The sequence below is a fragment of the Thiohalomonas denitrificans genome (assembly GCF_016841685.1).
GTDB lineage: Bacteria > Pseudomonadota > Gammaproteobacteria > Thiohalomonadales > Thiohalomonadaceae > Thiohalomonas > Thiohalomonas denitrificans_A.
Map to the genome: position 1 here is coordinate 1 of NZ_JAENYR010000015.1, position 57,671 is coordinate 57,671.

General features: G+C 59.8%; 50 protein-coding genes, 2 tRNA genes, 3 pseudogenes and 1 riboswitch (1 of these 56 running past the window's edge). Of the genes and pseudogenes, 32 read left to right on the forward strand and 23 right to left on the reverse strand.

Annotation, left to right across the window (positions count from 1 at the left end; translation table 11 throughout):
- Window positions 1–578: 578 nt before the first annotated feature.
- The 6 genes from Q7L05_RS04885 to Q7L05_RS04910 form a co-directional block, all read right to left on the reverse strand.
- Window positions 579–1,553: a PDC sensor domain-containing protein gene (locus Q7L05_RS04885; RefSeq protein ID WP_303902800.1), complete on the reverse strand. Its 975-nt coding sequence runs from the start codon at window positions 1,551–1,553 to the stop codon at window positions 579–581.
- Window positions 1,554–1,565: 12 nt separating this feature from the next.
- Complete coding sequence (gene mltF, locus Q7L05_RS04890; RefSeq protein ID WP_303902803.1) at window positions 1,566–2,945, reverse strand: membrane-bound lytic murein transglycosylase MltF; 1,380 nt, start codon at window positions 2,943–2,945, stop codon at window positions 1,566–1,568.
- 125 nt (window positions 2,946–3,070) lie between these two features.
- Window positions 3,071–3,952: a UbiA family prenyltransferase gene (locus Q7L05_RS04895; protein WP_303902806.1), complete on the reverse strand. Its 882-nt coding sequence runs from the start codon at window positions 3,950–3,952 to the stop codon at window positions 3,071–3,073.
- The gene (locus Q7L05_RS04900; RefSeq protein WP_303902809.1) at window positions 3,952–4,515 is read right to left on the reverse strand and encodes a chorismate--pyruvate lyase family protein; all 564 of its coding nucleotides are present in this window, start codon (window positions 4,513–4,515) and stop codon (window positions 3,952–3,954) included. Before Q7L05_RS04900 ends, Q7L05_RS04895 begins: the two co-directional genes overlap by 1 nt.
- 192 nt (window positions 4,516–4,707) lie before the next feature.
- Window positions 4,708–6,807 (reverse strand): ATP-dependent DNA helicase RecG, encoded by a 2,100-nt coding sequence (gene recG, locus Q7L05_RS04905; protein ID WP_303902812.1) that lies wholly within the window; start codon window positions 6,805–6,807, stop codon window positions 4,708–4,710.
- Between the two features lie 5 nt (window positions 6,808–6,812).
- A complete protein-coding gene (locus tag Q7L05_RS04910; RefSeq protein ID WP_303902815.1) occupies window positions 6,813–7,199 on the reverse strand; it encodes a RidA family protein in 387 nt (128 codons plus the stop codon).
- A gap of 728 nt (window positions 7,200–7,927) precedes the next feature.
- Here Q7L05_RS04910 and Q7L05_RS04915 point away from each other — a divergent pair.
- Window positions 7,928–11,533, forward strand: a pseudogene (locus Q7L05_RS04915) (RHS repeat-associated core domain-containing protein); the annotation flags it as partial.
- Window positions 11,534–11,993: 460 nt separating this feature from the next.
- Window positions 11,994–12,422 (forward strand): hypothetical protein, encoded by a 429-nt coding sequence (locus Q7L05_RS04920; RefSeq protein ID WP_303902821.1) that lies wholly within the window; start codon window positions 11,994–11,996, stop codon window positions 12,420–12,422.
- A 613-nt stretch (window positions 12,423–13,035) separates the two neighbouring features.
- On the opposite strand, the gene spoT is transcribed toward Q7L05_RS04920, so the two are convergent.
- From spoT to Q7L05_RS04945, 5 genes are all read right to left on the reverse strand, one after another.
- Window positions 13,036–15,183 (reverse strand): bifunctional GTP diphosphokinase/guanosine-3',5'-bis pyrophosphate 3'-pyrophosphohydrolase, encoded by a 2,148-nt coding sequence (gene spoT, locus Q7L05_RS04925; RefSeq protein WP_303902825.1) that lies wholly within the window; start codon window positions 15,181–15,183, stop codon window positions 13,036–13,038.
- A gap of 13 nt (window positions 15,184–15,196) precedes the next feature.
- Window positions 15,197–15,463 carry a DNA-directed RNA polymerase subunit omega gene (gene rpoZ / locus Q7L05_RS04930; protein ID WP_303902828.1) on the reverse strand — a complete coding sequence of 89 codons (267 nt, stop codon included), beginning with the start codon at window positions 15,461–15,463 and terminating at the stop codon, window positions 15,197–15,199.
- Between the two features lie 190 nt (window positions 15,464–15,653).
- Window positions 15,654–16,295 (reverse strand): guanylate kinase, encoded by a 642-nt coding sequence (gene gmk / locus Q7L05_RS04935; protein ID WP_303902831.1) that lies wholly within the window; start codon window positions 16,293–16,295, stop codon window positions 15,654–15,656.
- Between the two features lie 241 nt (window positions 16,296–16,536).
- Window positions 16,537–17,070 (reverse strand): REP-associated tyrosine transposase, encoded by a 534-nt coding sequence (locus Q7L05_RS04940; RefSeq protein WP_303902834.1) that lies wholly within the window; start codon window positions 17,068–17,070, stop codon window positions 16,537–16,539.
- 187 nt (window positions 17,071–17,257) lie between these two features.
- Window positions 17,258–18,121: a YicC/YloC family endoribonuclease gene (locus Q7L05_RS04945; RefSeq protein WP_303902837.1), complete on the reverse strand. Its 864-nt coding sequence runs from the start codon at window positions 18,119–18,121 to the stop codon at window positions 17,258–17,260.
- 107 nt (window positions 18,122–18,228) lie between these two features.
- Between Q7L05_RS04945 and Q7L05_RS04950 the strand changes: the two genes are divergently transcribed.
- From Q7L05_RS04950 to Q7L05_RS04985, 8 genes are all read left to right on the forward strand, one after another.
- Window positions 18,229–19,185 carry a serine/threonine protein kinase gene (locus Q7L05_RS04950; protein WP_303902840.1) on the forward strand — a complete coding sequence of 319 codons (957 nt, stop codon included), beginning with the start codon at window positions 18,229–18,231 and terminating at the stop codon, window positions 19,183–19,185.
- A 4-nt stretch (window positions 19,186–19,189) separates the two neighbouring features.
- The gene (locus tag Q7L05_RS04955; RefSeq protein ID WP_303902843.1) at window positions 19,190–20,050 is read left to right on the forward strand and encodes a PP2C family protein-serine/threonine phosphatase; all 861 of its coding nucleotides are present in this window, start codon (window positions 19,190–19,192) and stop codon (window positions 20,048–20,050) included.
- Between the two features lie 263 nt (window positions 20,051–20,313).
- Entirely contained in the window at window positions 20,314–21,030 is a 717-nt protein-coding gene (gene rph / locus Q7L05_RS04960; protein ID WP_303902846.1) for a ribonuclease PH, read from the forward strand.
- A 164-nt stretch (window positions 21,031–21,194) separates the two neighbouring features.
- The gene (locus Q7L05_RS04965) at window positions 21,195–21,785 is read left to right on the forward strand and encodes an XTP/dITP diphosphatase (RefSeq protein WP_303902849.1); all 591 of its coding nucleotides are present in this window, start codon (window positions 21,195–21,197) and stop codon (window positions 21,783–21,785) included.
- 219 nt (window positions 21,786–22,004) lie between these two features.
- Window positions 22,005–23,165, forward strand: coding sequence for a radical SAM family heme chaperone HemW (hemW, locus tag Q7L05_RS04970; RefSeq protein WP_303902853.1), 1,161 nt, complete (start codon window positions 22,005–22,007; stop codon window positions 23,163–23,165).
- 7 nt (window positions 23,166–23,172) lie between these two features.
- On the forward strand, window positions 23,173–23,361 hold the full coding sequence (locus Q7L05_RS04975; protein ID WP_303902856.1) for a CPXCG motif-containing cysteine-rich protein: 189 nt from the start codon (window positions 23,173–23,175) through the stop codon (window positions 23,359–23,361).
- Window positions 23,351–23,614, forward strand: a complete 264-nt coding sequence (locus tag Q7L05_RS04980) for a Rho-binding antiterminator (RefSeq protein WP_303902858.1) — start codon at window positions 23,351–23,353, stop codon at window positions 23,612–23,614. The genes Q7L05_RS04975 and Q7L05_RS04980 overlap by 11 nt, the downstream gene beginning before the upstream one ends.
- The gene (locus Q7L05_RS04985; RefSeq protein WP_303902861.1) at window positions 23,611–23,820 is read left to right on the forward strand and encodes a hypothetical protein; all 210 of its coding nucleotides are present in this window, start codon (window positions 23,611–23,613) and stop codon (window positions 23,818–23,820) included. The genes Q7L05_RS04980 and Q7L05_RS04985 overlap by 4 nt, the downstream gene beginning before the upstream one ends.
- Window positions 23,821–24,021: 201 nt before the next feature.
- Here Q7L05_RS04985 and Q7L05_RS04990 read toward each other — a convergent pair whose 3' ends face one another.
- Genes Q7L05_RS04990 through gspI form a run of 6 tightly spaced genes read right to left on the reverse strand, consistent with a single transcriptional unit; the run spans window position 24,022 to window position 28,351 of the window.
- Window positions 24,022–24,783: a type II secretion system protein N gene (locus Q7L05_RS04990; RefSeq protein WP_303902863.1), complete on the reverse strand. Its 762-nt coding sequence runs from the start codon at window positions 24,781–24,783 to the stop codon at window positions 24,022–24,024.
- On the reverse strand, window positions 24,780–25,262 hold the full coding sequence (locus Q7L05_RS04995) for a type II secretion system protein M (RefSeq protein WP_303902865.1): 483 nt from the start codon (window positions 25,260–25,262) through the stop codon (window positions 24,780–24,782). The genes Q7L05_RS04990 and Q7L05_RS04995 overlap by 4 nt, the downstream gene beginning before the upstream one ends.
- A complete protein-coding gene (gene gspL, locus Q7L05_RS05000; protein ID WP_303902868.1) occupies window positions 25,259–26,467 on the reverse strand; it encodes a type II secretion system protein GspL in 1,209 nt (402 codons plus the stop codon). Before gspL ends, Q7L05_RS04995 begins: the two co-directional genes overlap by 4 nt.
- Window positions 26,467–27,378 (reverse strand): type II secretion system minor pseudopilin GspK, encoded by a 912-nt coding sequence (gene gspK, locus Q7L05_RS05005; protein WP_303902870.1) that lies wholly within the window; start codon window positions 27,376–27,378, stop codon window positions 26,467–26,469. The genes gspL and gspK overlap by 1 nt, the downstream gene beginning before the upstream one ends.
- The gene (gspJ, locus tag Q7L05_RS05010) at window positions 27,375–27,974 is read right to left on the reverse strand and encodes a type II secretion system minor pseudopilin GspJ (protein ID WP_303902872.1); all 600 of its coding nucleotides are present in this window, start codon (window positions 27,972–27,974) and stop codon (window positions 27,375–27,377) included. The genes gspK and gspJ overlap by 4 nt, the downstream gene beginning before the upstream one ends.
- Window positions 27,971–28,351 (reverse strand): type II secretion system minor pseudopilin GspI, encoded by a 381-nt coding sequence (gspI, locus tag Q7L05_RS05015; protein WP_303902876.1) that lies wholly within the window; start codon window positions 28,349–28,351, stop codon window positions 27,971–27,973. Before gspI ends, gspJ begins: the two co-directional genes overlap by 4 nt.
- Window positions 28,352–28,612: 261 nt before the next feature.
- Between gspI and rrtA the strand changes: the two genes are divergently transcribed.
- Window positions 28,613–29,182 carry a rhombosortase gene (rrtA, locus tag Q7L05_RS05020; RefSeq protein ID WP_303902879.1) on the forward strand — a complete coding sequence of 190 codons (570 nt, stop codon included), beginning with the start codon at window positions 28,613–28,615 and terminating at the stop codon, window positions 29,180–29,182.
- 590 nt (window positions 29,183–29,772) lie between these two features.
- Here rrtA and trmB read toward each other — a convergent pair.
- The 3 genes from trmB to thiS form a co-directional block, all read right to left on the reverse strand.
- Window positions 29,773–30,462 carry a tRNA (guanosine(46)-N7)-methyltransferase TrmB gene (trmB, locus tag Q7L05_RS05025; RefSeq protein WP_303902882.1) on the reverse strand — a complete coding sequence of 230 codons (690 nt, stop codon included), beginning with the start codon at window positions 30,460–30,462 and terminating at the stop codon, window positions 29,773–29,775.
- 94 nt (window positions 30,463–30,556) lie between these two features.
- Window positions 30,557–31,348: a thiazole synthase gene (locus tag Q7L05_RS05030; RefSeq protein WP_303902885.1), complete on the reverse strand. Its 792-nt coding sequence runs from the start codon at window positions 31,346–31,348 to the stop codon at window positions 30,557–30,559.
- A 60-nt stretch (window positions 31,349–31,408) separates the two neighbouring features.
- On the reverse strand, window positions 31,409–31,609 hold the full coding sequence (gene thiS / locus Q7L05_RS05035; RefSeq protein ID WP_303902888.1) for a sulfur carrier protein ThiS: 201 nt from the start codon (window positions 31,607–31,609) through the stop codon (window positions 31,409–31,411).
- Between the two features lie 175 nt (window positions 31,610–31,784).
- Between thiS and Q7L05_RS05040 the strand changes: the two genes are divergently transcribed.
- The 15 genes and pseudogenes from Q7L05_RS05040 to Q7L05_RS17395 all read left to right on the forward strand — a co-directional run.
- Window positions 31,785–31,858 (forward strand) — tRNA-Gly (locus Q7L05_RS05040).
- Window positions 31,859–32,032: 174 nt separating this feature from the next.
- Window positions 32,033–34,378 carry an AsmA family protein gene (locus tag Q7L05_RS05045; protein WP_303902891.1) on the forward strand — a complete coding sequence of 782 codons (2,346 nt, stop codon included), beginning with the start codon at window positions 32,033–32,035 and terminating at the stop codon, window positions 34,376–34,378.
- Window positions 34,379–34,387: 9 nt separating this feature from the next.
- Entirely contained in the window at window positions 34,388–35,437 is a 1,050-nt protein-coding gene (gene mutY, locus Q7L05_RS05050; RefSeq protein WP_303902893.1) for an A/G-specific adenine glycosylase, read from the forward strand.
- Between the two features lie 558 nt (window positions 35,438–35,995).
- Window positions 35,996–36,268 carry an oxidative damage protection protein gene (locus Q7L05_RS05055; protein WP_303902895.1) on the forward strand — a complete coding sequence of 91 codons (273 nt, stop codon included), beginning with the start codon at window positions 35,996–35,998 and terminating at the stop codon, window positions 36,266–36,268.
- Window positions 36,269–36,313: 45 nt separating this feature from the next.
- Window positions 36,314–36,389: transfer RNA gene (locus Q7L05_RS05060), tRNA-Phe, on the forward strand.
- Between the two features lie 702 nt (window positions 36,390–37,091).
- Window positions 37,092–37,484, forward strand: coding sequence for an SMI1/KNR4 family protein (locus Q7L05_RS05065; RefSeq protein WP_303902897.1), 393 nt, complete (start codon window positions 37,092–37,094; stop codon window positions 37,482–37,484).
- A gap of 461 nt (window positions 37,485–37,945) precedes the next feature.
- On the forward strand, window positions 37,946–38,326 hold the full coding sequence (locus Q7L05_RS05070) for a hypothetical protein (RefSeq protein ID WP_303902900.1): 381 nt from the start codon (window positions 37,946–37,948) through the stop codon (window positions 38,324–38,326).
- Window positions 38,327–38,408: 82 nt separating this feature from the next.
- Window positions 38,409–38,999 carry a hypothetical protein gene (locus Q7L05_RS05075; protein WP_303902903.1) on the forward strand — a complete coding sequence of 197 codons (591 nt, stop codon included), beginning with the start codon at window positions 38,409–38,411 and terminating at the stop codon, window positions 38,997–38,999.
- Window positions 39,000–39,369: 370 nt separating this feature from the next.
- Window positions 39,370–40,275, forward strand: coding sequence for an ABC-three component system protein (locus Q7L05_RS05080; protein ID WP_303902906.1), 906 nt, complete (start codon window positions 39,370–39,372; stop codon window positions 40,273–40,275).
- On the forward strand, window positions 40,272–40,529 hold the full coding sequence (locus Q7L05_RS05085) for an ABC-three component system middle component 6 (RefSeq protein WP_303902909.1): 258 nt from the start codon (window positions 40,272–40,274) through the stop codon (window positions 40,527–40,529). Before Q7L05_RS05080 ends, Q7L05_RS05085 begins: the two co-directional genes overlap by 4 nt.
- On the forward strand, window positions 40,526–42,274 hold the full coding sequence (locus Q7L05_RS05090; protein ID WP_303902911.1) for an ABC-three component system protein: 1,749 nt from the start codon (window positions 40,526–40,528) through the stop codon (window positions 42,272–42,274). The genes Q7L05_RS05085 and Q7L05_RS05090 overlap by 4 nt, the downstream gene beginning before the upstream one ends.
- A 96-nt stretch (window positions 42,275–42,370) precedes the next feature.
- Window positions 42,371–42,907: a hypothetical protein gene (locus Q7L05_RS05095; protein WP_303902914.1), complete on the forward strand. Its 537-nt coding sequence runs from the start codon at window positions 42,371–42,373 to the stop codon at window positions 42,905–42,907.
- 24 nt (window positions 42,908–42,931) lie between these two features.
- A complete protein-coding gene (locus Q7L05_RS05100) occupies window positions 42,932–43,903 on the forward strand; it encodes a hypothetical protein (protein ID WP_303902916.1) in 972 nt (323 codons plus the stop codon).
- A gap of 35 nt (window positions 43,904–43,938) precedes the next feature.
- Window positions 43,939–44,427, forward strand: a complete 489-nt coding sequence (locus Q7L05_RS05105) for a hypothetical protein (RefSeq protein WP_303902919.1) — start codon at window positions 43,939–43,941, stop codon at window positions 44,425–44,427.
- A gap of 691 nt (window positions 44,428–45,118) precedes the next feature.
- A pseudogene (locus tag Q7L05_RS17395) lies at window positions 45,119–45,258 on the forward strand (N-6 DNA methylase); the annotation flags it as partial.
- A 119-nt stretch (window positions 45,259–45,377) separates the two neighbouring features.
- Here Q7L05_RS17395 and Q7L05_RS05110 read toward each other — a convergent pair.
- Entirely contained in the window at window positions 45,378–46,043 is a 666-nt protein-coding gene (locus tag Q7L05_RS05110; RefSeq protein WP_303902922.1) for a spondin domain-containing protein, read from the reverse strand.
- 218 nt (window positions 46,044–46,261) lie between these two features.
- Here Q7L05_RS05110 and Q7L05_RS17490 point away from each other — a divergent pair.
- Window positions 46,262–46,471, forward strand: a pseudogene (locus Q7L05_RS17490) (hypothetical protein); the annotation flags it as partial.
- Window positions 46,472–46,489: 18 nt separating this feature from the next.
- A riboswitch (cyclic di-GMP riboswitch) is annotated at window positions 46,490–46,578 on the reverse strand.
- Window positions 46,579–46,760: 182 nt separating this feature from the next.
- Here Q7L05_RS17490 and Q7L05_RS05120 read toward each other — a convergent pair.
- A complete protein-coding gene (locus tag Q7L05_RS05120) occupies window positions 46,761–49,703 on the reverse strand; it encodes a PAS domain S-box protein (protein WP_303902925.1) in 2,943 nt (980 codons plus the stop codon).
- A 316-nt stretch (window positions 49,704–50,019) separates the two neighbouring features.
- Here Q7L05_RS05120 and Q7L05_RS05125 point away from each other — a divergent pair, with 316 nt between their 5' ends.
- Entirely contained in the window at window positions 50,020–51,675 is a 1,656-nt protein-coding gene (locus Q7L05_RS05125) for a tetratricopeptide repeat protein (protein ID WP_303902928.1), read from the forward strand.
- A gap of 299 nt (window positions 51,676–51,974) precedes the next feature.
- Here Q7L05_RS05125 and Q7L05_RS05130 read toward each other — a convergent pair whose 3' ends face one another.
- Window positions 51,975–53,486, reverse strand: coding sequence for a sensor histidine kinase (locus tag Q7L05_RS05130; RefSeq protein ID WP_303902931.1), 1,512 nt, complete (start codon window positions 53,484–53,486; stop codon window positions 51,975–51,977).
- A gap of 553 nt (window positions 53,487–54,039) precedes the next feature.
- Here Q7L05_RS05130 and Q7L05_RS05135 point away from each other — a divergent pair.
- From Q7L05_RS05135 to Q7L05_RS05150, 4 genes are all read left to right on the forward strand, one after another.
- The gene (locus Q7L05_RS05135; RefSeq protein ID WP_303902935.1) at window positions 54,040–55,245 is read left to right on the forward strand and encodes a 30S ribosomal protein S1; all 1,206 of its coding nucleotides are present in this window, start codon (window positions 54,040–54,042) and stop codon (window positions 55,243–55,245) included.
- A gap of 242 nt (window positions 55,246–55,487) precedes the next feature.
- Window positions 55,488–56,201: a DUF429 domain-containing protein gene (locus tag Q7L05_RS05140; RefSeq protein ID WP_303902938.1), complete on the forward strand. Its 714-nt coding sequence runs from the start codon at window positions 55,488–55,490 to the stop codon at window positions 56,199–56,201.
- Window positions 56,202–56,292: 91 nt separating this feature from the next.
- Complete coding sequence (locus Q7L05_RS05145) at window positions 56,293–57,258, forward strand: hypothetical protein (RefSeq protein ID WP_303902941.1); 966 nt, start codon at window positions 56,293–56,295, stop codon at window positions 57,256–57,258.
- 2 nt (window positions 57,259–57,260) lie between these two features.
- Window positions 57,261–57,671, forward strand: partial view of an HIRAN domain-containing protein gene (locus Q7L05_RS05150; protein WP_303902944.1) — the 5' portion only. 321 nt of this gene lie beyond the right edge of the window; 411 of the gene's 732 nt are visible here — the first part of the coding sequence; the start codon lies at window positions 57,261–57,263; the stop codon falls past the right edge of the window.

Here is a 57,671-nt window from a genome sequence, read left to right on the forward strand (position 1 = left end):
GACGAAGTAATCTGGTGTCCTAAGCCCGAGATTTTTAGTCGCTGCGGCTCGCAATAACGGCTAAAGGTTCGTCACTGATTCGGGTCTGCGCAGCAGGGGGTACGGGTCGCAATGACGGCTAAATGTTCGTCATTGATTCGGCCCAGCGCAGCTGGGGGCACGGCTCGCAATGACGGCTAAAGGTTCATCACTGATTCGGGGCTGCGCAGCGACGGGCAGTGCTCCTGATGAACTTGCCCTCGCTGTCATTACGAGGAGCCTAAGCGACGAAGTAATCTCCTGCTCCCAAAGCCCCAGATTGCCGCGTCGCTGGGGCTCCTCGCAATGACGGCTAACAGTTCGTCATTGATTCGGGGCCGCGCAGCGGGGGGTACGGCTCGCAATGACAGCCGTGTAGTGCGGATCAGGTGCGCCACCGATCCGGCCCTGCCACTCTCACACGCCGGCGGTCGTAATCTGGTCTTCCGCCAACACGGAGATGGCCCGCCACGGGGAACACGGGGCGCACGGGGAGAAAAAGATCGGACACCTGTTTTACCCCTGTGGCCCCCGTGGCTGCCGTTCAATGCGGTGTCCGGCTATCCGGGGCAACTCGCACCCGCGGCGAGCACTCCACCAAGCCAGAAATCGATCCCCTTGCTCAGAAACTCATCGAAACGCATGTAGTGGGTGCCGTCACAGGAGAAGTTCAGCGCGACCATGCCATTGCAGACGTTCAGCGATCCTGAACGGAGATAGACGGTCTCATCGGCAAAGCGCAGGGTGTGAAACATCTCGAAGATCGGCATCACGTCCTTGTTGGGCACGATGGCCCGCGAGGTATAGGGCCGGCGTGGATAGGCCAGGCAGATATCGGGATGGGTTATCTCCTCGAAGCTGAGAATGCGATAGGCGAAGGGGTCGTCCGCCAGCCAGATGGTTGCCCGGCTGCTGGAGAAGTGCAGTTTTCCATGAAACACACCGTGCTCGATCACCAGCTCTTTCATCAGCGGCAGCACCTCGTCCAGGTGCGTGTCCATCTTGCTCTCTACCCGCTGCTGTAAAAACATTCCTCCCCGGATCGCCGGGTCGCCCTTAATCTGCCGCCAGTCATCCGGCTCCTGGTAGACTGCTTCGGTGTCGGGCAGTTCGCGCAGGTCGTAGTCGGTACCGAGAAATCCGAGACGTTCGCCTTCGGGGTTGCGAATGACCTGAATGGCCGTGAGCGAAGGGCGTTTTTTGTTGCGGCTGATATAGGCGTCGGAGAGTTTGAAGTCTGTTGTGCCGACGATTCCCTGCATATAGGGCCGGTCGGAACGATCGCGTCCAAAATGGACCGGGTCGTGGCCTTCGCGGGTGATGTTGTCGGTGATCTGGGTCCCCCCGCTGTTCAGCACGTAGATGTGCTTGCACCAGGAGAGCTCGGGCAGGTTTTCTGCCAGCAGGAGCTCCAGCGCCTTGCGATCCCCGATGCGTTCGGCGCAGTGATGGGCCAACGCAAACATCGGCTTGCCAAGCAGGGCTGTGAGCTTTTCACGCTGGTGCTTAACGCTCTTTTCAAGAGAAGAACTCATGGGTTTCCCGGGTTAGTTGGGTTCGGCGGCCGTGACGCTCTTTTGCAGGAGTTGGCGTTCGAAGACGTTGCGATAGTCGCGAATGCGCTGCACGTAATCGACCGGCTCCCAGCCACGTGCATAACCGTAGGGGAGATCCCGATAGTGCTCCTTTTCGGCAAGCAGCGGCAGCACCTCTTTGAGATCGACCCAGCGATCAGGATTGCGCCCCAGGCGTTCGGCCAGGGTGCGCGCATCCCGCAGATGGGCGAAGCCGACATTGTACGCGGCCAGCGCGAACCAGAGGCGGTCCTCTCCCTGAACCGACTCCGGCAGCCGCTTCATCATTTGCGAAAGGTATTTGGCGCCACCCCGCACGCTTTGGGCGGGATCCAGCCGGCTTGCAACGCCGACCTCCTTGGCGGTGTTCAGGGTCAGCATCATCATGCCCCGCACTCCGGTCGGACTTTTGGCGCGGGGGTTCCAGTGCGACTCCTGATAGGCCTGAGCCGCCAGCAGAGTCCAGGGAAGCTGGTGGTGTTCCGCCGCCTCTCTGAACATGGTTTCGTAGCGCGGCAGGCGGCTCTCGATGCGTCGCATGAAGACACGCATGTCGACGTAATCGAATATCTCGGCGTAACCGTAATAGCGTTCATACAGGCGCGCCATCAGACCCGCCTCTTTCGCCTCCTGAAACCATTCATGCAGGTAGGCCTCGAAGGCATCCGCATTCTCGGGTAGCACCCAGGCCAGTTGTTGTTGTTCGGAGATCGGAAATGCCACCAGCAATTCGGGAAGGTATCTTCGGTTGATGGCGACGATATTGGAATCTGCCACCGTGCAGTCAATTTCCCGCTTCCAGACCTTATAGAGCAACTGTTCGGACCCCTGGCCCGCGTCCGCCTCCCAGGCCAGGTTCGGGTGCTCCTGCTGCAATGCCTTGAGTCGCTCCAGATAACTGGTTCCGGCCGCGACCCGCAACGCCTTTTCAGTCAATTCGATCGGTGATTTGGGTAATGGTTCCCCCCGCCGGCAGACGACTTCCTGCTGCACCGGGAAGTATTCAGGCCCGAAGCGGAATCGGCCGTTTCGGCTTTCAGTGCGTGTAATCCCGGCCGCAGCCAGGTGAGCTTCGCCATTCGCGACGGTGGCGAGCACCCCCTCGACAGAGTCGAGGACCTTGAATTCAACTTCGACCTCGAGCGACTCGGCCAGCGCCGAAACCAGGGAGTATTCGTAACCTTCGGGTCCCTCGCGGCCCTGGTAATACGTCGTAGGGGCGTTTCGGGTCACGACAATCAGTTTTCCATCCGATCGGATCGCCTCCAGAAGGTCCGGTGGCCGGTCGCAGCCGCTCAGTACTCCTATCCCTACCCACATTACCAGTAAGTGCTTGAATCCCGGGGTCGGCATACGGTGTCCCTCGACTAACCTCAAAGTATTCCACAAATTAACCGGGTGGGAGTCGGAGAACAAGCCAAGAGCTGCCGGGATGAGGAATAGCGGGTTTTCAATGAAGTGAAGCGTCGCCTCGGATCTCAACCCGATTTGGTGAGGAGACACACATAATGGGCAGCAATTCCGCCGAAGATTGCCAGACCAAGCCACAGATTACTTTGGTAGGCGCGCTCGGCATCGCCGTGTCGGGCCCTAACCAAAAGGATCAACTGATAGATGGCCACCATTGCTGCGGCCAGCCAGCCGAACTCGAAAAGGGGCCCCAGGCTGGCCCGTTGCCCAGCCAGGGCCGCCGCTGCCAACGCCCCGGCCTGAAGAAGCCCGACCACCAGCGGTGCACCGTCACCTACGAGATTCACCAGGGAGCGTGCGCCCAGCCGGTATTCCTGATCACGGCGCGGCAGGGCATACAGAAGCAGAAAGGCGCTACTCCACATCAGCACGAACACGAACAGTAGCCAGGCGATCGGCCCGGGAGTCTCACCGTTGGCCAGCCAGGCTATGGGCACGGCCAGGGCCGTCGCCAGCGCCAGCACAAGGGAGCTCAAAAAGGTGTGCTGTCGAGCATAGGGATAGGCGATCAATAACCCCCAGGCCAAGGGGGAAAACATCACTACATGCCGGCCCAGGTAGATGGCGCTTGCGAACGCAATGGCACACAACACCGTGAACAGGCGTACGGCCGTCTGCATGTCGAAGGTGCCGCGTGCGACCAATGATTCGGGTGAACCGTCAAAGAAACGGGCGTCGGCAAAATCGCAAAACACCCAGGCGCCGCAGCGCATCGCCAGTGCACCGAGAAGAAAGGCGAAAAGAGTATCGCCGGGCGGCACGCCCCCGGCGGCCATCCAGTTGGCGGAGAGTCCGGCGGCCACGAGGAAGCCGAGGTCCCAGGGTTCATGCAGGCGGGTGATCCGGATATAGCGCCCGATTCGGTCCCAGTTGATAGCCAGGGTTTCCATCAGCGACTCCAATCACCTTGCCAGGGCGGCAGCTCACCAATGAAGTACTCGCTGACCAGCAGTGGACGTCCCGAGAGCCGAAAGATGGAGCGCCGTCCCCATACCCAAGGTTCCTCGCTCTCCACTTCGAGAACGGCAGGAGTTACTCGGCTTACCTCCAGGCGGCCACGCTGCGCCCTCGGGTCGCGGAACAGGACTTCGCCCAACGGTCGATTGCCGAGAAACGCCAGTCGACCGCCCGAGCCGCCCAATGTGCGCTTGGGAATTATCGTACGCGCAAATACCCACGGGACGTCATCACAAAGCAGCAGCACCTCCCGCACCATCGCCCTGCGACGCAGGGGCAATTTCAGCGCTGCCGTTTCGCAGCTCATCGGAACGGCCCAGCCCTGACGCAAAACCCGGACCGCGAAGCGGCCGTCGCAGGCCTGCTTGAGCCTCCGGGTCAGAGAGGAGTCGTCGAGCAGCCACCCGGCGAGCTGCGGCGGCAGCGTATTCCGCCGCAACCGGTTCGCCGCCTGCCAAACAGGCTCTTTTCCCGCCTTGCCGCGATGTCTTTTCATGGAAATAACCCGAATCTCAAAAATTACCAAACAGAACGGAGGAGGAAGAAGTGTCCTCACGGCAGAGTCGTGGACAAGCGCCGTACCGTAGGGCGACTTAGTGACAGCGTATTTCGCCGAACGATTGGTTCCGTGTCGGGCAATGGGCGGAATACACTGTCCCTATTCCACTCTACATTCCGCCACTCAGCTTCAAACCTCGCCGTAGCGTTCGCCCTGGCCCAGCCAGCGGTGGATAATGGCATCAACGGCTTCGGCATCCTGTTCCAGTAGCCGGTCGGCGGCACGGGCCACCGCCGGCAGCAGCGGCTGATCCCGCTGCAGGTCGGCAATACGCAGGTTGAGCATGCCGGTCTGCCGGGTCCCCAGCACCTCACCCGGTCCCCGCAGCTCCAGGTCGCGGCGGGCGATCTCGAAGCCGTCGGCGGTCTCGCGCATAGCGGCCAGCCGTTGCCGCGCCGTCTGTGAGAGCGGTCCATGATACATGAGGACACAGCTGCTTTTTTTGCGCCCGCGCCCAACCCGGCCACGTAGCTGGTGCAGCTGCGCAAGACCAAAGCGCTCCGCATTTTCGATGATCATGAGACTGGCATTGGGAACATCCACTCCCACTTCGATGACCGTGGTGGCCACCAGCAGGTCGATGGCCCCCGTTTTGAACTCGGCCATGACCGACTCCTTGTCCTTTGGCTTCATGCGTCCGTGCACCAATCCGACCTTCAGATCCGGCAGCGCCGCGGCCAACTCTTCGGCGCTCTCCTCTGCTGCCTGGCACTGCAGGGCATCCGACTCCTCCACCAGCGTACAGACCCAGTAGGCCTGGGCGCCGCTGCGGCAGGCGGCATGGACCCGCTCTACCACTTCGTCGCGGCGGGAATCCGCCACCACCACGGTCTCCACCGGCGTACGGCCGGGGGGCAACTCGTCGATTACCGAGACGTCCAGGTCGGCGTAGGCGGTCATCGCCAGGGTTCGGGGGATGGGCGTGGCCGTCATGATCAGCTGATGGGGATAGCGCTCCCCGCTCTTGCCCTTTTCGCGCAGGGCGAGACGCTGATGTACACCAAAGCGGTGCTGTTCGTCGATGACCACCAGTCCCAGCTCGTCGAAATCCACCGACTCTTGAAAAAGTGCATGGGTGCCGACCGCGACCGCGGCGGCTCCGCCGGCAAGGCGCTCCAGGGCTTCCCGCCGCGCCTTGGCCCTAAGTCTTCCGGAGAGCCACACCACCTCGAGGCCCAACGGTTCCAGCCAGCCTTTGAAACTTCGAAAGTGTTGTTCGGACAGGATCTCCGTAGGCGCCATAATCGCTGCCTGGAAGCCGGCTTCGACCGCCTTCAGTACCGCCAGGGCGGCCACCACCGTCTTGCCCGAACCCACATCGCCCTGCACCAGGCGCTGCATGGGGTGCGGCTGGTCGAGATCGACTGCGATTTCGCCGCTGACACGCCGCTGGGCTCCGGTCAACGCGAAAGGCAAAGCGCTCTCGAACCGTTCACGCAGGCGGCCATCGCCGCCCAACGGCGGGGCACTGCTGTCGACTACTCGCGCCCGCAGACGGCGCAGACTCAGCCGATGCGCCAGCAGTTCTTCAAAGGCCAGTCGTTGCTGAGCCGGGTGCCGCCCCTCGCTCAGCACGCTCAGGGCCGCATCCGGTGGCGGGCGGTGTAGATAGGATAGCGCCTCGTTCAGCGGCGGCAGGCCGAACTCCTTCCGCACCACCTCGGGCAGCAGGTCCGGCGGCCCGCCGGCCGCCATTCGCCCCAGTGCCTGGTCGGTGAGCTGGCGCAAACTGATCTGGTGCAGCCCCTCGGTGGTGGGATAGATCGGGGTGAGATGCTCATCCACCGCTGCCGGTTCTTCACCCTCGATGCGACGGAATTCCGGATGGACCATCTCCAGAGTGGCGCTACCGGTACGCACCTGCCCGTAGCAGCGGATCCGTACTCTGCGCTCCAGCATTTCCCGCTGGGCGGCGTTGAAGTGAAAGAAACGCAGGCTCAGGCTGCCGGTGCCGTCGCTGATGCGGGAGAGCAGCATGCGGCGGCGGGTGAACTTCACCTCCGTGAGCTGCACCCGGCCCTCCACCACCGCTTCATCGCCGGGACGCAGGGTGCCTATCGGCGTGACCCGCGTGCGGTCCTGATAACGGTTGGGAAGATGGAACAGGAGATCCGACACCCGGGTGATGCCGAGCCGCTCGAGCCGCTCGGCAATGCGCGGCCCGACACCCCGCAAGGCGTTGACCGGAAGATCGGTCGGGTCGGCAGGGGCCTTACCTTGCGTCGCCACGCTGCTTAGCCGTTGAGCTCCATAACGGCATCCATCTCCACCCGGGCGCCCTTGGGCAGCGCAGCGACCCCGATGGCGGCGCGAGCCGGATAGGGCTGCTGGAAATAGCCGGCCATCACCTCGTTGACCAGCGGAAAGTGCGACAGGTCGGTCAGGAAGATGTTCAGCTTGGCCACATCGGCCAGGGAGCCGCCTGCGGCCTCGGCCACTGCCGACAGGTTATCGAAAACCCGCCGGATCTGCGCCTCGGCATCGTCCCCCACCAGCTCCATGGTTTCGGGAACCAGCGGGATCTGCCCGGAAAGGTAAACAGTGCTCCCCACCTTGACGGCCTGGGAATAGGTACCGATGGCCGCAGGGGCCTTGTCGGTCTGGATGATCTCACGTGCCATAAAAGGCTCCTCGGTTTTCCTGCTTGCGCGAAGCATAAAGAAACGGGCGACTTAAGACCACTGTCCTGCCGGGACTAGTGCCGGCAGCCATTTCCACAAGAAAAGTTTGTCGGGGTATTCCTACAAGAGTTTCAGCAATGTCCTACAGCCTTTTCCTAACGTTTAATACAGCATAAAGCTGTTAACACGTGCCAGCATCTGGCTCCAGTGCCGGAATAAAGAAACGAAAAAAGAGGTAGATAGTGGTGGCAGCTCAAAAGATTGTCCGCATTTTGTGGTCTGTCGTCGCGATTATGCTGATTGTCGCGCCGATGTTTGCGAGCGCAGAAACCATCAGGCTCTATTGGACGACTTCGCCGAAATATGGCGAACACGAGACGTTGTCCGCAGCGTGCTCCGAGTGGGCAGTGAACAACGGAAAGGTTCCTATCCCGAATAATGCAGGCGCGGTGGCAGGACATTGTGCTTACGAAGAGCCGGGTGACAAACGTAACGCATGGATCGGCTCACCATTTGAGTCACGCATTTGCGAATATACTGTTGTAAATGGGATTGCGCAGTGCTGCGCTTCGAGCGGTACGGTCACCGGCCCCGTAGAAGAGCTGCATGACGGCTGCTATAACGGCTGTCAAATCAATAACCTCCAACCCACCATAGAAAATGAGTGGGTTAGTACCCTGAAAGGGGAATACACAGGTGAGGCGTGTGCAGACTCTTCTGACGATGGCGTGGAGACAGGCAAAATGCTCGCCTGCGGCACAGGCGGTGATGGCTACAGCACCAAATCTGTCAACCCCATCGACTTCGCTATCGGCAATAAATTTTTCAGCGATACCGATTATCGGGGCACCGGCAGTTTCCCCATCGTCTTCACCCGCACCTACAACAGCCTCAACCTAGGCTGGCGTCTTGACTATACCCAGCGCATTGAAAGTCTGGAGCCCGGCAAGGTCGCGGTGCGGCGTCCCGGTGGCCAGAGCTACGAATTTACTTTGAGCAGTGGTTCCTGGACGCCCGACCCCGACGTGGTCGAGCGACTCGAGTGGCAGGCCGAAGCCAACGGCGGCGCAGGCAGCTGGCGCTACTCCCTGGCCGACAATACCCGCGAGTTTTTCGACGCCAACGGCCGGCTAATCGCCATACGCAACCCGGCAGGCCAGGAACAGACCATCAGCTACGGCGCCGACGGCAAGGAGATGACCATCAGTGGCCCGGACGGTGATTTACTGATAGTCGCTCTCAACGACAGCGGCCTGCTACCGCAACACATCATCGACAAGACCGGTCGCACCACGTCCTATGAGTTCGAAGGGCTCTATCTGCGTCGGGTCGATTATCCGCATGGAACGAACAAACAATACCTCTACGAGGTCCCCGAGCGGCCCTGGCTGATCACCGGTATCATCGACGAAAACGGTAACCGCAGCCACACCGTGGCCTATGACACGCAGGGCCGGGCCGTCATGAGCGAACTGGCCGGCGGCGCCGAGCGCGTCGAGGTGAGCTATAACGAAGACGGCACCACTACACTGACCAACGCCCTGGGCAAGCGCACCACCTTCCACTTCGAAACCCTCCATGGGGTACGAAAAATCGTTCACGTCGAAGGCGAGCCGACTGCCACCTGCCAGGGCACGGCGATGGACTACCGTTTCGATGACAATGGCTTCCTCATTGAGAAAACCGACGCCGAAGGCGTGACCACCCGCTTCAGCCGCGATGTGTACGGCCTGGAACTCGCCCGCACCGAAGCGGCAGGCCTGTCCGAGGAGCGCACTATTGCCACCGAGTGGGACACATCACTGCGCAAACCGCTGGTGGTCACCGAAGGGAACACGGAAACCCGCTACACCTACGATGGTGAAGGCCGCACGCTTTCGCGCACCGTGACCGACCTGACAAGCGGCGCCTCCCGCACCAGCGGCTACACCTACAACAGTCAGGGCTTGCTGGAGAGCGTCGACGGCCCGCGCGAGGATGCGGCTGACATCACCACGTACAGCTATGATGCCAGTGGCCGCTTGAGTCGGGTGACCAATGCGTTGGGTCACGTCACTGAAACCGTGAGCCGCGATAATTATGGCCGTCCCACGCTGACCCGTGACGCCAATGGCCTGCAAACCCTTCTCACCTATGATGAAAACGGCCGCCTCATCACCAGCCAGGTGGGTAGCGAGACCACTACCATGGCCTATGATGCCGTCGGCAACCTCACCGGCGTCACCGCTCCGGGCGGAGTCGCGCTGCACTACCGCTACGATGCAGCCAACCGCCTCATCGGCCTCAGCGACACTGTCGGTAACCATATTGACTACACTCTCGATGCCATGGGCAACCGCACCAGCGAAAAGGTGTACGATGCCGATGGCCGATTGGCCCGCAGCCAGCAGAAGGTCTATGACGAACTGAGCCGGCTGCTGCGCAGCATTGGTGCCGACGGTCAGACTGCCCACTACGGCTACGACCGTAACGACAACCTGATCGATACCTTCGACCCGCTCGGGCGCCTGCACGCGAACAGCTTTGACGCCCTGAACCGCCTAATCGAGCAGACGGACCCGCTCGGTGGCGTCACCCGCTACGGCTACGATGCGCAGGACCGCCTCACTACCGTCACCGACCCCAACGGGAACGCTACCACCTACCTTTACGACGGCCTCGGCGACCTTATCGAGCAGCACAGCCCCGACACCGGTACCACGATTTACACTCATGATGCCGCTGGCAATGTGTTGAGCAAGACCGACGCCAAGGGTCAGATCACCAACTACACGTACGACGCGCTGAACCGGCCGACCCGTGTGACCCATGCCGCCGGGACCGTTGACATTTATACCTACGATACCGCCCCCAACGGCATCGGCCGGCTGGCAAGTCTCACCGATTCCAGCGGCCGCACGGCCTTTGAGTACGACCGACACGGGCGCACCACCGCCCGCCACCAGAGCATCCAGGTTGAGGGGGCGGAGCACACCCTCACCACCCGCTACCAGTACAACAGTAGCGGTCAGCTTGTCGGGCTGACTTACCCCTCTGGTCTCGAGGTGGACTACGGCTACGCCAATGGCCAAATCGTCGAGGTCACGGTGAACGGCGAAACCCTGCTCTCCCAAGCAGATTACGAGCCCTTCGGCCCTGTCTCCGGCTGGACCTGGAGCAACGGTCAGCACGCTGTGCGCGGCTATGACCTCGATGGGCGGCTCATCCGCCAGAGCTTGGGGCCGGACCAGCGCGAGCTCAGCTACGATGTGGTCGGCAACATCACTGCAATCAACGGCACAGTCACCGACAGCGTCTTCGCCTACGACGACCTCGACCGGCTCGCCAGTGCCAACGACCCCGACTACAACCTGAGCTGGGAGTACGATGCCAACGGCAATCGCATCTATCAAACCGACAGTCTCACCGGGAACAGCACCGATTACAGTATCGACACGGCCAGTAATCGCCTGCAGGCCGTGGGTGGCACGCCGTACCAGCACGATGCCAACGGCAACCTCCTTCAGGATGGCAGCCACAACTACCAGTACAATGCCCGGGACCGGCTGGTGAGCGTCGACCAGGGAGCCACCGGTGAATACCTGTACAACGCTTTGGGCCAGCGGGTATACAAGTGGGCCATGCTCGAAAGCGGCGCGAATCCGGACCTGAACGGCGACGGGCAAATCACCGAGGCAGACCTGCATGGGCTTCAGGACCTTATCCGCGAGGGCTCCAACCCGGTACACGCCGACCTCAACGGCGACGGTCAAGTGGATGGGCGGGACACCGCCTGCATCGCCACCCTCATCGGCACGGACAAAGGCAAGGGCAAAGGTAAGGATAGGGACAAGTCCGACAACAGGCCCAACGGCCCCGAACAGACACAAGGCCGCCACACCTGCCTGCCTCCCGCCCTCCCACAGGAGCGACTATTTGCGTATGACGACTGGCGCCTGTTGGGCGAATACACCCCCGACGGTACACCCGTGCAGGAGACTGTCTGGTTTGGCGACCTTCCGGTTGCCACCCTGCAGAACGGTGAAATCCACTACATCCATGCCGACCACCTGGGCACGCCGCGGGTGATTACCCAACCCGATACCGGGACCGGGGTGTGGCGGTGGGATTCCGATCCCTTCGGTACTGCCCCAGCTAATGAGGACCCGGATGGGGATGGCCGGAAGCTGGCGTACAATCTGCGGTTTCCGGGGCAGTATTTTGATGAGGAGACCGGGCTACATTACAACTACTTCCGGGACTACGATTCGAGCACCGGGAGATACATCGAGTCTGATCCGATAGGGCTTGAGGGTGGGCTGAATACCTACGTTTATGCGATGTCCAATCCGATTGTCTATATGGATATTTACAGTCTGAAATGGGTGTTTATCGGATGGACAACAGAAAAAAACGAAGGCCTTTCTTGGCTATGGAGCAACTGGGCAAATATTTACGCCTTATGTGAAAAGAATGAGTGCTCTGGTAAAGAGAGACAGGAAGTGCTGGCGTATTCATGGCAAACCCGTCCAATATGTATTGGTGAGCCGGCGTGCTTTGATGGCGGCCCAGGTACTGCTGATGGTGCCGTAAACGCTGCATTGGATCTTGTCGAATCCGGTGGTCATGCGCATAAATGTGGTTCGATGACAGGGTACCAGTGCTTTATTTCTACAGCTACCAACCAGGATGGCCAGAAGTTCTGTGACAGACTCCCAGACTAAAGTGAAAGTGAGAGGTCGACTCGTAACAACTGCGTTCCTTAGTAGTGTGGTCAGTGCGTTTGTATCAGCTAACGTGTATTGGCTGCTTACGGTGACTTACGCGAAGCCCGTCAAGGAGTTTGGTGAAAAAGGAGTTTTGTCTGGGTTTGAGGCAGCAATTTTTTTGATATCAAAATATGGTTTTGATGCTTACCTCTACGGGTTATCGGGATATTATATGATTGCAGCGGCAAGCTGCTTTGTTTTGTGCCTGTTTGGGTGGAAGGATGGCCCTAAGATACTTGGCGTAAAAGCGGCTCTGCTGAGCATTTTTAGTGCGGCCATATTTTATTTCTTCGATTTCAAGATCTATGTTAATAGTAGCCTTAATGGGCAGAGGGGTTTCGTTAGTGGCTATAATGCAATTCATGAAGTAGGCGGTGTTTGGCTACTCGTGAACATGTTTTCGCTTTCGCTTCTGTTCTTTGCGACTCTTTTGGTAAATGCATTTTTTTGCCGTCTGTTTGTGCGTATCAAATAAAGAAGAGAGCGCCAATCACATCAACAACGCTTTGCCGGCCTCGTGGCCGAGCGGCCACCATGCAGAACGGCGAAATTCACTATATCCATGTCGACCACCTGGGCACACCGCGGGTGATTACCGTACGTAATAGCTACGGCTCCCGGAGCGTTAGAATGGTTGAGGGGCTTTCTAAAGCGCAAATAAAGGTAGGCGATTTAACAGGGTCAGCAGCGGCTTGGCAATGCTGCACGTTCTAGCCGGTGGGATTCCCGCCCGGGTCACCGCTAGCTACGGGACCGGTTTCGAGCCTTGCAGTCAGTCCGGTAACGGGTGGTTGATACGTAGGTGCAAAAGCAGGCGAGGCTTGGTAGGTATTCATCCGCTTAAAGAACCAGCCTGATTAGCTTCGGAGTTGCCTAACATGTGCCCGGTTCTCATTGGTCTAAGGTCAGGGTTCGAAGACTGATCCGAAGACCGACGAAAACGGAGGATCTGGGGAGGTACGAATCGTATCCAACGAGAAGAAACCCTGCGACGGCGCAAGAGCGATAACCTGAGCGGTGTCTCGTTCATCTGGTAGGCACTGTCGGTCTGCTTTGTTCGCCAACCAACCCGAATTTGTAAGGAGGATCTATCCCCGCACCCGGGTGATCTTCAGGACTTCCGGGACGGTTCGAAGTCGGCGGATGATTCGTGCCAGGTGGCGGCGGCCGGATACCGACAGGGTCAGGAAAATGGCGGCGTGGACACCGTCACGCTCTTCGAGGCTGACGTTGTCGATATTGGCTCCGGTCTCAGCGACATTCGCGGCCAGGGTGGCGAGTACGCCGCGCTGGTTGGCCACTTCGATCCGGATATCCACCGGGAAGTCGCCCTCTACGCCGTTTTCCCACTCCACGTCGAGCCAGCGTTCGGGCCTCTTGCGGTATTCGGAAAGGTTTTTGCAAGTTTGGGTATGGACCACGACACCGCGGCCGGCAGTGAGAAAACCGAGGATGTGGTCACCGGGAATGGGGCGGCAGCATTTGGCGAAAGAGACCACCGTTCCTTCCGTTCCCTTGATGACCAGGGATGGTCTCTGATCCGCGGATTCGTCCGGTTCCTGACGCGGGACCAGCTGGTCGCGCATGAGGGTTCCGGTCACCAGCGGTGCCATACGGTTACCCAGCCCGATCTCCGCCAGTAGATCCTCAAGGGTCTCCAGCTTGTATTCCGTGAGCAGTGCCCTCAGGCGTTCGCTCGATACATCGTCCAAATGCCGTTCATGCGCGGCCATGGCTTTTTCCAGCATGCGCCGACCCAGGGCTACCGACTCGTCCCGCTTGAGGTTCTTGAGGTAGTGGCGAATGGTGGCCCGCGCCTTGCCGGTGACGACAAAGTTCAGCCAGGTAGGATTGGGGCGGGCTCCCGGGGCGGTGATCACCTCTACCGACTGGCCGCTCTGGAGTTTGGTGTGCAGTGGTACCAGGCGCCGCTCCACCTTGGCGGCGACACAGCGCTTGCCCACGTCGGTATGCACGGCGTAGGCAAAATCCACCGCGGTGGCCCCTCGGGGAAGCTCCATGATCTCCCCTTTGGGCGTGAAGACGTAGACCTCGTCGGGAAACAGGTCGACCTTGACGTTTTCGAGGAACTCCATTGAGTCGCCCGCACTCTTCTGCATCTCCAACAGGTTGGAGAGCCACTGGCGGGCTCGGGCCTGGGCGATGGAATGGCTCTCTTCGCCGCTTTTGTAGAGCCAGTGGGCGGCAATGCCGGCACGCGCCACCTTGTCCATATCCTCGGTGCGGATCTGTACCTCGAGCGGAAATCCGTAGGGGGAGAGAAGCGTGGTGTGCAGCGACTGGTAACCGTTGGCTTTGGGAATGGCAATGTAGTCCTTGAACTTGCCCGGCATCGGTTTATAGAGATTGTGCACCGCACCGAGCACGCGATAGCAGGTATCCACACTATCCACGACGATGCGCAGTGCGAACACATCCATGACATCCGTAAAGGAGACGTTCTTGTTGCGCATCTTTTTATAGATGCTGTACAGGTGCTTTTCACGCCCGTCGATCTCGCCCGACAGGTTCTCCTGACGCAGCCGTTCCTGGATGGCGCTCTGTACACGAAGCACCACCTCCTTGCGATGCCCGCAGGCCTTGCGGACCGCCTCGGCGAGCACCTGGTAGCGCATCGGGTGGTAGGCGGCAAAACCGAGATCCTGAAGTTCCAACCGCACCGAATTGATGCCCAGGCGGCTGGCGATGGGGGCATAGGTCTCGAGGGTTTCGCGGGCGATACGGCGGCGCTTGTCGGGGCGCATGACACCCAGGGTGCGCATGTTGTGAAGCCGATCGGCGAGCTTGATGAGGATGACGCGGATATCCCGCACCATAGCCAGCATCATTTTGCGGAAGTTCTCGGCCTGGGCCTCGGCCTTCGATTCGAACTCGATGTGGGTAAGCTTGCTGACGCCGTCGACCAGCTCGGCGACCTCTTCACCGAATTCGGTGACCAACTGCTCTTTGGCAGTGGTCGTGTCCTCGATGACGTCGTGGAGAATGGCGGCAACGATGCTGCAGGCGTCCATGCGCATCTCGGCGAGGATGCGCGCCACGGCAAGCGGGTGATAGATATAGGGTTCGCCGGAGAGGCGGTGCTGACCTTCATGGGCCTCGGCACCAAACAGATAGGCCCGGTAAACCTCGGCGACCTGGGCGGGCTCAAGATAGGACTCAAGCAGATCGCACAGATCACTGATGAGGAAAACCGGGCCTTCCTCCAGCACCGTCATGATCGGCGCCGGGTCAGGTGGTCTCTTCGCGGGCCTCATCCTCGCTGACAGTCGGCGCGGCGGCGGACAGATCTTCGGCGGCCGTTGTGTTCAGCAGTTCGCGGCCCACCTTGCCTTCTGCGATCTCGCGCAGGGCCACGACGGTCGGTTTATCGTTTTCCCAGTCCAGCAATGCCTCTTTCCCGTTGGCCAGCTGACGGGCACGCCGCGTGGCAAGCAGCACCAACTGAAAACGATTGTCGACGTTATCGAGGCAGTCTTCGACGGTTACTCGAGCCATCCGGCATTCTCCTGCTTTAGGGCGTTTGGCTATTAAGGAGTCGGATCATAACCCGGATGCATAGGAAATGACACATCGGGTGATGAAGTATCCCCTTCAAAACCCCGACCGCATAGGGTTTGTAGAGTTTGGGCTACAGCCCGAATTCGTGTCGGCCTGAAGGCCGATCTACGTTGGCGAAACCGGTGCTTTAGTGCCCCGGTTCCTTCAATAATAGCTGCAGGTTCTCGCCATGGCGGGCCTCCTGCACGGGTCGATGCAGCCGCTGGCTGGTGACAATGCAGCGCAGTTCATCCAGTGCCGTATCGAAGTCGTCGTTCACCACCAGATAATCGAATTCGGCGTAATGGCTCATTTCGCTGACCGCATCGCGCATGCGACGGTCGATAATCGCCTGATCATCCTGCCCGCGCCCCTTGAGGCGCTGCTCCAGCGCCTCCATCGAGGGCGGAAGGATGAAGATCCCCACTGCCTCGGGTAGTCGTTGGCGGACCTGCTGCGCCCCTTGCCAGTCGATCTCCAGAATCACGTCCCGACCCGCCGCCAGGCGTTCCACCACGGTCGACTCGGCCGTCCCGTAAAAGTTGTCGAAAACCTGCGCATGCTCCAGGAACGCGCCCTGTTCCGCCATCTTCAGGAAGGCATCGGCCTCCACGAAATGATAGTCGACCCCGTTCTCCTCGCCCGTCCGCATGGGGCGCGTGGTGTGGGAGACGGAGACCTCCAGCCCAGCGGTGGATGCCACCAGCGCTTTGACCAGACTGGTTTTTCCCGCCCCGGAAGGGGCGGAGATGATGAACAGCGTACCGTGGGCGGCAGCATTTGCCGTCATAAATGAACTCCTTGGTGTGTGCATTTACCCGCGCGTTACCGGATGTTAGATGGTTTTCGCGTTACTTTCTCGGCGTACACCCTTGATGGGGTTCGCAGGCTCACCCCATCCTACATTTTGCAGGCGGCAATCGGTGACCAAACCGAATGCCGTATCGCTGTCCTGTTATTTAGTGTTCGTGGGCTCTACCGAATCCTGCATTTTGCCGCAGATTGTAGATGGGGTGAGCTTGCGAACCCCATCATTGCCGTTCGCCGAAGTCTCCCTTGACATCCGTGTCCGTACCCCAGTCCGGAGGGTATGATCCTTGCCGTACGTGCTGGTGAAACGTTGAAAACGGCCAGTCGGCGACACGCTTTACCCAGTCGTGTTTCAGCGGGTTGATATGGACGTAATCGACGCAGCGCCTGAAGTCTTCCTCGTCACGTATCGTGTGTTCCCAGTAGCGGCGCTGCCAAATCCCACGCTCCTCTTTGCCTGCACGGCTCACGGACACCGTCTCCCGTTTTGGAATCGAGCGTGAGAATGTCGCTTTTATCAGTGACCAGCGTGTCGCAAAATCGGCGTCGCCCGTCGGCAGTGTCCAAACGGCATGCATGTGCTCGGGCAGAACCACCCAGGCATCAATGCGGAAGGGGTGATTGTGCCGAGCGTACCGAACTGCGGCTCGGAACCGGTCGATTTCGTCGATCAGCAATCGGGATGTGCGGTCATACAGGTTGACAGTAAAAAAGTACGTACCGCCCATGACCCGGTTGCGGCGGTAATTGGTCATGATGACCTCCTTGTCCTGATGGGATTCGCGGGCTCACCCTATCCTACATTGCTTTTCTTGACGTACACCGTCGATGGGGTTCGCGGGGCTCACCCCATCCTACATTTGGTGCCGTTGTTTCGTTCTGCCCCTGTTCGCGTATCTGCCCGGCAACCGTAGGATGGGGTGAGCCTGCGAACCCCATCATCTATTCGATGTTCTGCACCTGTTCGCGCATCTGTTCGATGTAGACCTTCAGGTCCACCGAGGCGCGGGTTACCTTGGTATCGCTGGATTTCGAAGCCAGCGTATTGGCTTCCCGGTTCAGCTCCTGCATCAGGAAGTCCAGTCGCCTGCCGACCGGTTTTTTCTCCTTCAGGACACGGCGTACCTCGTCGATATGCGCATCCAGCCGATCCAGTTCTTCATCCACGTCGAGCTTGTTGGCGAAATAGACCACCTCCTGTTCCAGTCGCCCCTCGTCCAGCTCCGCACGAGCCTCCGCCAGCCGCTGTTCCAGACGCTCGCGAAGCCGTTGCCGGAGTTCCGGAAGGCGCGTGCGGACCTCTTTCACCACCTCCCCGATGGCGTCGCAACGCTGTACAATCAACGACTCGAGTCGCTCACCTTCCCGTTCGCGCGTGGCCACCAGTTCTCCCAGGGCCTCTTCGAGCAGCACCATGAATCGTTCCTGAAGCTGATCGGGATCGGGGCGCGGTGATTCGAGAACCCCGGGCCAGTGCAGGATATCCATGGAGCTGACCGGCGAAGCATTATAGATTAGCGCATCCACTTCGCGGCTGAATTGGGCCAGCTGTTTGGCCAGCGCCTGATTGAGCTGGAGTTCGGCACCTCCGGCGGGTGGGGTGTAGCGCAGCGATACGTCCACTTTGCCGCGCCCGAGGTGTTTACCCATCTGTTCGCGGATGGCCGGCTCTCGGGCGCGGAACTCCTCCGGAAGCCGTAACGCAATCTCCAGGTAGCGATGGTTCACCGAACGTAACTCCAGTGCCAGGGCGCCCCAATCACCCTGAATTTCTTGCCGTGCGAATGCGGTCATGCTGCGCAACATATGAGCTCCCTGACGTGTATGCTATATAAACGCGATTGAGCATCTTAAACCGAAACCAAGGTCGTCACGAACTTGCCTGTCGAGTTGGTCGGCCCACGTAATCTCCAATGTCCGAAACTACCGAAAACGTCAACCTGCCGGTCGGCACCCGTGTCGATAACTATGTCATCAGCAAGGTCATTGGTGGTGGCGGGTTCAGCATCGTCTACCTGGGCCATGTCGTGGACAGTGGGGCCCAGGTGGTCATCAAGGAATACATGCCGCGCAAGCTCGCCAAACGGGCCAGCGACGGTAAGACGGTGCGCACCGAAGACGAGGCGGCAATGGAGAAGTTCACCCACGGCCGTCGGCTGTTTTTCCAGGAGGCGAGCATTCTCGCCACCCTGAAGCACCCGACTATCGTCAACGTGATCAACTTCTTCCGGGCCAACGATACGGTCTATATGGTCACGGAGTTCCACAAGGGCATCGATCTGCAGGCCTATATCAGGCGGCATAAGGGAAATCTTAGCGAGGAGCTTATCCGCAAGGTCTTCACGCGCCTGCTCGATGGCCTCAAGGCCATTCACGGGCATGATCTGTTACATCTCGATATCAAACCGGGCAATATCTATCTGCGGGCACATGGTGAACCGCTGTTGCTGGACTTCGGCGCCGTCCACCAGCAGCAGCAGAGCCGTAAATACCAGCCGGGACAGGTGGTCACACTCGGTTACTCCCCAATCGAGCAGTCCATGGCGGGGGGCTATGTGGGTCCCTGGTCGGATATCTATGCCCTGGGCGCCACAATGCGGACCTGCATCGAAGGGGTAGCCCCCCCGCCTGCCGAAAAGCGGCGCCTGAACGACACGATGCGACCGGCCGTGGAGACCTTTAAAAAACACTATTCGAGTGGTCTCCTGGCCGTCATCGACTGGGCAACGGAGGTGGATCCCCTGCACCGGCCGCAGAGCGTCGATGAACTGTTCGAGGCCATGAACGACCCCGGAAAAAGGGACGACAAGCGACAGAACAGCTCGGTGCTGGAGCGTATCGCGAACAGTCTGCCTTGGGGAAAGGGGTGACCCCATGCGCTACGAAACCGGTTGTGTCAACCGTCTGGGAAACCGCGCTTCCAACCAGGACCGGCTGACGGCCATCGAAAGCGATGATGGCGTTCTTCTGGTTCTTGCCGACGGGATGGGCGGCCTGGAGCAGGGGGAAATTGCTGCCCAGGCAGTTGTCGACGTTGCCAGCGAGCTCTACCTGAACTCACCCCGGCCCGTGCCGGATACCGGTCGCCTATTGTGCGATATCATCCATCGTTCCCACGATAAACTGATTGAGGACCTTTCCGCTGATCAGGAGCATTCCAGCTTTGGAACCACCGCCGTTCTCTGTCTGATTCAGCACGGAGAGGCGCACTGGGCCCATGTCGGAGATAGCCGCTTATACCTCTTTCGCGGTGGCCGCACCATCTATCGCACCCGTGACCATTCCTATGTGGAAAGTCTCTATCAACAGGGGCTGATCGATGATGAGGAGCGCTCCAGGCATCCACGCCGAAACCAGATTACCCAGTGTATCGGCTGCACTCGTTATCGCCCCGAGGTGGCATTGGCAACACCCATAGCCTTGCAGGAAAAGGATGTCCTCCTGCTCTGCTCGGATGGCCTTTGGGATCCGGTCAGGGAGAGTGAACTGGCCGATCTCCTCGGTTGTGCATCGACCCTGGAGGAATCGATGGAATTGATGGCGGATCGGGCGGAAAACAGTGCCTATCCCAACGCCGACAATATCAGTGTGGTCGCCCTGCGTTTTCTGAAGTGCTTGGGGCGCCGCCGTCCGGTCGAACTGGTGCGTGAACGCCCCGCACCGGAAAAGTTGGAGAGTGCGATCGATCAAATTCAGCAGATCATCCACGAGTACGAAAAAGAGATGGATCGGTAGGAGCGGCAGCTGCCGCCCCGAAACCTCAAGCAGTACCGCCCAGTCCCGTCGCTCCTGCGGCAGGGCAACCGCATACTTTGAAGCGAGCGGTGTAAGTCCTTGATAGCAGGTCGTCGGCAACAGCGTACCTGCTATCCAGGACTTGGTTCTCGCCGGCATCAAAAATGGGAGTATGCACCCTGGCTCCTGCGGCGTCTTGTTCGCACCGGGCTGTTGCTCCGTTTACAATACCCCGTCAAACCACCCATCCAGGAGTACTGACCATGCGTCCGAGCGGACGAGCCCCCGACGAACTGCGCAACATTCGCTTCACCCGCAATTACACCAAGCACGCCGAGGGTTCCGTATTGGTCGAGTTCGGCGATACCAAAGTGATCTGCACGGCCAGTGTGGATGAGCGTATTCCACGTTTTCTCAAGGGCAAGGGCTGTGGCTGGGTGACCGCCGAATACGGAATGCTGCCCCGTTCCACCGGCTCGCGCATGGGGCGTGAGGCGGCTCAGGGTCGCCAGGGTGGGCGCACCATGGAGATCCAGCGCCTGATTGGGCGCTCCCTGCGAGCGGTGATGGACCGCGAGGCTCTCGGCGAGCGCACCGTCACCATCGATTGCGACGTGATCCAGGCCGACGGTGGCACCCGTACCGCCTCCATTACCGGTGGCTTTGTGGCCCTCGCCGATGCCATGCAGCACCTTCTCAAGAAGCGGGTTATCAAAAAGAACCCGCTGCACGGCAAGATTGCCTCTGTCTCGGTGGGTATCTACGAGGGCACGCCGGTTCTGGACCTGGACTATGCGGAAGACTCCACCGCCGAGACGGACATGAACGTGGTGATGAACGACGGCAGGGCCTTTATTGAAGTCCAGGGTACCGCTGAAGGGCACGCCTTCCGGCGTGATGAGTTCGACGCCATGATCGATCTGGCCGAAGGCGGCATCGCCGATCTCATCCGCAAGCAGACCGAGGCGCTCGAAGGTTGAAGTAAAGTTAACCACGGGATGCACGGGGAGCACGGAGGGATAGGAAGGTTTAAAAGCCTTCCGGTTCCTGTTACTGCTTCTTCAGGTCCGGATCTCACGAGTGCAGCAAGGAAAGCCCCGTGTGCCCCGTGCACCCCGTGGTCAATAGTCATAAGGATTCTGATATGAAGCGAGTTGTACTGGCCAGTGGCAACAGGGGCAAGGTGCGGGAGATCAACGAGATCCTCGCCGGCCTGGATATCGAGGTGGTGCCGCAGACGGAGTTCGGTGTGGAAGAGGTCGATGAGACGGGACTGACATTCGTGGAGAACGCGATCCTGAAGGCCCGTAATGCCGCCGGGCATACCGGGCTGCCCGCCATCGCCGACGATTCGGGTCTGGAGGTGGATGTCCTCAAGGGCGCACCCGGGATCTACTCCGCTCGTTATGCCGGCCCCGGCGCCACCGATCGGGCCAACCTGGAAAAGCTTCTCGAAGAGTTGAGCGGCATCGAAGACGCCAGACGCACCGCGCGCTTTCAGTGCCTGATGGTCTATATGGAACACGAAGCCGACCCCACCCCCATCATTTGCCAGGGCAGTTGGGAGGGGCGTATCACCCACGAGCCGAAGGGTGAAAGCGGCTTCGGCTACGACCCCGTCTTTTATGTTCCCGATCACGAGTGCACCGCCGCACAGCTTCCGGGGGAAGAGAAAAATCGCCTCTCCCACCGTGGTCAGGCCCTGCGGGCACTGGTTGAGGCGCTGAAGGCATAAACAAACGGCGGATCACCACGGAAGACATGGCGATCCGGACTAAACACCCTTCAGATATCTCGGTAGTCAAACTGCCATGCGCAACGCCTTCGTAGGTCGGGCTCTAGCCGACAATGTCTCTGTTCTCTGTGGTTATGCTGCCGGGTTTCAGGGTTGGTGGAACGCACAGGCGCGCTCTTTGCCTAATGGAGTGTACTGTGCATTGGCCGTGACAAAATCATGCTGAACTACACTTCCGTACTGCCGCTTTCGCTCTACATCCACTTCCCGTGGTGTGTGCGCAAGTGCCCCTATTGCGATTTCAATTCCCATGCGGTGCGGGACGGCATTCCCGAGGCGGCATTTATCGATGCGCTACTGGCCGATGTCGATGGCGAGCTGCCGAGGGTCTGGGGCCGGTCGCTGACCAGCATCTTTATCGGCGGCGGCACGCCCAGCCTGCTGAGTGCCGAGGCGCTGGACCGGCTGCTGTCGGGCCTGCGGGCCCGGTTCGGTTTCGAGCCGGACCTGGAGGTGACCCTGGAGGCCAATCCGGGCACACTGGAGCAGGGTCGGTTCGCCGAATACCGTGCGGCCGGGATCAACCGCCTCTCCATCGGCGTGCAGAGCTTCGATGATGCCCGGCTGGAGGCCATCGGCCGTATCCATACGGGTGCGGAGGCCGCAGTCGCCGCCGAGGCGGCCCATCGCTGCGGGCTGGATAACTTCAATCTCGACCTGATGTACGGCCTGCCCGGACAGAGTCCGGAGGCGGCCCTCTCCGACCTGGAGCAGGCGATTGCACTGGAACCGGCCCACCTCTCCTATTACCAGCTCACTCTGGAGCCGAATACCGCTTTTCACCAGGCGCCACCGCCGCTGCCCGATGATGAATCACTGTGGACGATGCATCGACAGGGCCGTGAGCGCCTTACCGCGGCGGGTTATCGGCCCTACGAAATCTCGGCCTTCGCCCGCCCCGGGCAGCAGTGTATTCATAACCTGAATTACTGGAGGTTCGGAGACTATCTCGGGATTGGTCCCGGCGCCCACGGCAAACGCACCGACACGGCACTGGGGCGCATCGTGCGCTGCCGTAAGCCGCGCCATCCCGACGCCTGGCTGGCACAGGCCTCCTCCGGAGAGGTGATGGGTGAGCAGCATCGTGTGGGCCGTTTCGATGTGCCTCTGGAATTCATGATGAATGCGCTGCGACTGTTTGATGGCTTCGAGCCGCAACTCTTCGAGCAGCGTACCGGTTTGCCCCTGTACGCTGTCGAAAAACCGCTCAGGGTTGCCGAAGAGCGGGGACTGATTCATTGGGGCATCGATCGCATCTCTGCCACGGAGCGGGGAAGAAACTACCTGAACGAACTGCTGGAGGGGTTTCTACCCGATTGAGGTGAGCATGCAACAGTCCGCCAAGACGGAATGCCCCTACTGCGGAGAGCCGCTGGAACTGGTGATTGACCCATCGGTGGCCGAACAGGATTATATCGAGGACTGCGAGGTCTGCTGCCGGCCCCTGCGTGTCCTGGTCTCCGGGGCGGGCGGCCAATCCCTCCGTATCGAGGTGCGGCGTGAAGATGAGTGCTGACTACCGCCCTATCGATTGTGCAGTTTACTCCGGTTATGAACTGGCGATCATGCATCGGCAGAGGCTTCGAATGCACTGGCGCGATGTCGATGGCAACTGCTGCATCGGCACCCTGCGACCCCTCGACCTGAAAACCGAAGCGAGCAAGGAGGAGTTCCTGTTCGTGGAGGACCTCGATGGCCGACACTTTCGCATCCGGCTGGACCGGATTGTCTCTGCCGAGGCGGTCATCCTGCAAAAGGATGTCCGGTGACCATCGCCACCTTTTTTTCGCTGTTGATCAACATTGCGGTGGGAATCTATTTTGCCCGCTATTACCCGCGTCAGGTCGAACGGCAGTTCCGGGGCAGGCGGGTGCCACCCTTTTTCGCGGTATTGGCCGCGATCCTCAGGCCCATCGGCTATCTGTTGATTATCGCTTCGGCCGGTTATGCCGTTTACATCGGCATAACCGGCTAGTGGTCAGAGCGTCATCGGGTTGCGACGGGCCAAAGCCCGACCTGCATCGCCGGCGACAGGGCCTGTGCGCCCTTTCCAAGTAGCAACCGGACGAAAAGTGCATGGCGCCTAACCGAACTCTATTCGGAGACATCTCACCGGTAGGAGGCGCGCCCTCGCGGCGATTTTCGTCAAATGCAGAGCGCCTGACCCACCTACGACTCAGATCCGGCCCTCATGGACCACGTTATAGAGACCCTCGGGGTTACGGCGGCCGAGCATGGCGAGGTTTTCCTCGAGGGCGGGACTGGCGCCCGGGCGGGTGCCGAGGTTTGCGTTCAACCGATAGGTGCCGTTCGGCTCGAGCTTGAGCTCTCCCTCCAGTCGCAGCGGACCGCCATCATCGCGGATTTCGGCGTCGATACCTCCGCCCTCACGCGGTTTCAGCACCACGCGGAGGTCGCCCAGGGAGGCGTCCAGCGGGGAGATGAAGGCGGCATCACTCCAGATAACGCTCCCCTCGGCGGATACGGGGCGACCCTCTTCCAGTTTCAACTCTTGCAGGGCGAGGGTGATATCGCCGCCCAGGCTGAGAGGGATGGGCAGAAAGCCCGCAAATTCGTTCGCCGGGGAATGGGCCTCGACATTCTTTAGAAGCGCCCGGCCATCCGGGGCGGCGCTGCCATAGCCCTGTAGCCGGGCACCTTGCCAGGTCATATTCCAGTCGCCACCGATGCGCCCTGTCAGCAGTGCGAACGGATTGAGATCCCAATGGATCTGCTGGAGTCCGATTCCGTCGATCCTGAGCGACTCCATCCGGCCGGACCAGATGCTGCCGGCCACGCCGCTCACGGCGACCGATACGCCCTGGGACTTCAGCTGCGGGAGCGCGAACCCAAGGGCTTTTTGTGCCGGCAGCATGACCACGGCAAACAGCAGATAGGCGACCAGTCCGAGGGCTAGATAACCGGCGGTGCGTTTCATCCCCTTTCCTCCAGGACGAGTCGTGCGTTGACCAGGCCCGCTGACTCCCCGGGATCCACTACCAGCGTCGAGATGGAGACCCCGTGCTGCTCCATCAGTGTTCCGAGCCAGCGCATAACGTCATCGAAGGGCGCGTTTTCCAGCCAGACGCGCACCGAACGCTGGCCATCGGGCTGAATTCGCTTGAGTGCCTCGGAGAAGCCATGGCTGCGAGCGGTACGGTCGGTCGTCGCCAGCAGTGAGGTGGTATTGGTCACCGGCTGTGAAGCGCTACCACGCAACTCCTTGACCTCCACCGCAGCCTGGCGCATCCAGGCGAGCGTGGCACGCTGCTCGGCTACATTCTTCTCGAGCTGGACGATATGCGAACGGTAGGGGTCCCAAACCATTACGTAGAGGAGCAGCAGGCCGAGAGCGACCGCTCCAGCGAGTAGCGTTCGACGCTCTCTGGGCTGCAGGTTCTGCAAGAACTGTTTCATGCCCCGGCCCCCTGGATGGTCAGTCGGCTCTCCACCCGGTCGTTCCGGGCACTGGCACTGGCGATATCGACCTGGAGTCCACCGGTGGCTATAAGCTGCTCTTTGAGAGCGTCGAGATTCTGGAGATTAGCAAGGGTCAGGTCGATCTCCAGTTGCGCCTGGCGATAGCGCAGTCCCTGCAGTTGCAGGCCCTGGGTCTGGTTAAGAACGGGGCTCACGGTCGCCAGCAATCCGGTAAACGGGTCGTAGCCGCCGCCGCGCTGCAGGGCTTCAAGGTGCTGTTGCATCTGCTGGCGCGGCGCGACCACCCGGCGCGCATCCGGGAAGGTATCCCGGTAGAGTGCCTCAATTTCGGTCTGTAGCCGGGCGTCATCACGGCTCAGCTGCCACCAGTGCTGGATCGAGAGTCCTCCCTGGATGGTCAAGATGACTGCCGCCAAAATTGCGGCGTTACGCCAGGGCCGCCAGCGACGGCCGATCTCTTCGCGGTGTCCATAACCCCCCTGAAGGAGATTCACTGGGTGAGTTTCGCTTACCCCGCGCGCCAACACCGCGAGCGGATCCGGGCACTGCTCCGTCTCGAATGGAATGTCTTCAACCAGTGCCGAAGTGCCGACTTCACCGCTCCGGCAGTCGAATAGCCGGATTCGATCGGGTGGCTCTGCGGCGCCCTCGACGGCCATGGCGAGCACTTCTTCGACGGAGTCGATGTCGAGACCCAGCCCCGCGTTGATTCCGGTTCGCAGCAGGCCTTCATCAGGTCCCAGAAGCAGCGACCAGTTACCATCTTCAAATGGCAGCGTTACGCTCTCCGGGTGCAGCGCATGGGGACGGAGGCCGGCGTCGTGCAGTTGGCGCAGCCAGTCATCCATACGCTCCTTCGCTACGACAGCCGCATGGGCCGTCCCGTCGCTCTCAATGCTGCCGACGGCGAAATGCAGGGCTTCAACATCGCCGGCCATGCGATCTTCCAGGGCGAAGGGCAGGGCCTGTATGACCCGTTGTCGTTTGCGGGTGGGGACCTTAGTGGAGGTGAGCAGGCAATCAGTGCCCGGTACCAGCACGACGACACGGGCACCCTGGGCACGACCTGCGATATCACTCAGTGGGGATAGGCCTTGTTCGATTCCGCTTTCGCCTTCAGCCCGCCATGCCATCGTCTCGTCCGGAGTGTCAACGAGGCGGATGTAAATGGTTTCCTTCATCAAAAAGCTCCTTGTGCGCGGCGCAAAATGCGGCTCCCGTCTGCATCACGCCACAGTGTACTATGCATGCGCAGGCGGATTCGTCCCACCTCGACATCACCGTGGATGCCGAACCAGTTGCTGGAGACGGTGATCTTCGCCAAATTCTTACGGCCCGCGACGGCCTGCTGCTTGAAGAAGTCGTTGGCCGATTGGAAGCCCTCATCGCCACGTGCCGCCACCAGTGCCTCGGCATCGGCTTCGGTCAATCCGGCGGCGAGACTCATCATTACGGGGAGCGGCGCGGTGTTGACGTTGATCTCCGTTCGCTTCGGTAGTGCCGTCACATAGGGGGCCAGCGCCTCCCAAGTCTCGGTATCGACGCCAGCCACCAGACGCAATTCGCTGACATCGACCATCGGCCCGTTGGCCGTCCGGTAGGCGGGATCCCGCGACAAGTAGCTGCCGTCCTCGGCACCCGAGGGGACCAGGACGTTACTATCACTGTCCAGCCAGTCTGCGATCGGATCGGCCAGTTCCGCATCAAGGGAGAGGGCCGCGAGCAGCCGACGGAAGTGGCGGAGGTCAGGTCCGCTGATTTGATCATTTTCCACCAGGTTGTTGATGTTGAAGCGACCCTGGAGATCTTCCAGAAAACCGCCAACCTGACCACCCTCCACCTCGATGGGTGGCAAAATAGTGGTCCAGTCTTCGTTGAGATGATCGGTGTCGTTGTCTTTCCGATCGTCGCGCAGGATCTGCGCGGCCCAATCCTCGATACCGAGCAGATAGAGATACGCCTGCTCGCCCTCCAGCAGATTGCCGGTACGGCGGATATCCACCTGCTGCCGAGCCACCATCGACACGGCGGCGGTGGTCGCGAGGGCGACGACCAATAGCGCCGTCACCAGGGCGACACCACGTTGCCTCATACGCCGCCTCCGGGCACCATCCAGAGGCGCTCCACGACTCCCCAGTCTTCCAATTCCAGTGAAACCGAGATCGCCAGGGGCAGGGCCGGGCTGTTTCCCTGCGGCGGTGGCCAGGTATCGGACCACTCCCGGTCGGCATCCAGGAAGCGGATCGTGAGCTCTCGCACTTCTCTGAGCATCGGCACCGAATAAGGTTCGCTGTCATGGGCGCGGTCGAGTACCCGCCAGACGGATCGGAACAGGTTATCGTCCCTGAGCTCCCACGCGACCCGTTGCAGGGTGCTGCGCTGCGCGCCGGTGGGATTGGCCCATCCGCTTCGGGTCAGCTCCAGAGCACGGTGTCCTTCGCCCCCGATGAGTGCTGGCCGGGTATCCCCGAGTTCATCGCGGATCGGGCGATCGACAATCTGAATTACATCGCGGCCCAAAAACAGCATCGTCCGCTCGACCTCGGCGAGGCGTCCCGCGTGTTGGGCGGTCTGCTCCCGCGCATCCAGTACCGTTCGCAGTCCGCTGAACGCCATCGCTGCCACGACACCGAAAACCCCCAGCGCCACCAGCAATTCCAGTAGGGTGAAGCCGCGGTGTTTCCTCATTGTTGTGGCTCCGGCAGGAATCCGGTCCGTCGCACCACGGGGTTATCGCGCCGTTCGAGAGGAAATACGGAGACCTCTACCCGGCGTATGGCCTTGTTGGAGGTTTTGGAGATCTCGGCCTGCCAATGCCACTCCCGGCCACCCATTTCCGAGTCACCGCGGCGTATGCCGGTGGCGGGCCACTGCTCCTCCAGCCGTAGCTCGGAAACCTGGTTCATCGCAACCCAGTGGGCGAAGGTCTTGTCACGCAAGTATGCAGCGTTGTTTGCGTTGTCCCCGCCGACCTTGATCAGGGTGCCGAGCGCCAGTGCCAGAACGGCAAGCGCCACCAGCACCTCCAATAGGGTAAAGCCGGCTTGTCTTTGAGATTTGGACATTGAAGCTAAAAGGTGCATCCGTGTTAACACACCGGCGATTGGAGGGTTTTTTGCACCGAACGTTTCATAAATCCATGGCCAAAGCATAATGATGTGACGCAGGTTTATTATCGCACGCAGGAGCGGCAGAGCCGCGATAATCCGGTTAATGCCCTGCGAGCCCCTGGCCTCCGGCGCTCCTGCGCTGCGGGCAATGATGCCTGGAGCTGTCAGGATCCCCGATTTCGGGAGCAAGTTCGGGCCATAATAACGGAAATGTCCTTGACCTCACACAACCCGGGGTGGTTCGGCTGGCTGCTGCCTGCGGTACCGCTGCTGCTCTTTCTGCTTCTGCAACTGACCGGCAGTGATCTCTGGCTTTACCGGCGCGAAGCAGTACTGGAAGGCGAGTGGTGGCGCCTGCTGAGTGCCCATTTCGCCCATTTGGGTTGGCCACATCTGCTGTTGAACAGTGTGGGAGTGGTGATCGCCTGGCGTCTTTTCGAACCCTGGTGGCGCCCCGCCATCTGGTTCGCCGCTTTGCTGTGGTGCTCTCTCGCCACCGCATTGGCCCTGCTCTGGCTCAGCCCGGAGCTGGCCTGGTATGGCGGCTTTTCCGGGGTTCTGCACGGGATGTTTGTGTTTGGCGCCGCTATGGCGCTAATTGAGGATCACGACGGACTGGCCGGTTTTGTGCTGCTGCTGTTGACGGCAAAGGTGCTTTGGGAGCAGTGGTTCGGAGGCTCCGACGCCCTCACTGCCGAGTTGATCGGGGCCGCCGTGGTCGTGGATGCGCACTTCTACGGCGCCCTGGCCGGACTCCTGCCTGTCCCGTTCATTCACCGTCGATGACCAGCACAGCCCTTGTAGGCCGTAGGCCGTTTTCATTGCGAGCCGTACCCCCTGCTGCGCAGACCCGAATCAGTGACGAACCTTTAGCCGTCATTGCGAGGAGCCTCAGCGACGCGGCAATCTGGTACTTGGCACTTCGAGATAGCTTCGTCGCTGAGGCTCCTCGCTATGACAAGAGGGAAGTTCGTCATTCGGGCGGGTGCAGCAGGGGCTACGGTTCCCAATGACGGCTAAGAGTTCGTCATCGATTCGGGGCCGCGCAGCGGCGGTTCCACTCCTGATGAACTTGCCCCGTTGTCATTACGAGGAGCCTCAGCGACGAAGTAATCTCCCGCTCCCAAAACCCCAGATTGCCGCGTCGCCGAGGCTCCTCGCAATGACAGGTAAACGTTTGTCACTGATTCGGGGTGCGAAGCGGCAGGTACGGCTCGTAATGACAGCTCCGTAGGGCGGATTAGGCGCGCCCCGTGCGTGGATGGAGCGATTTCCTACCCGCGCCGCATCCGCCATTCCGACCTGGATGAAGGCAGATTGTCGGGGCCTGGATGGTCAAACACGACGGCCTGAAGGCCGTCCTACGGGGTGTGACGTCATGTTCGTTTAAAGACGAGGTCCCAGACGCCGTGGCCGAGCCGTTCGCCGCGGCGCTCGAACTTGGTCTTCGGTCGATAGTCGGGGCAGGGAACGAAATCACCGCCGGGGGAGGTGTTTGTGAAGCCCTCGGCGGCACTCATCACCTCCAGCATCTGCTCGGCGTAGTCCTCCCAATCGGTGGCCATATGGAAGAAGCCGCCCGGCTCCAGTTTACGTCGGACCAGCTGGACGAAAGCCGGCTGGAGAATGCGGCGTTTGTGGTGGCGTTTTTTGTGCCACGGATCCGGAAAGAACAGCAGCAGGCCGTGCAGCGAAGCGTCCGGGATCTGCCGCTCCAGGATCTCGACGGCGTCCTCGCTCATCACCCGCACGTTGGCGATGTGCTCCGCCTCCAGCTGCTGCAGCAGCCGTCCGACCCCCGGCCGGTGGACCTCGATGCCCAGATAATCGTTTTCGGGATGGGAGGCGGCCATGGCCGCCAGGCTTTCGCCGTTACCGAAACCAATTTCGATGATGTGCGGGGCGTGCCGCCCGAATACGGCGTCGAAATCAATCAGCGATCCGTCGGCTTCGATGCCGTACCGCGGCCAGAGCGTGTCGAAGGCACGCTGCTGCCCGGGCGTAAACCGTCCCTCGCGGCGTACGAACGAACGGATACGGCGGTGATGTGCGTCTTTTTCGGTCACGGTGGGTTTATCAACCACAGAGTACACAGAGGCTTAAAAAGACAGATCTTCCTCTGTCACCTCTGTGGTCTCTGTGGTTAAGCACCTTTTGCCCTTAGAAAAAGGTGCCTTCCAGCGGACTGGAGGCGCTGGCGTAGCGCTTGCGCGGCATGCGTCCGGCCCGGTACGCCTCGCGTCCGGCCTCGATCGCCTTTTTCATGGCCGAAGCCATCAGCACCGGATCTTTCGCTGCGGCGATGGCGGTGTTCATCAGTACGCCGTCACAACCCATTTCCATCGCGATGGCGGCATCGGAGGCGGTGCCCACACCGGCATCCACCAGGATGGGAACATTAGCGTTTTCGACGATCTCGATGATGTTGTAGCGGTTCTGGATGCCCAGTCCGGAGCCGATGGGGGCCGCCAGCGGCATGACCGCCACGCAGCCCATCTCTTCCAGACGCTTGGCGATGATCGGGTCATCGGAGGTGTAAACCATCACCTGGAAGCCGTCCTTGATAAGGGTTTCGGCTGCCTCGAGCGTGGCGGTGACGTCGGGATAGAGGGTCTTTTCATCCCCCAGCACTTCCAGTTTGACCAGGTTGTGCCCGTCCAGCAGCTCCCGCGCCAGTTTGCAGGTGCGAACCGCATCTTCCGCGGTGAAACAGCCGGCGGTATTGGGGAGGATGGTGTACCGGTCGGGTGGCAGCACCTCGAGAAGATTGGGCTCATCCGGGTTCTGGCCGATGTTGCTGCGGCGAATGGCGATGGTGACGATCTCCGCACCGGCCGCCTCTGTGGCCGCTCGGGTCTCTTCCAGATCCTTGTACTTGCCGGTACCCGTCAGCAAGCGGGACTGGTATTCGGTGCCGGCGATCACCAGCGGATCGTTCTGCATGTTGGGCATGGGGCTGCTTCCTGAATGCGGTGGGCGTGTGCCCGGAAAAGGCTGATTATAACGCGAGTGCTATCCGCCGCCGATGGCGTGGACCAATTCGACCCGATCTCCGTCGTCGAAGACGTGTCGCTCATAGTCGCTTCGGGGAACGATTTCGCGATTGACTTCCATCGCGATCCGCCGCCCCGAGAGGCCGAGCTCCTCCACCAGCCGGGCTGCCGTGTAGCCTTCGGTGACCTGGCGGGATTCGCCGTTTACGATGATTTCCATGGCGGCAAAGCCTAGCGGCAGGCAGATCCGCCGTCAAACCCCTTTCGCGGGCAGCGGCATGTCCGGGAACGAGGTACCCTCAGAGGTAGAACGGTAAATATACGCCGGGCCTACCCCTCTTCTTGGAAGCCCCGGATCGAAGTGCTATTATCGGCGGGCCGATAATCCGGCCACGGCGGGTGTAGTTCAATGGTAGAACGGGAGCTTCCCAAGCTCTTAATGTGGGTTCGATTCCCATCACCCGCTCCATCCCTAATGCCGGTACGAGGTGCGAGATACGAAGCCCCGAGGGCAGCTCGTCCCCTCTCTCTTCGCAGTCCCACAGATTTGTGCTCTTGCCTCGCAGGTAGCCGTACACCTGCTGCATAGTTTCCGCTATGCGTTTACTATCCTTTTAGATGCCCTTAGAAGGACCCAAACTATATGCGACGCGTACTCAAATGGCTGGCCATTCTCGCCGGCGCACTTGTCCTGCTGCTGATCATCGCGATCATCGTTGTGCCCCTCTATGTCGATCCGAATGACTATCGGGACCAAATTGGCAATGTCGTTGAGCGGCAGACCGGGCGCGAACTGACCATCGGCGGCGACATTGAGCTGTCGCTATTTCCCTGGGTTGGCGTCGAAATTCACCAGGTGCGCCTTGGCAATGCGGAGGGTTTCGGCCCGGATCCCTTTGCGAGCGTCGAAAAGGCGGAGGTCCGGGTCAAGCTGCTGCCGCTGCTTCGGCAGCAGGTGGAGATGGATACGGCCGTTCTGGACGGGCTGCGGCTCAGCCTGGCCCGTGATGCGCAGGGCCGGACCAACTGGGATGACCTGATCGCCGAGGCCGCGGAAAAGCCTGAAGAGGAACCCGCCGATCAGCGCGGGGGGCAGCCGCTGGCCGGACTGGCCATCGGCGGCCTTGCGGTGAGTGACGCTCGGGTTGTTTGGGACGACGCGATGACCGGTCGCCAGGTGGAGGTGGCCCCCTTCAATCTGGAGAGCGGCGCCATCGAGCCGGGTGAATCCTTTCCCCTGGAATTCCGTTTCACCGTGAAATCCAACCAGCCGCAGCTGAGCGGGGAGGTGGCATTCGAGGCACAACTGATGCTCAACCCCGACACCGGCCTGTATAGCGCGGACGATGCCCGGCTGGAAACCGACCTGCAAAGCCCGCTGTTTCCGAACGACCGTTTGCAGGCCACGCTCGCCAGCACGCTGTCGGCCAATCTCAATGAACAGACCGCCCGACTCGAACGGTTGCGCCTGAGCGCCTATGGTGCGGAGTTGAATGGTGAGGCCGAGGCATCGCGCATCCTTGAACTGCCGGATGCCCGCGGCACCATCCGTGTAGCCACGGAGGATGCGGAGGCACTGGCGACGCTCCTAGCAGGTTTCGGCCTGGAGGCGAAGCCGGCGGCGCTGAAGGATGCCTCCATGGAGGGGCAATTTGAAACCTCACTCTCCGATGGCACGGCAACTCTCGAAGCACTGTCGATCAATGTCCTGGGGCTTTCGGCAACGCTGCAGGCGACGGCGAACAACCTCCTCGACGAGCCCGTTGCGTCCGGCCAGCTGGAGATCGAGCCGTTCGTACCCTCTGAAGTGGTCGAGGGACTCGGTATCGAATTGCCGCAACCCTCCGACCCGAGCGTACTCAGCAAGGCCGCGCTGACCACCCGCTTCGAGGCGGGTGGGGACCGCATCTCGCTGGCCGATCTCAAGGCCCAGCTGGACGACACCAACCTCACCGGCTCGGCCTCTTTCGGTCAGCCAGCCGCGCCCGTGATTCGCTTCGACTTGCTCGTCGATGCCATTGATGTCGACCGCTATCTTCCCCCTCCCGAGGAGGAGGAAAGCCGTCAGCCGGCCACCCCGGCTGGTGCGGCTGCGGCCGGCGCCGCTCAGCTGCCGGTGGAGACCCTACGTTCGATGAACATCGACGGCACGGTCCGGGTAGGCCAGCTTCAGGCCGCCAATCTTCGCTCCGACGACATCCGCGTGACCATGCGGGCCGAAAAAGGCCTGTTCCGCGCCCACCCCGCAAGTGCCAAGCTCTATGGCGGTACCTACCAGGGCAACGTGGTCTTTGACGTCCGCGAAGAGGTGCCGCGTCTCGGTATGGATGAGCGCCTGGACGGCGTCCAGGCGGGCCCGCTGCTGGAAGATATGATGGGTGAGGCCCATGTGACCGGCACTGCTTCGGTCAGCGCCAAGCTGAGTGCGCGCGGGCTGGAGCAGGAGAGTGTCCGTCGCACACTCAACGGCAACGCTGCCTTCGAGTTCCGGGACGGTACGGTCAAGGGCATCAATATCGCCCATCTGATCCGCACGGCGCTGGCCAAATACCAGGGCAGGCCGGCACCGGAAGAGGAGGCGCAGGAGACCGACTTCGCCCTGCTGCAGGGCACCTTCAACATCAAGGATGGACTGGTTAGCAATCAGGACCTGAATGCCAAATCGCCCCTGCTGCGGATCGATGGTCAGGGGACGGCGAATCTGGTCTCCGAAAAGCTGGATTACCGCGTGCGTACCGCCATCGTCGGGTCGCTTGAGGGGCAGAAGGGAAAAGAGCTCGAGGAGTTGAAAGGCGTGACCATACCGCTTCGGATCACCGGTACCTTCCAGGACCCGAAATTCCGCGTGGATGTGGAATCCGTATTGAAAGAAAGGGTTGAAAAGGAAGTGGAAGAGCGGGTCGAAGAGGAGAAGGGCAAGCTGCGCGAAGAGCTCGAAGAGAAGCTTGAAGATAAGCTCAAGGGCCGCCTGGAAGGGCTCTTCCGCTAGCCCTGTCACATGGATGCGTTTGCGCGGCGACTGCTCGCCTGGTTTGACCAGTATGGGCGCACGGACCTGCCCTGGCAGCGGGAGCGTACGCCCTACCGGGTCTGGGTGTCGGAGATCATGCTCCAGCAGACCCGGGTCGCAACGGTGATCCCCTATTTCGAGCGGTTTACCGAACGGTTTCCGACCCTCGCTCAACTCGCCGAGGCTGAGCCAGACGAGGTACTCGCCTTCTGGAGTGGTCTGGGTTACTACAGCCGTGCCCGTAACCTGCACTCGGCTGCACGGCAGGTGGCCGCCGGGTGGCAGGGGGAGCTGCCGGAGCGCATCGATGACCTGATGGCGCTTCCCGGCATCGGGCGCTCCACGGCCGGCGCGATCCTCGCCCAGTCCCTGGGCCAGCGCCAGCCGATCCTGGATGGCAACGCCAAGCGGGTGTTGGCCCGGTATCACGCGGTCGACGGCTGGCCAGGGCGCACGGCCGTTCAGCGCCAGCTCTGGGAGTGGGCGGAAACCCACACCCCCCATAGCCGGATCGCCGACTATACACAGGCCATCATGGATCTGGGGGCGACCCTCTGCACACGCGGACGGCCGGACTGCGAAGCCTGCCCGCTTGGCTCCGATTGCCAGGCCCGGCAGGCCGGAACCCAGGCCCGTTATCCTGAACCCAAGCCGCGCAAGACCCTGCCGCTTCGTAACACCACAATGCTGATCGCGCAGGATGCAAACGGCCGTCTGCTGCTCTGGCGGCGACCGCCGACCGGGATTTGGGGCGGCCTCTGGAGTCTCCCGGAGCACGATCCCGACGAATCCCTGTTTGATTGGTGCCGCGAATCGCTCGGGCTCAAGGTTTCCGAGCCGACCGCCGGCCCGGAGATCACCCATACGTTCAGTCACTTTCGATTGACTATCAGCACGGTGCTCTGTCGCGCCAAAACCGCAACCGAAGTGAAGGACAGGGGTGATTTCAGCTGGGACCTGCCGGAGGAGCTGTTTCAGCGCGGGCTGCCGGCGCCGGTTCGCCGCCTCCTGGAGGCAGTGACTGAACCCGTTGGCTAACGACAAGATGTTGACGCATCGTGATCTGGCAGGCTGTTGAAAAACTCCCTCTCCAACAGGAAGAAGGAACGAAACCCTTTTCAACAGCCTGCCCGGGGCCTAAATAGCTGTGCCGAAATGGTCACCACTTTGATCCCTTCTCTCTTCAGGGAGAAAGTTAGGATGAGGGGGAGTGATGAACACGATTTCAAAACAGCTATTTAGGCGAGGGCAGTGCAACTCCCCGATATCCATTACGCTATGATTACATGCTTGTGCAAAGACTTGTACCCGCTTTCTTAGATCTATGGCGTAACTGCTCGCCCGGTTGATCATGCGCGGCATAGGAGATTCGTCATCCCCGCGGAGGCGGGGATCCAGTTGAGCCATGCCGCTGCTCTCTGGATTCCCGCCGCGGGAATGACGGGGGAGTGAGCAGTTACTGTATGGCCGTTAATTGGACGAGAAACCCGTAATCGCCGTGGAATCCAGCCCTGAGGTCTGGTATAAAACCCTACTGTTTCAATCAACTTGGATCGGCCGACTGCCGGCCTCATCCCTATCGAAATGGAGTGAACGATGACTCGAATGGTGCACTGCGTAAAACTAAATAAAGAGGCTGAAGGACTCGACCGTCCCACATACCCGGGGGACCTGGGCAAACGCATCTATGAGAACGTCTCGAAAGAGGCGTGGCAGATGTGGCTTCAGCAGCAGACCATGTTGATCAACGAATACCGTCTCTCGCCGATGAATCCAAAGCACCGCGAAATGCTGGAAAAAGAGATGGAGCGTTTCTTCTTCGGCGAAGGCAGCAGTACACCCGAAGGCTACGTCCCGCCGGAAAAGTAACCATCTTGACTTCGAGGCCGAGACCCGCTTAAATACCCGCCCTTCGGCCAGGTAGCTCAGTCGGTAGAGCAGGGGATTGAAAATCCCCGTGTCGGCGGTTCGATTCCGTCCCTGGCCACCATCTTTTTTCCTTGCTTTTCTGGGGCTTAGACCCGACTCACCCTGATGCGGCGAGCCCCTGAGCAAGGGACCTCCGGTCCCTCTCCGGTGCGACTGAACTTCTCCTTTCCCTACCTGGACTAACATACCCGACGGACCAGCGCCCAAGAGTTCCGGTACCGCTCTGGTGTACTCACAGCGTCCCGAAAACTATGGGTCCTCGGCAAACTCCCTTCCTTCGTGGTCCTCTACTAATCAAGTCCCGTGAGGGGGCCCGTGATCTCACTATCGAGCAATTCACTTTCAAGCATGAGTGGGGGCAATGTCCTCTATCTCGTCAGATGCCCTCACCTTCTAGTTGGGCACTGCGGCTTGGAGTCGCTGACTGACCAGTGGTAAGCCGTCCAGACGGAAAACGGCCACAAGCGGACATTCCCATCGAACCCCTTGTAGGCAATATCCTACAGACATTCTGGTCTTCGCACGGCATTATCGATGTGTGCTATACGGCGCCGAACCGCATAATTGCCGAGGGAGCCCTGCTATGTGGCCACCGGCCGCATATTCCGTTGTTCCGGTCACTAGCCGCATATCAAACCTGGGCGGCTCTTGGCTGGCGCTAACTGCCTGCGCCCGTACGCTAAATCGAAATTGGCTGCGCAAGGTCTAAGTGTGTTATCCGGTGCGCAACCGCCGACATTTCGTTATAGCCAAGGAGAGTTCAGTGCCTTTTGACTTGCCGGAAGAGCAGCTGGCGCGCGCAGAAAGCGAACTAGGCGCCAGGTTGCCCAGCGACTACCGTGAAGCGATGAAGATAGATAACGGTGGCGAGGCGTCAACTCAAGAAGAGGATTGGGAGTTTTACCCCATCAGAGACACCTCGGATCGAAAAAGGCTTTCTAGAACGTGTAACCATATCATCAAGGAAACCGAGTCATGCCGCGGATTCGGAAACTTCCCGGATAACGCGGTTGCCATTGCGGGTAATGGCCTCGGGGACCAAATGGTTCTCCTAAGAGAAGGAGAGTCCTTTCGAGATACAGTGTACCTGTGGTTGCATGAAACGGGAGAACTCCAAGAGTTGGCGGCTTCGTTCAGTGAAATCGAAAAGCTATAACAAGCCGGTGAACCCGACGCCGGGAAACAACGCAGCGCTTCGCGGCCAGCCTAGTGGCGGCGCGGGTTACCGGCGGCGTTATGAGTCCTGATTGATGAAGCGCATATATTCGGCTTGGGGAGTTAAAGAAGACGGCGAGGCACGGTGCCTAGTGCAAGGAGAAGGTCCGCCTCGGTTCGCCAATGGTTCAGTTGATAGTGAATGCCCAGATTTCTATTTCCGTATCGAGGCAAACTCATGGGAAGAGGCAATGGCAATCTATCACCTCCGGCAAGGGTGGGAACCCTATAAGCCTCATGGCGAGCCAGAACAATGTCCCTCCTGCGGGGCTATTTACTACCCCGAAGGTAGTGGGCAATGTTGGCGGTGCGGAGATGACTCATAACACTTCGCTCCAGCCGACGTCAGGCCGCTTCGCGGCCTTCCCCGGCTGAGCTTGACGTTATGCGTGAGGAATGAAAATGCTGAATGAATACGGATTCTCTGGCCCGGACTGGGACGCAGCCAAAGAAGAAGCGAAAGCAGTCCTGGTGGGTGTTGCCCGTCGGAAAGGCCGCATCGCCTATTCTGAGTTGGCTGCCCAAATACATTCTATAGCGATTGAAGCTCATGACCCGCGGATGTTTCATCTTCTCGGGGAAATCAGCTCCGAAGAAGATCAGGCAGGCCGGGGGATGCTCACCGCAATCGTCGTCCACAAAGCAGGAGATATGCAGCCTGGCCCTGGGTTCTTTGAGCTTGCGGAGTCGCTAGGCCGCGATACATCTGATCAACTCGCATGTTGGGTGTCTGAGTTCAACCGTGTTCACGATTACTGGGCGAACCGAGCAGGAAACGCATAACACCACGCTCCAGCCGACGTCAAGCCGCTTCGCGTCCTTCCTCGGCTGAGCTCGGCGTTAGGCCAATAGACGAACAGCAAATATGCCGATAAGTGATTCAAGCCCAGAAAGAAGGAATTTAGTCCTCATTTCCGTGGCCTTCATTCTTTTCTATGCCGCAGGGGGCAGCTTTGACGGTGGGGAGATCAAGCTTCTCGTCGTTAACCTTCAGTTCTCTAAACCAGAGATCCTAACCATTTCGGCTTGGGTTCTTCTATTTTGGTTCGCACTGCGCTTCTATCAAAAAACTCATTTGGATTACCGTAATGAGTTGTGGAGCGAAATTATAAAAGGAGGGGTTTCCAAGTCGCTATCTGCAAAGGCCTGCAAACTGGCACGAGACCAACTGCAAGGAGCTAATCATGCAGATTATTTCGATAAAAGAGTGTCCGCACAAGATATAAGTAGCAACGGCCTTTGGGGCATCTCTGTCGTCTGCAATTTCCAAAATGGCAGCGGTACAATTGTGCACCACCAAGAAGTTGTTGAACTAGGTGGTATTCAAGGTTTTTTCTATCGCCAGCGAGAAGTCGTATCCCACACCATTACGGGAAATGCGATTGCTGAGCATTTGGTTCCATACCTTCTGTTTGTTGCCGCTGTGCTTGCCCCATTGTGGAGTCGAAATGTGTAATATCGAAGGCCTAACTAGTAGCTCCAGCGGACCCCAAACACTGCGCGGCTTTTTGCGCATGCCTTCGGCATTTTTACGCAAACGCCGCTCCGCGTTTGGGCCCGTTGAGCACTGGCGTGGGGCTGCACAACAAGTATGGCGATCATGCGCAAACTGACAACTGAATCACCCCAGAGCAAGCCTCGGCACTTATGGCGATGGTCGGCGGCTGTAGCGTCTTCATTTTTTGTGAAACCATGCATGAGTGGTCAGGTGCCTGTGCTGGATCGAAGACACCACGGGATAACTGAGCTGGCAACGGCATTTAGTGGCGGCACTAGCCATGGTTCCCGGTCATCTGCGCCTGAGAGTTACGCGGAGGGCCATCCCGATGGATGACGTCGAGCGCGCCTTTCGCGAGCTTCAGTTCAAAACCGCCTACTTGGAGAAAAAGGGGAACGAGTTTCAAGACTGGTTCGCCACCATCATGGAGAAGCGGTTCCCGGGCGACTTCATTCGTGTCCGGCCGTGGGGAAAGGCGGGTGATCGCAAGAACGACGGGTACGTGAGGTCGAAGCGCTGGCTTTTTCAGGTCTACGCGCCGAACGACATGTCGGCCAAGGCGGCGCTCGCCAAAATCGACGAGGATTACACTGGGGCACTCCCCTGCTGGCAGGAATACTTTGACACATGGATCTTCATGCATAACTCGAAGTTGGGCCTCGGCCCCGACGTGGCCGCCAAGCTCGTGGAGCTTGATGGGGCGGGGCCTCCTGCCGTCGTTGCGTGGGGCTTCGAGGAGCTGAGGCGAATCGTGTTTGAGCTCAAAGTGGCGGAGTTGGCGTCGCTCTTCGGTCCTGTGCCTCAAAAGCGAGATATCGTGAATCTAGGGCTTGAAAGCCTGTCGCCTGTACTCGACCATATTTCGGCGATGGAGCCAAGCCTGGAGCCTGATCTGCGGCCCCCTCCGGCCGACAAGATCGACCGCAACATGTTGTCTGAGCACGTTGCGATCTTGTTGAAGGCGGGCATGACCCGTGTTGATCTCGTCAGGAAGTATTTTCGGGTGCAGCCGGGGAGAAGGGATGAGATCGCCGAGAGTTTCCGTCACCGCTACGACGAGGTACGCAGCGACAGCCTCAGCCCCGACGAGACATTCGCCGCTCTCCAACGTCACGCCGCTGGTGATGGCGTTCCGTCGCCTTCGCGCCAGAGTGCGGCACTCGCAGTTCTGGCGTTCTTCTTCGAGGAGTGCGACATATTTGAGCGGGAAGGAGTCCAAGGAGGAACGGCATGATCCTCCCGACCAAGGGAATAGGACCCGACAAGGCGCTCCTGTCCGTCGGGGCCTTCATCCTACGTGAACTCGACGAGCCGAAGACCGTCTCGCGACTGTGGAGTGATCTGCGCCGAGTCGAAGAAGGTCCCCCGGCTCTCACTTTCGACTGGTTCGTCCTTTCGCTCGACCTGCTTTACCTGATGGGCACGTTAGACTACATCGGCGGGCGTGTCGTGAGAGTCGGTCCCGTCGAAGCCGAGGGGGAAGAGTGATTCACCGGATTTACAGCGATCTGCCCTCGTTCAAGGAGCTGCAGTTCACCGAAGGTCTCAACATCTTGCTGGCCCAGAAGAGCGAGGGTGCGACAGAGCGGCACACCCGCAACCGTGCCGGTAAGTCGAGCATGCTCGAGATGGTCCACTTCCTACTTGGCTCCAACGCTTCCAAGGACTCCCTCTTCCGGACGCCCGCCATCGCCGACTACGAGTTTGGCATGGAGTTCGACCTCGCCGAAGAGCGCACATTGGTGCAGAGACGGGGAGCCAAGGCTAGTCCGCTGGCTGTCGAGGGTGACTTCTCAGCTTGGCCGGTGAAGCCACGACTCAAGGATGGTCGCTATTGGATCAGCAACAAGAACTGGCGGCTTGTTCTCGGGGCGCTGATGTTCGGCCTCGAAGACTACCAAGAGAGCTGGACGCCGTCATTCAGGTCGATGATCTCCTACTTCGCTCGGCGGGAGCGTAGCGGAGGAATGCACGTCCCCGTCAAGCAGAGCGAGAAGCAAGCTACGGCAGACCAGCAAGTCAACCTGTCGTACCTCCTAGAGCTCGACTGGACGATCCCGTTGGAGTGGCAGCAGGTTCGAGAAAGAGAGAGGAACCTCGCCGAGTTAAAGAAGAGCCTGAAGAAGGGCTCGTTCGGCCAAGTGATCGACAAAGCGTCCACGCTGAAGACCCAGGTGCTTGTCGCTGAGGATCGGGCCAACCGCCTTAAGGAGCAGGTGGCCACCTTCACGGTCGTCGATGAATACCACGACCTCGAACAGGAGGCGTCGAGGATGACGACGGACCTCGCCGCCCTCGCTGACGAGAACACGCTGGACCACCGCTATATTAGCGACTTGGAGCGGGCGATGGAGGAGGAGATACCGCCGTCTCCGCCCGACCTCCAGAGGTTGTACCGGGAGGCAGGCGTGGTCCTGCCCGACGTCGTGCAACGTCGATTCGACGACGTGAAGAGCTTCCACGAGTCGGTGCTCCAGAACCGGAAATCGTACCTCCAGACAGAACTGGCGGCGGCGAAGCGCCGGATCGCAGAGCGGGGCGAGGAGCAGCAGCGGCTCGATGCTCGGCGTGGCGAGATCATGCAGATCCTTAATGCCAATGGCGCACTGGACCACTTCACCGCACTCCAAGCAGAAATCGCCAGAGCGGAAGTCGAACTCGAATCGCTCCGGAAGAAGTACGAAACGGCCGATGCACTGGAGTCGGGCACCACCAAGCTCAAGGTGGAGCGTGCACGACTCCAAGAACGGCTGCGGGAGGACTACACCGAGCAGCAGGATGTGGTGAAGGCGGCCATCCTGACGTTCCAGCGGATCTCGTCGTCCCTGTACGAGGACAAAGCGGCGGGTAGCCTGACGCTGACGCCTACCGAAAACGGGCCGGAGTTCGAGATCGAGATACAGGGCGCTAAGAGCCGCGGCGTTAGCAACATGCAGATCTTCTGCTTCGACATGATGCTCACGCTATTGAGCATCGAACGGGGTCGGAGCCCGGGGTTTCTGATTCACGATAGTCATCTGTTCGACGGTGTCGATGAACGGCAGGTCGGGACCGCATTGGCCCTCGGCGCGAGACTGGCCGAGGAGCATGGCTTCCAGTACATCGTGAGCCTCAACACGGACGACGTTCCCACCGAGGTTCCCGACGGATTCAGCATTGAGGAACACACACTCGATGTCCGGCTGTCGGACGCAACCGAGGAAGGCGGGCTCTTCGGCTTCCGCTTCGGCTGATGCACTTTTCGCTGAAGAGGCGGCGGAGCCCTCAAGCTGTGGAGAACGGTATGGATGACCATGAACTCACTTGGTATATGCACGAATTGTTGATGCATGGATGGGGTGCGAGCCCTAGATATTAAGATACAGGACGAGCTTGCGCATCTCAGCCCGGATGGCGTCGATTATGGAGTCGCGGGTTCGGGTAGTGAGGTAGACCTCGCACACAACTACGGCGTTTGGCGCCGAAACAGCAGTTGGGTGACGCCCAGCGCCCTACAAGCTATTGAGATACTTGCTGATGATTGGTATCTGTTTTCCCCTGAGACGAAAAAGCTATGCTTTAACGATGCCAGTCTAGAGTATGGTGGTTCGTTTGATAGTGGTGACCGGCCTAATTATGAGTCCGGAACTGCAAAGAACCTCTTGCATTACTACCACCAAATTGGCCGAGACGTGGATATCAATCGAAAGGGATGCACAACCTATGAAGTTTTCTATACCGATGCAGTTGGATGGTTAAAAATGACTTTTGACTCGTCCGAGTATGCGGCGCCAGTGACCATGTATAAAAAAGACCTTTTAGAAAGTATTGCAAACTCGCTTGGAGGGAAGAGATATCCCGAGAGCACGATTCACTATCGATTCTGAGCTTGGGGATAGATGATGGCTTCCGTGAATAGAAACGTAGTAATGGTCGCGCTATTCGCTTCCATTTATGCATCGGGTGGAATGGCACAGCTGAAAGACCCAAGAACCCGAGACGAAAACATTTCGGCAACAACTATTAACACCTCTGTAACAAAACTGAGTTCCGGGTTCTATGAGTACACATATGACTTTGCATTCCCCGAGGAAAACTTAGGTCGAGTTCAGTTCTTTAAAATTGATCTGTCATGTGAGCTAGACTTTGGAAATGTCGCATTTCCAGAACCTCCGATATCGGGTGGTAAAAATTATTCGGAAGATGGGAATCACGTGCCGGTCCAACTTTATCATTCCCAACAGACTTTTTTTCCAAATCTATCGGTTGATAACGAAGCCATATGGCTGTTTCTGGAAGGGACACCGGGTACCAGCGCATCAGGACTAAGAATAATTAGTCCGGCCCCGCCGGGACTGAGGAATTACAAGCTACAGCCGGAAATGGAGCCGTTTGGTTGGGATTATTCAGAATTTGAAGAAGATCCGACTATTCCCTGGATTGATGACTTTACTGTGGAGGGTCTAATTAAGGCGCCAGCATGTGCGTTCGATGACCCTGAGCCGGAAAAGTTTGCAGGTTCCGTGCACTACTCGCAGAATTCAGATACAAACGAACTATTGATGTATGCAGCTCCCCTCCGGAGTCAGTGGCACGCAGAACCTGATGAAAACTCCGTTGAATTCGAAATCTTTTATTCAGACGACATTTACCCAGAAAGCGTTAAAGTTCAGCCGGGCTGGGTGAGAAAATATTTAAATCCTTCTAAGGGCGGCAGTGATACCGTAGAGATACGGCTACGTCCTGGGATGAATAAAATTATATTTGAGGCGCGTACTGAGAAGTCTAAAGGCAACGCAGACCGTGATAAAGGTGCAATGTTTGATAAAGACGTGGACGTTTTTGAGATTAGGAGTACTTCGAAAGGGCAATCGAAAAAATGACTGTCAGCTGGTGCCGTAGGAGGGTTTCGGTTGTTATGGTGATGCTGTTTGCGATAACGGCATGCTCTCGCGACGATACAGAATTGAGTGCTGGGGCAATCCTTTCCTTGGAAGGGGTACTAAAAGATGCTCCGGTGGTAGAATTGCCAAATGGCCGGAAACCTCCGGTAAATATCAGATACGGTCAAGAGCTCGACCCGAGCACCTTTGTTGCGTTAATTGATGGTGTCGATATATCGACACGCTTCCATCCAAAGCCTGGCACAGTCGAAGCCGTAAACATACCGTTTGAAGATGACAGCAGCCAAAAGCTTGTTATTCAAGCCAAAAGCGAGCAAGGAGCCAGCACCCACACGATATCCCGTGAGGTAAGATTTTCTGAGGTGGGGAAAAAGCAGGTTAGCTTCACGCGAACACTCGATGAAGAGGAAATGGCTGAGTTCGATGCTGTCATGAAAAAGGCAAGAGAATTGAATATACCGTTAACGGAACGACGGACCTTTTTAAAAAAAACATGGGTTTGATAGTCCAAGGGAAATTCTGGAATAGCAACTAGCATTGGTACCGTCGCTTTATCTAGTTTTTCCCTTCCTTGGCTAAGGGAAATCCCGCTGCCTAAAATTCTCTGCAGTAGGGCCTACCGGATAGAATCCGCAATCTAACACCCCGTGGTAAGACCCAGGTCAGCAGTGCGTGACAAAGACCATGCGGGGTGTCTTATGCCCAACGAAGAGCTGTCGTTGAGGCGGAGCCCAAAGGGGCCGCTTTGGTTCGGATGCAGACGTTCCATCTTTTGATCAGTTGAAGCCCAAAAGATATCAGGTGCGGGATGGAGAACAGAGTGAGCGATCACTGTCTTGAAAATCCCCGTGTCGGCGGTTCGATTCCGTCCCTGGCCACCAAATAATCAGTAACTTACGAGAAGCCGCCTTGTGCGGCTTTTTTCGTGTAAGCGCTATGTAAGCAACGGATTCAGACCTCCTGGTCGTAGTGCTTCCTCGTTTCCCGCTCTGATCTTCGGCACTCCCTCGCCCACAGCCATGCCGCGTAACTTGTGGATCTCCCCCCATAGGAGCCGAAGAATTATTTGGTCGCATACCCGGGGGGGGGGAGGGACCGTGGGGAGGGGGTATCCGCCCCTTTTTACCGGCCCCTCATAGATTGAAAGAAAATCGCTGAAAAAGTCCAAAGGTGCTTACACCTGTATGAGTTGCGGTCCCCGCCGACACCCTCTTCAAGGACCAGTATCCGGACCTCAAGGCCGACCTCATCATGGCCAACCCGCCCTCCAACCTGAAGGAGTGGCGCGCCGCCGACAGCTGACTGACGATCCGCGCTGGGCCGGCTACGAGGTAACCGGATGCTGTATTAGGCCCTAGGACACCCACAAGTCTCACTAATACAGGTGAGAAGTAATCCGGTCCAATTCGGAAAGGGGCGAAAGCATATCCTTCGCCGCCCCTTCCGGACAGCCTTACTCCTTCACCTGCTCGATCGTGACCTTCGCCACCGGGTTTCGCCAGTCGTGGCTGGCCGCACTAAGGTCGCCGATGCCGTGAATACCGGCATGTATGTGGACGTAACCTTCCCCACCGATACCGGCCGAAATACCCTCGCCTGCACAGATCGGTGCCGGACCGGGAATGGACAGACAGAGTTCGTCATTCGGCTCGCTGCCGGCGTCATAGGCAGGCGCATAGAGCGTAACCGTCTCTTGGTCCTCTTTGGGAAGCGCTGCACTCTGCACTGCAAAGAAGCCGTCGTTGGTCGGTACCAGCATGGCTGCCATGGAAACATGATCCCTCTTTTTTGCCTGTATGGTGATGCTAACCGTCCCTCCCGGCGGGACCGGCCCGCCCGCCGTCGCGGTATCACGCACCCGTTCATCGCCGTCCAGGAGCGTCTTTAGTGGAGCAGTGGCACCACCTTCCGCCAACGCCGACAGTTCCATACTGGCCGGAGCACCCTCGGTGAACAGGAGGCTGGCAGGGCTGTGGCTGGCGACCAGGACGGGTGTAAATACCTCACCCCGAGTCAGATTGGTGACCGTCACCTGATAGGTCTTTCCGTCATCAGCAAGCGCCATACTGCCCGTCAATGAGCCGAGCAATAGCCCGGCGATAGCGATATTTTTGTGCATAATGATCTCCATCCGTAGGTTTTTCGATGCGAGAGCAGGTGCCCTCGATGACCAAGTATCGGAAGGGAATTTAACGGCGGGATTGCGAAACGGTCACGAATTCATCACGGCGCTGATTGAACTTCGAATTTCCAGGATAGTCCGCTTACCTGTGTTCAGCGGACGCTTGGAGTCGAGGTCTCGGCCGGCAGCAAAGAGTCGATCCGCGCCCTTAGCCAAAAAAAAAACTGGCCCTGATTTACCGGCGTACCAACAACCTGAGAGCCGTTCAGCTGCTACTCGGAAACCGCACGTTGGAGAGTACTGTCAGATATCTCGGCATCGGTCGAGGATGCGCTTTAGCTGTCAGAGCAGATAGACGTGTGATCGTGCATGAGGGTGGGCGCTCCTCAGTGAACGCCTGCCTTAGCTGCGGGAGCTGCAGGTAGCAGTGAAAAGAATGAAGACCTGGTAGCCCCGCGATCATAGATTCCGAAGAATCCTTAGACCGGTGGCTTTGCGCCCCTGTCTTTCGACAGGTTTGCCTTTATCAGGCCTACTCAATTTGTAGGTGAGCCCGGCGCGGCTGTCAAAAACTTTTTACCGCGGCATTCGGAAACTCGACAGGCAAAAAGGTTATGGGCGATATCCGGCCAATAGCCGCCGGTCGTTCCGAACCGAAATCAATACCGGTTTGTGCTGAAAAGCGGTCCGTCCGTCAAGCCTTCAGCCGGGGCACTAAGCACTCGCCTCCACCCGGTTGCGACCCCTGTCCTTGGCGCGATAGAGGGCCTCGTCGGCCGCAGCGAGCAGTGCCCGAAAAGTGCTGTTCCTCGCTAGTTTCACCGCTACACCGGCGCTAATGGTCACCGATCCACTTACCGGGGAAGTGACATGAGGGAGGCCCAGTTCCTCGACGGCCTTTCGCATCGTTTCGGCCAACTGGAGCGCCGGTTCTGATTCGGTCTCCAGCAGCACCCCCAGGAACTCTTCGCCACCATAACGCACCAGCAGGTCGGTGGGACGACGTAGGCACGACCTCAAAACCCGAGCCACGCGGCGTAGGCATTCGTCCCCTTGCTGGTGTCCATAATGGTCGTTGTAGGCTTTGAAATGGTCGATATCGACCATGATCATGGCTACCGGATGCCCGTGGCGGGTTTCGCGCAGCCATTCCCGCTCGATGAACTGTTTAAGGTAGCGGCGGTTGGCCACGCCGGTCAGTGGGTCATGCAGGGTCTCGCGTTCCAGGGCCTGTTGGGCCTGCTTGAGGCTGGTGACGTCGTTCATGACGCCGAACAGGGCCACAGGCTTACCGTCAGTATCGCGTTCAATGCGCTTTCGATCTTCGAACCACCGCAGGGTACGGCCGTCGCTATGCCACATCCGGTATTGCTGCGTGCAGTGCCTCGCATCGCGGAGCGCCGCCTGCAAGCTGGAGAGGACCCGATCGCGGTCATCCTCATGCAACTGGCGGACCCAAATCATCGGGTCTTGCTGCCACTGCTCCGGTTCGAAGCCAAGCAGGTTCTTGATGGCAGGGCTGATGAACTGGGCGTGATAACCCGGGAGAGCCACGCGATAGAGGATGTCGGGGACGAGTTCGACCACTTCGCGAAAACGGGCCTCGCTTACGCGCAGCGCCTCCTCAGACTGTTTACGCTCGCTGATATCCAACCAGGTTCCTCGTAGCGCCATCACCTCGCCACCAGATGACTTTATGGCCTCACCTCGGCTTACTACCACGCGCACCCTGCCGTCGGGCTGCACGATTCGGAGCTCATCCACAAATCCCTCGCCGGTTTCGATGGCCCGCTGCGCCAGGGCTCGTACACGTTCCCGATCCTCCGGGTGGACCACTTCAAGGATCGACTGGAGTGTCACGGGAAAGGCTTGCGGGGCGTATCCGGCGATGCGGAACATCTCGTCCGACCAGCGGGAGCGGTCGTTTAATCGGTCCCACTCCCAGCTACCGAGGTGGGCCAAACGCTGGGCCTCCTTGAACCCACTCTCCGCCTGCAGGCGGGCGGCCCACTCGCGCCGCTCCAGCAGGGCACGGTCGAGCAAATCGGCGACGGCCCGCAGTATGGCTCGCTCCTCGGTGAGAAACGGCCCCTCCTGCGCGGGCGGGCGCTCCTCCCGGTAGAACACCTCCAACGCCCCTACGCTCTGGCCATCCACTCTGATCACTTCTGCCTGCCGCCACACTGTTTGGGCGAATGGTTCGGTTTGATAGCTAGCGCCCTCTACCGTGACCCGTACACAGGTAATCTCCGGATACTGGTAGGCGGGGACCAGCGCATCGACCGTGCCGCGTAATATTTCGTCCAGTGGACGGTTCCGCTGGTGGGTGAGGGAGGCGACCGCGTACAGACAGCGCAGCTCTTTGTTGCGCTCGCCAAGCTTGTGTGCGGTGTGCTCAAGAATCTCTGCGGCACGCCTGCGCTCAGTCAGGTCACGGGTCACCGCCAGCACTGTCTCGACTCGTCCATCGGGGCCGAATTCCGGTACCACGTGTGACTCGAAATAGCGCTCGCCTCGGGGGGTGGGAAAGGTAAACTCAACCTTCTCCTCCTGGCCGGTATCGAAGACCCGACGTGTATGGGTTTGCCAGTCCGCCACCAGCGCCTCCGGAATACCCAGCTCGCGGTTGGTTTTGCCCAGGAAGGTTTCCCTTGGGATGCCGGTGCTTGCCACCATGGCCGGATTAACATAGAGATAGCGCAGCGACCTATCTAGCCGGGCGACGTTATCGGGGGTGTGCTCGGCCAAGGTCCTGAATTCTGTCTCACGTTGGCGACTCTCTTCCAGGCGCTTGCGCTCGGTGACCTCCTCAGCCAGCACATTAATCCCCCAAATGTTCCCGGCCTCGTCCTTGAGCGGCAGCCAGTTCTCAATCCAGAATCGCTCGACTCCGGGGTGGGCGGCGGTTTCCCCGCTGATTTCGACGTTCAGCACCGGCTCGCCCGTTTCAAGTATTTTCTCGGCGACTTGCTCCACCTGTTCGGCGAGAGCAGGTACAACCTCGCGCACGGTTCTCCCCAAATGGGATTCGATTGGAACGCCGTTGATTTCGGCCAGTCGCTGGTTGACCCGTTGAAAACGCAGCCCAGTGTCGAACACGCACAGGCCGACGGGCGCTTGTCCATAGATGGTCTCCAGTTCGATGGCCTGCTGGCGATAACGCGCCTCGCTCTCACGCAGGTTCTGCTCGGCCCGCTTGCGTTCGGTGATATCGGTAAAAAGGTGAGCGAACTGCCCCGGGGTGGTGCGGTAGGCGAAGACCTCAAACCACTTGCCCAGCCCCTCGGTGTAGGCCTCGAATCGCGCCGGCTCACCAGTCAACGCCACCCGACTGTAGGTCTCAATCCAGAGCGGCTCGACACCGGGCACCAGTTCGCGGGCTGTTTTGCCTTCGGCGACGTGCGGAGGAAAACCGGTCAGTCGACCAAACGCCTCATTGACCTCCAGCAACCGATAGTCGTAGGGCCGGCCCTGCTCATCCAGGATGATTTCGGCCAGGCCAAAGCCCTCGATCATCGATTCGAATAGTGCGCGGTAGCGCTCGCTGCTCTTAAGGCACGCATCGCGCTCGGCCCGCAGAGCCTCGACCTCCCGCTTGAGTGCCTTCATCTCATTGGCAGTCAGGTCGCCCACGCCGGCCCCTCCATTCTGCCTCATAACGCATTGCTTACAGCATAGCGGGGTGACAGGCCGACCCGTCTTGGTAGGGAATAGTTACCGGGAGTTAGCAAAGCATCGTTTGCCCGCGTCCTCTGATCGCTGCTTAGCCAAAATCCGACAAGGAGAGCGCGACAGGACGCTTTGGGTCGGAAGCGGAACTCCACCGGCATTTTCCGGACGAGGGATATTGGTTCTGTCTTTTTGAGGCTCCTTTGGGCAGACAAAAGGGCGACTAAGGCCAAAGGGACCAATCGTGCCTAATCTTTAGAAACAGAGGAGAAGTCTGAACGAAAGAGCAGGGAGGGGAGTTCCCATGCGCATGACGATATTTCTTGCTTTGGGCTTGTTGGGCCTGGGAATCGCGGTATCGCAGCCGTCAGCCGCTCAGCAACACGCCGCATCCGGCCACGGCGATGAAGTCCCACTCTACAACGACCTGGGTGACCATCACTACGCTATCACGACCGACGTTCCCAAAGCGCACGCATACTTCGATCAGGGCCTCAGGCTCTACTACGCCTTCAACCACGCCGAGAGCATCCGTGCCTTCCGCGAGGCACAGCGGCTGGATCCGCGATGCGCCATGTGTTGGTGGGGCGAGGCCCTCGCCTGGGGCCCGAACATCAATCTGCCAATGGATGCGGACGCTGCGTTGGCGGCCTACGACGCGCTGCAGGGCGCGCTGGAACGGCGTGAGTATGCGTCGGAGCGAGAGCGTGCCTTCATCGATGCGCTCGCCGAACGCTATGCGCCCGAGCCACAGGAAGACCGCTCCGACCTGGATAAGGCGTACGCCGAGGCCATGGGGCGCATCGCGGCGCGCTGGCCGGACGATCCCGAGGCGGTCGTACTCTACGGCGAGGCCGTCATGGATCTGCAGCCATGGGATTACTGGACCGAAGACGGCCGGCCAAAGCCCGGCATGGAAGAGGCGTTGGCGGGTTTTCAGCGAGTCGTCGACCAGGATCCGAATCACCCGGGAGCATGTCATTTCTACATCCACGCGGTCGAGAAGCTTTACCCAGAGCGCGCGGTCCCCTGCGCGGAGCGGCTGGCGGACCTGATGCCGGGGGCCGGGCACATCGTCCACATGCCGAGCCACATCTATATCCGGGTCGGGCGCTATCTCGACGCCATCGAGCAGAACGAGCACGCCGTGCACGAAGACGAAACCTGGATCGCGGACCAGCGGCCGGGCTATGGCATGTATACGGTGGGTTACTATCCCCACAACTACGACTTCCTGGCATTCGCGGCCTCGATGATCGGTCGGAGCGACCAGGCGATCGCGTCCGCACGCAAGGTTGCCGACCTCATCCCGCCGGAGATGTACGGCACGCCGGGGATGGACTTCCTGCAGCACTGGTCCAGCCGACCGCTGCTGATGCTCGTCCGCTTCGGTCGCTGGGGCGAGATCCTCGCGACCGACCCACCTGCCGCATCGATGCCGCATGCGCGCGCGCTCTGGCACTATTCCCGCGGCCGTTCGCTCGCCGCTAGCGGCGAAGTGGCGGCGGCACGTGATCAGCTGCAGGCGCTGCGCCGGATCGCCGGGGATTCGGCGGTCGACGGCATGCGCATGGAATTCAACCGGTCGCGAGACCTGCTGGCGGTCGCTACCCACGTGCTGGCCGGTTATGTCGAGGTTGCAGCCGGTGACCTCGAACAGGCCGTCGCCGAGATGCAGGCAGCCGTCCGCAGCGAAGACGCGCTGCTCTACGGAGAGCCGCCGGAGTGGTCCGTCCCGGCCCGCCAGGACCTCGGCCGCGTGCTGCTGCTAGCTGGCCGCCCGGCGGAGGCGGAACGGGCTTTCCGCAAAGACCTCGAACGTTTCCGCGACAACGGCTGGTCGCTCTACGGCCTCACCGAGGCGCTTAACGCCCAAGGCCGAGCGGAAAAGGCCGCTGCGGTACAGCGTGAATTCAATCGGGTCTGGGGCACCGCTGACGTGTCGCTGCCACTCGACTGAATCGCCGAAGCGAGAACGAGCGGGCCGGCAGCCAAACACATGCCGAACGCTTTCGTCAGTCGCCTCGCCAACCGACATTCTTCTAACCGCCAAGGGGCAGCTCTGGGTCGCTACCTGCTCAGTGGTGAGCCGCACAGGTCGAAATCGGCCAGAAGCCGTCAATTCCGGACTGCTGTGCTAACGACTGATGCTGCAGGGGAAGGAAACATCACGGAGCACTGACGCGGCCCATGGGCCCGGCCAGCTTGCTCCGCTGCGGGGTCGAAACTTGGAGTTGTGGTGGTCTCGACAGCTGCTGTTCATTTCGGCCAGAAGGTCCTGACAATCGTTCCCCGTGGGCTATTATCGGCCACTTCGATCTGTCCGCCGTGACTTAGGACGATTTTACGTGCCACCGCCAGGCCGATACCGGTGTGGCCTGGCTTGCCGCCGCTGCTGAACACGCGAAAGATCCTCTCCTTCACCCACGCTGGGATACCGGGGCCATCATCTACTACCTCCACGCACCAGTGTTTCCCGTCATCATGTGCTCGGATCCAAACCGATCCTTCGGAGCTGTCGTGGTGATCGATGGCATTGGTGATGAGGTTCTGGAAGACCTGACGCAGGTGCAGTGGGTTGGCGAGAATAGTCGGTAACGGTTCCTCCAACTCGATCCGAAAGCCAGGTGGAATGGTCAGGCGGACGAGCAAGTCGCCCAACAGGGGGCCAAGCGCAACGGCTTCGCGATCCTGCGTTGAGAGGTCCAGACGGGCGTAGCCGAGCAGCCCATCGATGAGCGCGTCCATACCCATAACTCGCTCGCGCAGAAGTCGTAGCCGCAGCCGGTTCTCCTCATCGAGTCCCTCTGCCACATCCTCGTCAATAACATAGGCGAGGTTGGCCACGGCCCGTAAAGGCGCTTTCAGGTCATGGGAAACCACGTAGGCGAACTCCTCCAACTCCGCGTTCAGGCGCTCTAGCTCCTTGGTTTTACGTACCAGCACCGCTTCGGCTTTCTCACGGGCGTCCCACTCCTGCCGTTCCCGCAGGCTGCGGCTGAGCAGTTCGGCAACGGCGTTGAGTATAGCCCGCTCTTCGGCGAGGAATGGCCCCTCCTGGGCCGGTGGGCGCTCCTCTCGATAGAACACCTCGATGACGCCAGAGAGCTCGTTGTTCGCCCCAAACGTCACCGCCTGTCGCCAAGGGGTTTGCTCGAACGGCTCGGACCATTCCGTGTGACCATCAACAGTTATCCGGGCGCAGGCGATCTCCGGGTATTGGTAGGCGGCGGCTAACGCCTCCGCGGTGCCGTGCAGTACCTCTGCCAGGGTACGGGAGCGCTGTTGCGTGAGAGAGGCGACTGTGTACAGGCAGCTCATCTCCTTGACACGTTCGTCAAGGTCGTGGGCGGTTCGGCGCAATGTCTCCTCGAACCGGATGCGATCGGTGATGTCGTGTGCCACGCCAAGAACGGTGGCCACCCGGCCGTCCTCTCCGAACTCCGGCACCAGGCGCGCCTCGAAGTAGCACTCCCCCTGGGGGGCCGGGAAGCTGAACTCAAACGCCTGTGCACGACCGGAGGCGAATACACTCTGGATCCGCTCGTCCCACAGCGTCACTAGTGCCTCCGGCATACCCAATTCGGCATTACTTTTGCCGATGAAGGCTTCCCGTGGCCACCCGCTGTAGCGCTCGATCATCGGATTGACGTACAGGTGACGCAGCGCCCGGTCGAAGCGGGAGATGATGTCGGTCGAGTTCTCGGACAGGGTGCGGAAGTCCTGTTGGCTCTGGCGAACCTCCTCCATACGCGACGGTCGCTCCGACATGCTCTTTCTCCGTAGAAAAGGCTAGCACCCTCTTAAGATCGCGTCTTTGGAGGCGCTCACGCTAATGGTTAGCCTACTGGAAAAAGAACAGAAGTTCGTATAGCCAATCCTCTGATAAAGTTGAAGGTTCGCTGATCGGTGTGGGATGGATAATAGAGTGAGCGCTCACCGTTTTGAGAATCCCCGTGTCGGCGGTTCGATTTCGTCCTTGGCCGCCAGAATTCAAGCAGTTAAAGCCCGCGCCAGCGAGCTTTTTCGTTGGGTGTGCCAGGCATGGCACTTCTGAACAGGTGGTGCTGGGACAATCTTGGGGGCGCAAGTCCCCTGTGGGCCTGGCAAGCGGAACTAGCCGACCGCATGACCATTTCAACCAACTCCTGGAAGGGGGCCCCGAACCTCTCTGTCGACGGCAAAGTCAAACCAGGAACGGACCCGCGGCAGCCTGTCGGGTTACCATGGCCATCCGGCCCTCGGGGCCGTGAGCGTTTCCGATACGCAGGTCGAGCCGGCACTCCTGCGCATCCATTCACCATCCCCGGCAAATGGGTATCCCATGGCAGAACACGAAGATTTCAGCGCCCTCCTCAGCGAGTTCGAGCAGAAGACCCCTAATCCAAGCAGCAAGGCGCCCCAGGTGGGCGAGCGCATTCGCGGCCGGATCGTCTCCATCGGTCAGGAGCAGGCCTTTATCGATGTCGGCGCCAAGGCCGAGGCCGTGATCGACGTGGCCGAGCTGACCGATGCCGAGGGGCAGCACAGCGCGGAGGTCGGCGATACCATCGAGAGCATGGTGCTCAGCCGGGACGACCACAGCGGCACCCTGCTGCTGGGGCGCGGCAGCGGCCGGGCCGTTCATGACAGCGCCGAACTGGAAAACGCCTATGCCAATGAGCTACCGGTGGAGGGGCTGGTCTCGGGCGTCACCAAGGGCGGCCTCGAGGTCCAGGTTGCCGGAATGAGGGGGTTCTGCCCGGCCTCGCAGGCGGAGATTCGTTTCGTCGATGACCTCGATGCGTTCGTCGGCCAGCGGCTGAGCTTTCGCATCACCCGCTTCGAGGGCGGACGCCGGCCCAATCTCGTGCTCTCGCGCCGGGCGCTGTTGGAAGAGGCTGCGCGCCGGGATGCGGAGGAGCTTCGGGGCCGGCTGGCGGTGGGGCTGGTACTTCCGGGCACGGTGACGGCGGTCAAGGAGTACGGCGCCTTTGTCGACCTCGGCGGGATCGAGGGCATGGTCCACGTCAGTGAACTCGCCTACGGCCGGGTCTCCCATCCCAAAGACGTGGTCACTCCCGGCCAGGCGGTCGAAGTCTCCGTGCTGAGGATCGAGAAGAGCGAAAAACCGGGCCGCGGTGAGCGCATCGCCCTCTCCATCCGCGCCCTCGCCGCCGACCCGTGGCAGGGGGCCGAGCAGCGCTATCCCGTGGGAGCACCGGTCAAGGGTATGGTCACCCGGCTACAGCCCTTCGGCGCCTTCGTCGAGGTCGAGTCGGGCCTCGAAGCACTGGTGCCCATCAGTGAACTGGGGAGCGGCCAGCGGGTGAGTCACCCGAAGGAAGTGGTCAACCCCGGCGACACCGTCGAGGCTATCGTCCTTAGCGTCGATAGCACCCGCCGCCGACTGAGCCTGTCGCTGGATGCCTCGGCCCACGAGGAAGCCGCGAACCTTGAAGCGTACCGGCCTGGTGCCGACCCAAAGGCCGAAGAGGCTGTGGGTTCCTTCGGCCAGTTACTACGTGAGAGTCTGAACAAGGGCAAATAGGGCGAGTGAATCAAGCGGTGCGGTCGCGGCAGCCTGCCGCGCGCCTCTGACTTCTACGCCCAGGCAGCCCCGGGAGACCGAATCAAAGCGGACAGTCGCGGTTGTCCGCCGGGCGACAACTCCAGGAAGGTAGCCTTGAGCTTGCAAGCGACGTAAACGCACGTTGTGGATCTTCTGATGAAGGCCTTCTTGGGGACTGTGCGGGCAAGCGGTGCGGCTGAAGTCGCCCACGAGGACTCCTCATGACAGCGTTGCTTGGAATCGACTGCGCTACACAGCCGAAAAAGGTAGGTTTGGCTCTCGGCGAATTGCGTAAGGGCCGCGTTTGCATTCTTGAGTGTTGCATAGGTAGCGCAACGGCGTCTCCAGTGGACATAGCGGCCGACTGGCTCGCCAACGTTGAAAGCGCTTTGATCGCTCTTGACGCGCCCCTTGGCTGGCCGATATCTCTGGCAACCGCATTGGCCGACCATCGGGCCGGCTCAGGCATGCGGGCGCCTGCCGATGACCTCTTTCGCCGACTCACCGATATCGAAATCAGGCGCCGATTGGGCAAGAAGCCCCTGGAAGTCGGCGCGAACCTCATCTCCAGAACAACCGTCGCTGCACTGGAGCTGCTTGAGGGGATTCGGGCGAAAACCGGGCTGCCGGTTTCTCTGGCATGGGCGCCGGACGAGCCCGAACCGATCCGTACCATCGAGGTTTATCCAGCCGCCACGCGCCTCGCGCACTCGGCACAAAGTGGCGGTGGCAGTGTGGAAGGGCTCATGAGGGTACTCGATCGTTCGGGGTTCACCCTTGAGGGGGTTGGGCCTGACGCGATGGATGCGGCCGTTTGCGCTTTGGGGGCCGCCGATTTCTTGGGTGGACGAGCGGTGGGGCCGGAATCGAGTGATATGCAGCGGGTACTCGTTGAGGGTTGGATATGGTCGGCCGACCGACCGAGCGTTAACTGAGCACTGCCAGCAGCGGAATTCGGGGGTAATTGGTGCAGAATGGTGTCGTTTCGTGCACGATCCGTCCGAATGACAGAAGGTTGGAGTTAGTGTGGGGAGAGAAGGCACTTGGGTTGATCAACCTACCGACGAGCCGGTGAATGTGGCGCGTTGGAAGGCGGACGAAGAATTCGGCGTCTATCCCGAGGGTGCCCGGGACAAAAGCCTGCTTATCTCTCCGGAACCGAAACCACACCTGTTTCTGATCCCGAGCCATCGCTATCTTTTCAAGAAATCTTTTGAGCGATATCCAGAGCAATTTTGGGCGGAGATCATCGCCTACCGAGTCGGATGCCTGATTAAAGCGCCTGTGCCACCGGCCTTCGTGGGTTGGGATAGTGACAATGGCGTTTGCGGTGCTCTGGTCGAATGGTTTCTGGAGTACCCCGGAGACCCAGCGGAGCGCTACGTCCCTGGTGGCGATATCATGACCGACATGATCAAGGGGTTCGACCGAAGGCGGGGCCGCCAACACAACTTCGTCAGTATCGAGCGGTACTCTACGGTTTCCAGACGGAGCGGAAAGCTGGATGGCGACTGGCTGTTGTGGTGGTGCGATACGCTTTTGCTTGACGCCCTTGTCGGTAACACCGATCGGCACCAGGATAATTGGGGTCTCCTCTGGCGCGATAGCGAACGGGCCAGAATGGCACCGGCTTTCGATAACGGAACCAGTTTGGGTCATGAGCTAGTTAACCGAAAGCTGGCCGGTTTTGCGGACCCCGACCGTATGGCTCGGTATATCGAGCGAGGAACCCACCACATGCGCTGGAGGCTTGGTGATGAGTCTCAGGCCCAGCACTCGCAGCTGGTGGTGCAGCTTTGCGAAAGGCATCCGACGCTAAGAGAGCGCGCGAAAATGCGGTTGAAACAGTTCAACATGGATACGATGAGGTCTATCATCACCGGAATGACGGCCTTCGATGTTCCGACCCCGCTAAGCGAAGAGCGGGCGGAATTCGTGTCTAATCTCACGGAAACACGTTATCGAAAGCTTCTCGAAGCGCTTTGCGGATAGCTATGCAACTGATTGAACATACTTTTCTGCCTTTCCGTTTGCTCCTTACCTGGCAAGCCCCTGAGGGCAAGGAGCGGAGACGGTTTGCCGTGGGCGAACTGCGGGAAGCACAGGGTGGACTCTCATTTCGGTACCTGACGGAGAGCGAGGATTTCCGGAAGGCGCAGGAATTGGGCTTCAACTGCTATCCCGCCTTTCGCAAGACGAACCAGGTGTATTTTCATGGCGTCCGTGAGGCCTTTTTGCGTCGGGTACCGCCACGTTCGCGCAAGGACTTTCCCAAGTTTCTTCAGCAGTGGCGGCTTCGTGCTGACTCGGAGCTGCCCGATTTTACCCTCCTGGCGTATTGTGGAGCCAAGTTGCCGTCCGACGGATTCTCGCTGGTGTGGCCGCTGGAAGAGGTTACCCCGCCG

Bases quoted from the DNA above. Each gene is read 5' to 3' on its own strand.
- Q7L05_RS04885 (WP_303902800.1), bottom strand. From the start codon at position 1,553: ATGAGTTCTTCTCTTGAAAAGAGCGTTAAGCACCAGCGTGAAAAGCTC.
- mltF (WP_303902803.1), bottom strand. From the start codon at position 2,945: ATGCCGACCCCGGGATTCAAGCACTTACTGGTAATGTGGGTAGGGATA.
- Q7L05_RS04895 (WP_303902806.1), bottom strand. From the start codon at position 3,952: ATGGAAACCCTGGCTATCAACTGGGACCGAATCGGGCGCTATATCCGG.
- Q7L05_RS04900 (WP_303902809.1), bottom strand. From the start codon at position 4,515: ATGAAAAGACATCGCGGCAAGGCGGGAAAAGAGCCTGTTTGGCAGGCG.
- Q7L05_RS04910 (WP_303902815.1), bottom strand. From the start codon at position 7,199: ATGGCACGTGAGATCATCCAGACCGACAAGGCCCCTGCGGCCATCGGT.
- spoT (WP_303902825.1), bottom strand. From the start codon at position 15,183: ATGACGGTGCTGGAGGAAGGCCCGGTTTTCCTCATCAGTGATCTGTGC.
- rpoZ (WP_303902828.1), bottom strand. From the start codon at position 15,463: ATGGCTCGAGTAACCGTCGAAGACTGCCTCGATAACGTCGACAATCGT.
- gmk (WP_303902831.1), bottom strand. From the start codon at position 16,295: ATGACGGCAAATGCTGCCGCCCACGGTACGCTGTTCATCATCTCCGCC.
- Q7L05_RS04940 (WP_303902834.1), bottom strand. From the start codon at position 17,070: ATGACCAATTACCGCCGCAACCGGGTCATGGGCGGTACGTACTTTTTT.
- Q7L05_RS04945 (WP_303902837.1), bottom strand. From the start codon at position 18,121: ATGTTGCGCAGCATGACCGCATTCGCACGGCAAGAAATTCAGGGTGAT.
- Q7L05_RS04950 (WP_303902840.1), top strand. From the start codon at position 18,229: ATGTCCGAAACTACCGAAAACGTCAACCTGCCGGTCGGCACCCGTGTC.
- Q7L05_RS04955 (WP_303902843.1), top strand. From the start codon at position 19,190: ATGCGCTACGAAACCGGTTGTGTCAACCGTCTGGGAAACCGCGCTTCC.
- rph (WP_303902846.1), top strand. From the start codon at position 20,314: ATGCGTCCGAGCGGACGAGCCCCCGACGAACTGCGCAACATTCGCTTC.
- Q7L05_RS04965 (WP_303902849.1), top strand. From the start codon at position 21,195: ATGAAGCGAGTTGTACTGGCCAGTGGCAACAGGGGCAAGGTGCGGGAG.
- hemW (WP_303902853.1), top strand. From the start codon at position 22,005: ATGCTGAACTACACTTCCGTACTGCCGCTTTCGCTCTACATCCACTTC.
- Q7L05_RS04975 (WP_303902856.1), top strand. From the start codon at position 23,173: ATGCAACAGTCCGCCAAGACGGAATGCCCCTACTGCGGAGAGCCGCTG.
- Q7L05_RS04980 (WP_303902858.1), top strand. From the start codon at position 23,351: ATGAGTGCTGACTACCGCCCTATCGATTGTGCAGTTTACTCCGGTTAT.
- Q7L05_RS04990 (WP_303902863.1), bottom strand. From the start codon at position 24,783: ATGAAACGCACCGCCGGTTATCTAGCCCTCGGACTGGTCGCCTATCTG.
- Q7L05_RS04995 (WP_303902865.1), bottom strand. From the start codon at position 25,262: ATGAAACAGTTCTTGCAGAACCTGCAGCCCAGAGAGCGTCGAACGCTA.
- gspL (WP_303902868.1), bottom strand. From the start codon at position 26,467: ATGAAGGAAACCATTTACATCCGCCTCGTTGACACTCCGGACGAGACG.
- gspK (WP_303902870.1), bottom strand. From the start codon at position 27,378: ATGAGGCAACGTGGTGTCGCCCTGGTGACGGCGCTATTGGTCGTCGCC.
- gspJ (WP_303902872.1), bottom strand. From the start codon at position 27,974: ATGAGGAAACACCGCGGCTTCACCCTACTGGAATTGCTGGTGGCGCTG.
- gspI (WP_303902876.1), bottom strand. From the start codon at position 28,351: ATGTCCAAATCTCAAAGACAAGCCGGCTTTACCCTATTGGAGGTGCTG.
- Q7L05_RS05030 (WP_303902885.1), bottom strand. From the start codon at position 31,348: ATGCCCAACATGCAGAACGATCCGCTGGTGATCGCCGGCACCGAATAC.
- thiS (WP_303902888.1), bottom strand. From the start codon at position 31,609: ATGGAAATCATCGTAAACGGCGAATCCCGCCAGGTCACCGAAGGCTAC.
- Q7L05_RS05045 (WP_303902891.1), top strand. From the start codon at position 32,033: ATGCGACGCGTACTCAAATGGCTGGCCATTCTCGCCGGCGCACTTGTC.
- mutY (WP_303902893.1), top strand. From the start codon at position 34,388: ATGGATGCGTTTGCGCGGCGACTGCTCGCCTGGTTTGACCAGTATGGG.
- Q7L05_RS05055 (WP_303902895.1), top strand. From the start codon at position 35,996: ATGACTCGAATGGTGCACTGCGTAAAACTAAATAAAGAGGCTGAAGGA.
- Q7L05_RS05070 (WP_303902900.1), top strand. From the start codon at position 37,946: ATGCTGAATGAATACGGATTCTCTGGCCCGGACTGGGACGCAGCCAAA.
- Q7L05_RS05075 (WP_303902903.1), top strand. From the start codon at position 38,409: ATGCCGATAAGTGATTCAAGCCCAGAAAGAAGGAATTTAGTCCTCATT.
- Q7L05_RS05080 (WP_303902906.1), top strand. From the start codon at position 39,370: ATGGATGACGTCGAGCGCGCCTTTCGCGAGCTTCAGTTCAAAACCGCC.
- Q7L05_RS05085 (WP_303902909.1), top strand. From the start codon at position 40,272: ATGATCCTCCCGACCAAGGGAATAGGACCCGACAAGGCGCTCCTGTCC.
- Q7L05_RS05095 (WP_303902914.1), top strand. From the start codon at position 42,371: ATGGATGGGGTGCGAGCCCTAGATATTAAGATACAGGACGAGCTTGCG.
- Q7L05_RS05105 (WP_303902919.1), top strand. From the start codon at position 43,939: ATGGTGATGCTGTTTGCGATAACGGCATGCTCTCGCGACGATACAGAA.
- Q7L05_RS05110 (WP_303902922.1), bottom strand. From the start codon at position 46,043: ATGCACAAAAATATCGCTATCGCCGGGCTATTGCTCGGCTCATTGACG.
- Q7L05_RS05120 (WP_303902925.1), bottom strand. From the start codon at position 49,703: ATGAGGCAGAATGGAGGGGCCGGCGTGGGCGACCTGACTGCCAATGAG.
- Q7L05_RS05125 (WP_303902928.1), top strand. From the start codon at position 50,020: ATGCGCATGACGATATTTCTTGCTTTGGGCTTGTTGGGCCTGGGAATC.
- Q7L05_RS05130 (WP_303902931.1), bottom strand. From the start codon at position 53,486: ATGTCGGAGCGACCGTCGCGTATGGAGGAGGTTCGCCAGAGCCAACAG.
- Q7L05_RS05135 (WP_303902935.1), top strand. From the start codon at position 54,040: ATGGCAGAACACGAAGATTTCAGCGCCCTCCTCAGCGAGTTCGAGCAG.
- Q7L05_RS05140 (WP_303902938.1), top strand. From the start codon at position 55,488: ATGACAGCGTTGCTTGGAATCGACTGCGCTACACAGCCGAAAAAGGTA.